The sequence below is a fragment of the Rhodobacter sp. P1_C2 genome (assembly GCF_056406375.1).
Genome location: NZ_JBFUAG010000016.1, coordinates 55411 through 109500, shown reverse-complemented (window position 1 = coordinate 109500; position 54090 = coordinate 55411). Strand labels below are relative to the sequence as shown.

General features: G+C 66.6%; 59 protein-coding genes (2 of these 59 cut by a window edge). 32 read left to right on the top strand and 27 right to left on the bottom strand.

The genetic code is table 11. The annotated features are described in order from the left end of the window. On the top strand, window positions 1-1872 hold the 3' portion of the coding sequence (locus tag AC1DZT_RS22240) for a TIGR02302 family protein (RefSeq protein WP_478008841.1). The gene continues 633 nt to the left of window position 1, outside the view; only the last 1872 of its 2505 coding nucleotides appear in the window; its start codon lies beyond the left edge, outside the window; it ends in the stop codon at window positions 1870-1872. Between the two features lie 78 nt (window positions 1873-1950). Here the strand turns inward: AC1DZT_RS22240 and AC1DZT_RS22235 are convergent, their stop codons facing one another. Beyond that, entirely contained in the window at window positions 1951-3177 is a 1227-nt protein-coding gene (locus tag AC1DZT_RS22235) for a zinc-ribbon domain-containing protein (RefSeq protein WP_478008840.1), read from the bottom strand. Window positions 3178-3453: 276 nt separating this feature from the next. On the opposite strand from AC1DZT_RS22235, the gene AC1DZT_RS22230 reads away from it, so the two are divergent. The 5 genes from AC1DZT_RS22230 to AC1DZT_RS22210 are packed head-to-tail and all read left to right on the top strand — an operon-like array spanning window position 3454 to window position 6701. Next, window positions 3454-4125, top strand: coding sequence for a cell division ATP-binding protein FtsE (locus AC1DZT_RS22230; protein WP_477999660.1), 672 nt, complete (start codon window positions 3454-3456; stop codon window positions 4123-4125). Further along, entirely contained in the window at window positions 4122-5009 is an 888-nt protein-coding gene (locus tag AC1DZT_RS22225) for a cell division protein FtsX (protein ID WP_478008839.1), read from the top strand. The genes AC1DZT_RS22230 and AC1DZT_RS22225 overlap by 4 nt, the downstream gene beginning before the upstream one ends. 9 nt (window positions 5010-5018) lie before the next feature. After that, the gene (locus AC1DZT_RS22220) at window positions 5019-5747 is read left to right on the top strand and encodes a lysophospholipid acyltransferase family protein (protein WP_478008838.1); all 729 of its coding nucleotides are present in this window, start codon (window positions 5019-5021) and stop codon (window positions 5745-5747) included. After that, the gene (locus tag AC1DZT_RS22215) at window positions 5747-6094 is read left to right on the top strand and encodes a TfoX/Sxy family protein (protein ID WP_478008837.1); all 348 of its coding nucleotides are present in this window, start codon (window positions 5747-5749) and stop codon (window positions 6092-6094) included. The genes AC1DZT_RS22220 and AC1DZT_RS22215 overlap by 1 nt, the downstream gene beginning before the upstream one ends. A 1-nt stretch (window position 6095) precedes the next feature. Then, the gene (locus AC1DZT_RS22210) at window positions 6096-6701 is read left to right on the top strand and encodes an MSMEG_1061 family FMN-dependent PPOX-type flavoprotein (protein ID WP_478008836.1); all 606 of its coding nucleotides are present in this window, start codon (window positions 6096-6098) and stop codon (window positions 6699-6701) included. Between the two features lie 19 nt (window positions 6702-6720). Here the strand turns inward: AC1DZT_RS22210 and AC1DZT_RS22205 are convergent, their stop codons facing one another. Beyond that, window positions 6721-7308 (bottom strand): CGNR zinc finger domain-containing protein, encoded by a 588-nt coding sequence (locus AC1DZT_RS22205; protein ID WP_478008835.1) that lies wholly within the window; start codon window positions 7306-7308, stop codon window positions 6721-6723. A gap of 127 nt (window positions 7309-7435) precedes the next feature. On the opposite strand from AC1DZT_RS22205, the gene AC1DZT_RS22200 reads away from it, so the two are divergent. After that, the gene (locus AC1DZT_RS22200; protein ID WP_478008834.1) at window positions 7436-7894 is read left to right on the top strand and encodes a DUF4437 domain-containing protein; all 459 of its coding nucleotides are present in this window, start codon (window positions 7436-7438) and stop codon (window positions 7892-7894) included. Window positions 7895-8049: 155 nt separating this feature from the next. Here the strand turns inward: AC1DZT_RS22200 and AC1DZT_RS22195 are convergent, their stop codons facing one another. Both AC1DZT_RS22195 and AC1DZT_RS22190 read right to left on the bottom strand, forming a co-directional pair. Next, on the bottom strand, window positions 8050-9009 hold the full coding sequence (locus tag AC1DZT_RS22195; protein ID WP_478008833.1) for an acetyl-CoA carboxylase carboxyltransferase subunit alpha: 960 nt from the start codon (window positions 9007-9009) through the stop codon (window positions 8050-8052). Window positions 9010-9297: 288 nt separating this feature from the next. Continuing rightward, the gene (locus AC1DZT_RS22190; protein WP_478008832.1) at window positions 9298-10257 is read right to left on the bottom strand and encodes an L-malyl-CoA/beta-methylmalyl-CoA lyase; all 960 of its coding nucleotides are present in this window, start codon (window positions 10255-10257) and stop codon (window positions 9298-9300) included. Between the two features lie 180 nt (window positions 10258-10437). Between AC1DZT_RS22190 and dgcA the strand changes: the two genes are divergently transcribed. The 3 genes from dgcA to AC1DZT_RS22175 all read left to right on the top strand — a co-directional run bounded on the left by dgcA (window position 10438) and on the right by AC1DZT_RS22175 (window position 12897). Further along, window positions 10438-11400 carry an N-acetyl-D-Glu racemase DgcA gene (gene dgcA, locus AC1DZT_RS22185; RefSeq protein WP_478008831.1) on the top strand — a complete coding sequence of 321 codons (963 nt, stop codon included), beginning with the start codon at window positions 10438-10440 and terminating at the stop codon, window positions 11398-11400. A gap of 3 nt (window positions 11401-11403) precedes the next feature. Further along, complete coding sequence (locus AC1DZT_RS22180) at window positions 11404-12264, top strand: D-amino-acid transaminase (protein ID WP_478008830.1); 861 nt, start codon at window positions 11404-11406, stop codon at window positions 12262-12264. Window positions 12265-12480: 216 nt separating this feature from the next. Then, window positions 12481-12897, top strand: coding sequence for a hypothetical protein (locus AC1DZT_RS22175; protein ID WP_478008829.1), 417 nt, complete (start codon window positions 12481-12483; stop codon window positions 12895-12897). Between the two features lie 75 nt (window positions 12898-12972). Here the strand turns inward: AC1DZT_RS22175 and AC1DZT_RS22170 are convergent, their stop codons facing one another. Further along, window positions 12973-13716, bottom strand: coding sequence for an SDR family oxidoreductase (locus tag AC1DZT_RS22170; RefSeq protein WP_478008828.1), 744 nt, complete (start codon window positions 13714-13716; stop codon window positions 12973-12975). 108 nt (window positions 13717-13824) lie between these two features. Here AC1DZT_RS22170 and AC1DZT_RS22165 point away from each other — a divergent pair, with 108 nt between their 5' ends. Further along, window positions 13825-14205 carry a winged helix-turn-helix transcriptional regulator gene (locus tag AC1DZT_RS22165; RefSeq protein WP_478008827.1) on the top strand — a complete coding sequence of 127 codons (381 nt, stop codon included), beginning with the start codon at window positions 13825-13827 and terminating at the stop codon, window positions 14203-14205. Between the two features lie 124 nt (window positions 14206-14329). Here the strand turns inward: AC1DZT_RS22165 and AC1DZT_RS22160 are convergent, their stop codons facing one another. Further along, a complete protein-coding gene (locus tag AC1DZT_RS22160; RefSeq protein ID WP_478008847.1) occupies window positions 14330-14650 on the bottom strand; it encodes a DUF1244 domain-containing protein in 321 nt (106 codons plus the stop codon). A 20-nt stretch (window positions 14651-14670) separates the two neighbouring features. Then, window positions 14671-15417, bottom strand: coding sequence for an N-formylglutamate amidohydrolase (locus AC1DZT_RS22155; protein ID WP_478008826.1), 747 nt, complete (start codon window positions 15415-15417; stop codon window positions 14671-14673). A 236-nt stretch (window positions 15418-15653) separates the two neighbouring features. On the opposite strand from AC1DZT_RS22155, the gene pyk reads away from it, so the two are divergent. The 4 genes from pyk (at window position 15654) to rplT (ending at window position 18112) form a co-directional block, all read left to right on the top strand. After that, a complete protein-coding gene (gene pyk, locus AC1DZT_RS22150) occupies window positions 15654-17099 on the top strand; it encodes a pyruvate kinase (RefSeq protein WP_478008825.1) in 1446 nt (481 codons plus the stop codon). Between the two features lie 40 nt (window positions 17100-17139). After that, the gene (locus tag AC1DZT_RS22145) at window positions 17140-17364 is read left to right on the top strand and encodes a hypothetical protein (RefSeq protein ID WP_478008824.1); all 225 of its coding nucleotides are present in this window, start codon (window positions 17140-17142) and stop codon (window positions 17362-17364) included. 164 nt (window positions 17365-17528) lie between these two features. Then, window positions 17529-17729 (top strand): 50S ribosomal protein L35, encoded by a 201-nt coding sequence (gene rpmI / locus AC1DZT_RS22140; RefSeq protein WP_478008823.1) that lies wholly within the window; start codon window positions 17529-17531, stop codon window positions 17727-17729. A gap of 11 nt (window positions 17730-17740) precedes the next feature. Continuing rightward, complete coding sequence (rplT, locus tag AC1DZT_RS22135) at window positions 17741-18112, top strand: 50S ribosomal protein L20 (RefSeq protein ID WP_477999678.1); 372 nt, start codon at window positions 17741-17743, stop codon at window positions 18110-18112. A gap of 86 nt (window positions 18113-18198) precedes the next feature. Here the strand turns inward: rplT and AC1DZT_RS22130 are convergent, their stop codons facing one another. The 3 genes from AC1DZT_RS22130 to AC1DZT_RS22120 form a co-directional block, all read right to left on the bottom strand. Beyond that, complete coding sequence (locus AC1DZT_RS22130) at window positions 18199-19404, bottom strand: multidrug effflux MFS transporter (protein WP_478008822.1); 1206 nt, start codon at window positions 19402-19404, stop codon at window positions 18199-18201. After that, window positions 19401-19853, bottom strand: coding sequence for a MarR family winged helix-turn-helix transcriptional regulator (locus AC1DZT_RS22125; RefSeq protein WP_478008821.1), 453 nt, complete (start codon window positions 19851-19853; stop codon window positions 19401-19403). The genes AC1DZT_RS22130 and AC1DZT_RS22125 overlap by 4 nt, the downstream gene beginning before the upstream one ends. Window positions 19854-20044: 191 nt before the next feature. After that, the gene (locus AC1DZT_RS22120) at window positions 20045-20917 is read right to left on the bottom strand and encodes an aldo/keto reductase family oxidoreductase (protein ID WP_478008820.1); all 873 of its coding nucleotides are present in this window, start codon (window positions 20915-20917) and stop codon (window positions 20045-20047) included. Window positions 20918-21014: 97 nt separating this feature from the next. On the opposite strand from AC1DZT_RS22120, the gene AC1DZT_RS22115 reads away from it, so the two are divergent. From AC1DZT_RS22115 to pheT, 3 genes are all read left to right on the top strand, one after another. Beyond that, complete coding sequence (locus tag AC1DZT_RS22115) at window positions 21015-21956, top strand: LysR family transcriptional regulator (protein WP_478008819.1); 942 nt, start codon at window positions 21015-21017, stop codon at window positions 21954-21956. Between the two features lie 28 nt (window positions 21957-21984). Beyond that, window positions 21985-23067 (top strand): phenylalanine--tRNA ligase subunit alpha, encoded by a 1083-nt coding sequence (pheS, locus tag AC1DZT_RS22110; protein ID WP_478008818.1) that lies wholly within the window; start codon window positions 21985-21987, stop codon window positions 23065-23067. A 451-nt stretch (window positions 23068-23518) separates the two neighbouring features. Further along, window positions 23519-25927, top strand: a complete 2409-nt coding sequence (pheT, locus tag AC1DZT_RS22105; protein ID WP_478008817.1) for a phenylalanine--tRNA ligase subunit beta — start codon at window positions 23519-23521, stop codon at window positions 25925-25927. Window positions 25928-26143: 216 nt separating this feature from the next. On the opposite strand, the gene AC1DZT_RS22100 is transcribed toward pheT, so the two are convergent. The 4 genes from AC1DZT_RS22100 to panB form a co-directional block, all read right to left on the bottom strand. Beyond that, on the bottom strand, window positions 26144-26764 hold the full coding sequence (locus AC1DZT_RS22100; RefSeq protein WP_478008816.1) for a DUF1523 family protein: 621 nt from the start codon (window positions 26762-26764) through the stop codon (window positions 26144-26146). 10 nt (window positions 26765-26774) lie between these two features. Beyond that, window positions 26775-27032, bottom strand: coding sequence for a hypothetical protein (locus AC1DZT_RS22095; protein ID WP_478008815.1), 258 nt, complete (start codon window positions 27030-27032; stop codon window positions 26775-26777). A 100-nt stretch (window positions 27033-27132) separates the two neighbouring features. Then, on the bottom strand, window positions 27133-27972 hold the full coding sequence (gene panC, locus AC1DZT_RS22090) for a pantoate--beta-alanine ligase (RefSeq protein WP_478008814.1): 840 nt from the start codon (window positions 27970-27972) through the stop codon (window positions 27133-27135). Further along, a complete protein-coding gene (gene panB, locus AC1DZT_RS22085) occupies window positions 27972-28817 on the bottom strand; it encodes a 3-methyl-2-oxobutanoate hydroxymethyltransferase (RefSeq protein WP_478008813.1) in 846 nt (281 codons plus the stop codon). The genes panC and panB overlap by 1 nt, the downstream gene beginning before the upstream one ends. A 142-nt stretch (window positions 28818-28959) precedes the next feature. Here panB and AC1DZT_RS22080 point away from each other — a divergent pair, with 142 nt between their 5' ends. Beyond that, on the top strand, window positions 28960-29301 hold the full coding sequence (locus AC1DZT_RS22080) for a cupin domain-containing protein (protein ID WP_478008812.1): 342 nt from the start codon (window positions 28960-28962) through the stop codon (window positions 29299-29301). 58 nt (window positions 29302-29359) lie between these two features. Here AC1DZT_RS22080 and AC1DZT_RS22075 read toward each other — a convergent pair whose 3' ends face one another. From AC1DZT_RS22075 to AC1DZT_RS22060, 4 genes are all read right to left on the bottom strand, one after another. After that, entirely contained in the window at window positions 29360-30181 is an 822-nt protein-coding gene (locus AC1DZT_RS22075; protein WP_478008811.1) for a L,D-transpeptidase, read from the bottom strand. A 133-nt stretch (window positions 30182-30314) separates the two neighbouring features. After that, window positions 30315-30530, bottom strand: a complete 216-nt coding sequence (locus tag AC1DZT_RS22070) for a Trm112 family protein (protein WP_478008810.1) — start codon at window positions 30528-30530, stop codon at window positions 30315-30317. Further along, complete coding sequence (locus AC1DZT_RS22065; protein ID WP_478008809.1) at window positions 30527-31171, bottom strand: LON peptidase substrate-binding domain-containing protein; 645 nt, start codon at window positions 31169-31171, stop codon at window positions 30527-30529. Before AC1DZT_RS22065 ends, AC1DZT_RS22070 begins: the two co-directional genes overlap by 4 nt. Window positions 31172-31231: 60 nt before the next feature. Next, entirely contained in the window at window positions 31232-32155 is a 924-nt protein-coding gene (locus AC1DZT_RS22060) for a tetratricopeptide repeat protein (RefSeq protein ID WP_478008808.1), read from the bottom strand. Between the two features lie 299 nt (window positions 32156-32454). On the opposite strand from AC1DZT_RS22060, the gene AC1DZT_RS22055 reads away from it, so the two are divergent. Together AC1DZT_RS22055 and AC1DZT_RS22050 are read left to right on the top strand one after the other, a co-directional pair. Further along, window positions 32455-32928, top strand: coding sequence for a metal-dependent hydrolase (locus AC1DZT_RS22055; protein ID WP_478008807.1), 474 nt, complete (start codon window positions 32455-32457; stop codon window positions 32926-32928). Continuing rightward, a complete protein-coding gene (locus tag AC1DZT_RS22050; protein WP_478008806.1) occupies window positions 32928-33734 on the top strand; it encodes a YdcF family protein in 807 nt (268 codons plus the stop codon). The genes AC1DZT_RS22055 and AC1DZT_RS22050 overlap by 1 nt, the downstream gene beginning before the upstream one ends. Window positions 33735-33746: 12 nt before the next feature. Here the strand turns inward: AC1DZT_RS22050 and AC1DZT_RS22045 are convergent, their stop codons facing one another. From AC1DZT_RS22045 to AC1DZT_RS22015, 7 genes are all read right to left on the bottom strand, one after another. Continuing rightward, on the bottom strand, window positions 33747-34775 hold the full coding sequence (locus AC1DZT_RS22045) for a hypothetical protein (protein WP_478008805.1): 1029 nt from the start codon (window positions 34773-34775) through the stop codon (window positions 33747-33749). Between the two features lie 122 nt (window positions 34776-34897). Next, window positions 34898-35128 carry a formate dehydrogenase subunit delta gene (locus tag AC1DZT_RS22040; protein ID WP_478008804.1) on the bottom strand — a complete coding sequence of 77 codons (231 nt, stop codon included), beginning with the start codon at window positions 35126-35128 and terminating at the stop codon, window positions 34898-34900. After that, on the bottom strand, window positions 35118-35933 hold the full coding sequence (gene fdhD / locus AC1DZT_RS22035) for a formate dehydrogenase accessory sulfurtransferase FdhD (protein WP_478008803.1): 816 nt from the start codon (window positions 35931-35933) through the stop codon (window positions 35118-35120). Before fdhD ends, AC1DZT_RS22040 begins: the two co-directional genes overlap by 11 nt. A 10-nt stretch (window positions 35934-35943) precedes the next feature. Continuing rightward, complete coding sequence (gene fdhF / locus AC1DZT_RS22030; RefSeq protein ID WP_478008802.1) at window positions 35944-38823, bottom strand: formate dehydrogenase subunit alpha; 2880 nt, start codon at window positions 38821-38823, stop codon at window positions 35944-35946. Then, window positions 38820-40343, bottom strand: coding sequence for a formate dehydrogenase beta subunit (locus AC1DZT_RS22025; RefSeq protein WP_478008801.1), 1524 nt, complete (start codon window positions 40341-40343; stop codon window positions 38820-38822). The genes fdhF and AC1DZT_RS22025 overlap by 4 nt, the downstream gene beginning before the upstream one ends. Continuing rightward, window positions 40340-40810, bottom strand: a complete 471-nt coding sequence (locus AC1DZT_RS22020) for a formate dehydrogenase subunit gamma (RefSeq protein WP_478008846.1) — start codon at window positions 40808-40810, stop codon at window positions 40340-40342. The genes AC1DZT_RS22025 and AC1DZT_RS22020 overlap by 4 nt, the downstream gene beginning before the upstream one ends. A gap of 182 nt (window positions 40811-40992) precedes the next feature. After that, window positions 40993-41880: a LysR family transcriptional regulator gene (locus tag AC1DZT_RS22015; protein WP_478008800.1), complete on the bottom strand. Its 888-nt coding sequence runs from the start codon at window positions 41878-41880 to the stop codon at window positions 40993-40995. A gap of 61 nt (window positions 41881-41941) precedes the next feature. Here AC1DZT_RS22015 and AC1DZT_RS22010 point away from each other — a divergent pair, with 61 nt between their 5' ends. From AC1DZT_RS22010 to AC1DZT_RS21970, 9 genes are all read left to right on the top strand, one after another. Then, entirely contained in the window at window positions 41942-42730 is a 789-nt protein-coding gene (locus AC1DZT_RS22010) for a S49 family peptidase (protein ID WP_478008799.1), read from the top strand. A 1-nt stretch (window position 42731) separates the two neighbouring features. Further along, on the top strand, window positions 42732-42911 hold the full coding sequence (locus AC1DZT_RS22005; RefSeq protein WP_478008798.1) for a hypothetical protein: 180 nt from the start codon (window positions 42732-42734) through the stop codon (window positions 42909-42911). Further along, on the top strand, window positions 42911-43687 hold the full coding sequence (locus tag AC1DZT_RS22000) for an SDR family oxidoreductase (RefSeq protein WP_478008797.1): 777 nt from the start codon (window positions 42911-42913) through the stop codon (window positions 43685-43687). The genes AC1DZT_RS22005 and AC1DZT_RS22000 overlap by 1 nt, the downstream gene beginning before the upstream one ends. Before the next feature lie 311 nt (window positions 43688-43998). After that, the gene (gene uvrC, locus AC1DZT_RS21995; RefSeq protein ID WP_478008796.1) at window positions 43999-45855 is read left to right on the top strand and encodes an excinuclease ABC subunit UvrC; all 1857 of its coding nucleotides are present in this window, start codon (window positions 43999-44001) and stop codon (window positions 45853-45855) included. Between the two features lie 78 nt (window positions 45856-45933). After that, on the top strand, window positions 45934-46851 hold the full coding sequence (ppk2, locus tag AC1DZT_RS21990) for a polyphosphate kinase 2 (RefSeq protein WP_478008795.1): 918 nt from the start codon (window positions 45934-45936) through the stop codon (window positions 46849-46851). A 255-nt stretch (window positions 46852-47106) separates the two neighbouring features. Next, window positions 47107-47571, top strand: a complete 465-nt coding sequence (locus tag AC1DZT_RS21985; protein WP_478008794.1) for a hypothetical protein — start codon at window positions 47107-47109, stop codon at window positions 47569-47571. Between the two features lie 288 nt (window positions 47572-47859). Beyond that, entirely contained in the window at window positions 47860-48519 is a 660-nt protein-coding gene (pgsA, locus tag AC1DZT_RS21980) for a CDP-diacylglycerol--glycerol-3-phosphate 3-phosphatidyltransferase (RefSeq protein ID WP_478008793.1), read from the top strand. A gap of 2 nt (window positions 48520-48521) precedes the next feature. Then, complete coding sequence (gene moaD, locus AC1DZT_RS21975) at window positions 48522-48770, top strand: molybdopterin converting factor subunit 1 (protein WP_478008792.1); 249 nt, start codon at window positions 48522-48524, stop codon at window positions 48768-48770. 1 nt (window position 48771) lies between these two features. Beyond that, window positions 48772-49212 carry a molybdenum cofactor biosynthesis protein MoaE gene (locus AC1DZT_RS21970; RefSeq protein WP_478008791.1) on the top strand — a complete coding sequence of 147 codons (441 nt, stop codon included), beginning with the start codon at window positions 48772-48774 and terminating at the stop codon, window positions 49210-49212. Here the strand turns inward: AC1DZT_RS21970 and AC1DZT_RS21965 are convergent. Continuing rightward, window positions 49199-50197: a P1 family peptidase gene (locus tag AC1DZT_RS21965; RefSeq protein ID WP_478008790.1), complete on the bottom strand. Its 999-nt coding sequence runs from the start codon at window positions 50195-50197 to the stop codon at window positions 49199-49201. The two genes, AC1DZT_RS21970 and AC1DZT_RS21965, sit on opposite strands and share 14 nt — an antisense overlap. Window positions 50198-50308: 111 nt before the next feature. Between AC1DZT_RS21965 and AC1DZT_RS21960 the strand changes: the two genes are divergently transcribed. Together AC1DZT_RS21960 and AC1DZT_RS21955 are read left to right on the top strand one after the other, a co-directional pair. Continuing rightward, entirely contained in the window at window positions 50309-51826 is a 1518-nt protein-coding gene (locus tag AC1DZT_RS21960) for a dihydrolipoyl dehydrogenase family protein (RefSeq protein WP_478008789.1), read from the top strand. A 138-nt stretch (window positions 51827-51964) separates the two neighbouring features. Then, entirely contained in the window at window positions 51965-53347 is a 1383-nt protein-coding gene (locus AC1DZT_RS21955; RefSeq protein ID WP_478008788.1) for an NAD(P)-dependent oxidoreductase, read from the top strand. Window positions 53348-53364: 17 nt separating this feature from the next. On the opposite strand, the gene AC1DZT_RS21950 is transcribed toward AC1DZT_RS21955, so the two are convergent. Next, window positions 53365-54090: the 3' portion of an SDR family oxidoreductase gene (locus AC1DZT_RS21950; RefSeq protein WP_478008787.1), read on the bottom strand. 54 nt of this gene lie beyond the right edge of the window; 726 of the gene's 780 nt are visible here — the last part of the coding sequence; the start codon falls outside the window, past its right edge — the gene reads right to left on this strand; the stop codon is at window positions 53365-53367.

The window sequence follows — 54090 nt, the reverse complement described above, 5'->3', positions numbered from 1 at the left end:
CTCGCCGACCAGAAGGACGAGGCGCTGATCCTGCCCGAGGGCACCCGCATCCAGCTGCGCTTCTATGGCGCGCCGGGCGCGCTGATCCTCGCCGAAACCGTGTCAGGCCGCACCGATGTGCCGCCCGCTTCCGAACCGGTGCAGGATTTCACCGTGCGGCAATCCGGGCGGCTGGCGATCTCCGGCACCGGCGGGCGCGAATGGCTGGTCACCGTCGTGAGCGACGCGCCCCCCGCCATCGCGGTCAAGGGCCCGATCGACCGCGACGCCGATGGCCGCTTCAAGCTTCCCTTCGAGGCGAGCGATGATTACGGCGTGGTCAAGGGCGCCGCCACCATCGCGCTGGACCTGCCCGCCGTCGACCGCCGCTATGGCCTTGCCGCCAAGCCCGAGGACCGCGCGCCGATCACCCTCGACCTGCCGCTGCCGATGAAGCGCGACCGCACCAAGGTGAATGCCGTGCTGGTCGATGACCTCTCCAAGGACGTGCTGTCGAACCTGCCCGTCACGATCACCCTTTCGGCCACCGATGCCGCGGGCCACACCGCTTCCGCCGAGCCGCTGCACGTCACCCTCCCCGGCCGCCGCTTCTTCGACCCCCTCGCCGCCGCCATCATCGAGATGCGCCGCGATCTTCTGTGGAGCCGCAGCAACGCCCCCCGCGTGGTCGAGGTCCTGAAAGCCATCACCTACAAGCCCGAGGGTTTCATCCTCGACCACAAGGTCTATCTGCGCCTGCGCGTCGCCATCAAGGAACTCGACCCGATCGCCGCCTCGCTCGACAAGGCCAAGCGGGATGAGCTGGCCGAGGAGCTGTGGAAGATCGCCCTCCAGGTCGAGGACGGCAGCCTCTCGGACGCCTTCGAGGCCATGAAACGCGCGCAGGACCGGCTGGACGAGGCGATCCGCAATGGCGCGAGCCCCGCCGAGATCGACCGCCTGATGAAGGAAATGCGCGAGGCGCTGGACAAATACATGGCCCAGCAGGCGCAAAAGGACGCGCAGAACCCCGACGAGCCGGGCAAGAAAGACCAGCCCAGCATGAAGCTGACCCAGGATCAGCTGCAGCAGATGCTCGACCGCCTGCAACAGCTGATGAAGGAGGGCCGCACCGCCGAGGCCCAGGCCCTGATGCAGCAGCTGCGCGATTTCATGAACAACATGAAGGTGACGCAAGGCCAGGGTCAGGGCGAAGGCCAGGGCGGGCCGGGCGGCAAGGCGATGAAGGACCTCGGCCAGACGCTGCGCGACCAGCAGAAGCTGTCCGACGACAGTTTCCACGACATGCAGAACGGCGGCCAGCCCAACCCCGACGGGCAGGACGGCCAGCAGGGCCAGGACGGCAAACCCGGCGCCGATGGCCAGGGCGGCCAAAGCCTCGCCGAACGCCAGCAGGCGCTGAAGGACCGCATCGAAGCCCTGCGCAAATCCGGCACCCTGCCCGGCGCCGGCGACCCCAAGGGCGAGGAGGGCCGCAAGCAGCTCGACCAGGCCGGCCGCGCCATGAAGGACGCCGAACAGGCGCTGCGCGACGGTGATTTGCCCGAGGCGCTCGACAAGCAGGCCGAGGCGCTGGATGCGCTGCGCCAGGGCATCAAGCAGCTGGGCGAGGCGCAGGCGCAAAGCGAGGCGAACCGCAACCCGAACGACGGCAAGGCCGCGCAGGAGCCCGGTCCCAAGGGCCAGCGCGATCCGCTTGGCCGCGACGGCAACGAGGGCACCCAGATGGGCGCCGAGGGCGGCATGCTGCAGAACAAGGATGTCTACCGCCGGGCGCAGGAGCTGCTGGACGAGATCCGCAAACGCGCCGGCGAACAGGGCCGCAGCGATCAGGAACGCGGCTATCTGCAGCGCCTGCTCGACCTGTTCTGAACCGGGCTGAACCCGCCATGACAAAGGGGCCGACCCGGCGCGGGCGGCCCCTTTGTTCTGAAACCCTTGGCCTGCGCCTCAGCCCTGCGAAGCGCCTTCCAGCCCGCGCAACTTGCCGATCAGGCCCTGGATCTGGCCATCGACCCAGACCCGCGCCGCATCGACACCGGCCACATAGGCCTCTGCCGCCCCGGCCAGCGCCGGCACCTTGGCCGCGATCAGCGGCGCAAAGACATAAAGCGCCAGCAGGACCACGCCGAACAGGACCAGCGTCAGGAAGCCCCTGCCGAACCCGCCCTTGCGCCCCGCCGCAGCCTCGGGATCGCCCAGGTCGCCATCTTCATAACCGCCACGCTCCGAAGTGGCGCGCAGGGTCGAGTTGATCTCCTCGATCGCCGGCAACAGATCGCGCCGCGACCGCGTGGCATCCACCGCAGGTTCGGCCACGGGTTCGGCTACCGCAGCCGGCGCCATCACAGGCGCCATCACGGGTGCCACATCGGCAGGCGCGGCGACCACAGGAGCGACAGGCGGCACCACGGGCGGCGGCACCGGGGTCGGGGCGGCAGCCACCGGCGCCGCGCGGCGCGCGGCGGCGGGGTCCAGCGACATCTCGGTCTGGGTTTCCAGCGCGGGCGGCGCTTCGGCACGGCGGGCGGCGGTCTCGCGGGCGGCCTCTTCGCGCAGCACCGCAAGGATGCTTTCGTTGATGTTGCGCGCCAAAGGCGGCTCGGCCTTGACCTCGGCCGAGGCGGGTTCGGGCGCGCCCATCGCGGCTGCAGGCTTGGCGGCGGGTTCGAGGACGGAGTCGAACTCCGGTTCGAACTCGGGCAAGCCCGACATCACCGGATTGGCCCCCGGCACGGGTGCGGCATTGGGGTCCGTGGCGAAGCGTGCGGCCATGTCGCCGTCCGGCATCTCTTCCGGCCCATATTCCAGCTGATATTTAGGGTCGTATTCCGCCGAGGGCCCTGCCTCTGGCGCCGTGGCGGTCAGGGCGGCGTCCAGCACCTCTTCCGGCTCGGGTTCGGGGGTCACGGCGGGCCTTGGCGTCACGGCAGGCTTGGCCGTCAGATCAGGCCGGGGGGTCGGATCGGGCTTGGGGGGCAGATCGGGCCGGGGCGTCACATCGGCCTTGGGCACCACGACACGTGCCGCCTGCGCGGCCTGGGCCGCTGCCACCTCGGGATGGACCTGAAACCACGCATGCCCGCAGTTCGAACATTGCACATCGCGCCCTGCCCGCGGAATGGCGGCATCATCCACCTCATATTCCGCATCGCAATTCGGGCAAATCAAACGCATCTGAACCTGTCCCGCCAGTTTTCCGGTTATTTTGTTCGTCGTTGTACCAAGTAAAGTGCGTTCGTCCAATGGTTTGTGTCCAAAGCCGGGACAGCGGCGCGCTTGTGTTGCGGTCAAAGTGCAGGCGAAGGCGGCTTTGGCCTCGGGTGGCGCGCAAATTTGCGGTCCGCCGCGCCGCCCCACCCGATTTCCCCGCCCCGCCCGCACGGGAGCCGTTGAAACCCGTGCCCCGTTCAGCGATGGTAAGGCTGCACTTTTCAGGAACGGACCCAGGGTTTGATCGCTTTCGAAAATGCCGCCTACAGCTACGGCGGCGGAGAGCTGCTGTCAGAGATCTCGTTGCGGCTGGCACCGGGGTCGTTTCATTTTCTGACCGGGCCTTCCGGCTCGGGCAAATCGACATTCATGAAGCTGTGTTATGCCGAGCTTCTGCCCACCGCGGGCCGGGTGACCCTGTTCGACCGCGAGGTGCGCGGCCTCAGCCGTGACGACGTGGCGCTGACCCGGCGGCGGATCGGCGTCGTGCACCAGGATTGCCAGTTTCTCGATCACCTGCCGCTCTCGGCCAATGTGGCGCTGCCCCTGGTCGTGGCCGGGCGCCCGACCCAGGCTGCCGATCTGTCGGACCTGTTGAACTGGGTGGGGCTTGGCCCGCTGGCGGCCTCGCTGCCACCCTCGCTCTCGGGGGGGGAGCGGCAAAGGGCCGCACTGGCCCGGGCGATCATCACCGGCCCGGATGTGATCCTGGCCGACGAGCCGACCGGCAACCTCGACTGGGAGATGTCGCTGCGCCTGCTGACCCTGCTGGTGGAGCTGAACCGGATGGGCAAGACGATCCTGGTGGCGACCCATGACCTCAACATCATCCGCCAGGCCAAAAGCCAGATCGCGGCGCGGGTCTTGCGGATCTCCAAACGGCGGATTCAGCTGGCGGGGGCGGATCTGTGAGCCTGTTTAGCCGCCCGACCCGTGCCCAGGATGACCGCGTGGTGCCGCCCTCCGGCGCCTCGGCGCGGCTGACCTCCTTCACCGCCGGGGCGATGGCCTTTCTCGCGGTCTTCGCCATGGCGCTGTCGCTGGCCTCGGACCGGCTGGCGACCCGCTGGGCCGATGCGCTGGACCGCACGGCGACGGTGCGCATCTCGGCCCCGGAAGATCAGCTGGCCCTGCAGACCAAGGCGGTGATCGACCTTCTGCAGACCACCCCCGGCATCGCCTCGGCCCGGGCCTTGACGGCGGAGGAGGCCAAGAAGCTGCTGGAGCCCTGGTTCGGCCCCGATCTTCCCCTGGAAGACCTGCCCCTGCCCCAGCTGATCGAGGTGAAGGAGACCGGCGCCGGCTACGACGCCGAGGGCCTGCGCCAGCGTCTGTCGGCCGAGGCGCCGGGCGCCGTGCTCGACGACCATCTGCGCTGGCGCCGGCCGATGGCCGAGGCGGCGAGCCGCTTGCGGCTCTTGGGCATGCTGGCCATCGGGCTGATCGGGGCGGCGATGGCCGCGATGATCACCCTGGCGGCCGGGGCGGCGCTGGCCGCCAATGCCCAGGTGATCAAGGTGCTGCGGCTGGTCGGCGCACGCGACAGCTACATCGCCCGCGCCTTCGTGCGCCGCTTCACCCTGCGCGCCACCTTCGGATCGCTGGCCGGCGTCCTGGCCGGCATGGCCGGGATCGCCCTTCTGCCGGCCCAGGATGCCGCCGGCGGCTTTCTGACCGGCCTCGGCTTCACCGGCTTCGGCTGGTTCCTGCCCCTGCTTCTGGTGCCGCTCGCCGCCGTGGTGGCCTTCGTCGCCACCCGCACCGCCGCCTTCCGCACCCTGCGCGGATTGACCTGAGAGGACCCCATGCCCACACCGATCCGCTGGATTCTGTCGCTGATCTTCATCCTCCAGATGTACCTGGCCATGGCCGTCGTCGCCCTGGCCTTCGCCATCCCCGCCCTGATCAGCCGCGAGGGCGCCTTCGCCGGGGTCCATGTCTTCTGCCACTGGGTCCGCTTCACCGCCCGCCTCCTCGTCGGCCTGCGCTCGGAATACCGGGGCGAGGTGCCGCAGGGCGAAACCCTCATCGTCGCCAAGCATCAAAGCTTCTTCGACATCATCCTCCTCTGCGCCTTCCTGCCGCGCCCGAAATTCATCATGAAGCGCGAGCTGATCTGGACGCCCATCCTCGGCCAATATGCCCTGCGCATCGGCTGCATCCCCCTTGACCGCGGCAAGCGCGGCGCGGCCATCGCCAAGCTGAAGGAGGATGCGCTGCGCGGCGCCGCCCACCCCGGCCAGCTGGTGATCTACCCGCAGGGCACCCGCGTCGCCCCCGGCGTCGATCTGCCCTACAAGGTCGGCGCGGGGCTGCTCTACGATCAGCTCGGCCAGACCTGCGTGCCGGTCGCCACCAACGTCGGGGTCTTCTGGCCCAAGCGCGGCATCCTGCGCCAGCCCGGCCTCGCGGTGATCGAGTTCCTGCCCGCCATCGCCCCCGGCCGCCCGGTCGGCGACTTCATGCGCACCATCACGGCCGAGATCGAGACCGCCTCCAACGCCCTGATGGCCGAAGCCGGGTTCCGCCCCTGATGGCCACCCGCCCCGAAACCATCGCCGATCTGACCGATGCCTTCGCCGGCCTGCCGAGCCTCGGCACCCGAAAGATGTTCGGCGAATATGCGCTGTACCTCGGGGCCAAGGTCGTGGCGCTGGTCTGCGATGACCTCCTCTATCTCAAGCCCACGCCCGGCGCGCTGGCCTTGATCCCCGACCCGCAGATGGCCCCGCCCTATCCCGGCGCCAAGGACCATATCTGCCTGGAAGGCGCGCTCGACGATCCCGATCTGGCCATGGCCGCCCTGCGTGCCGTGGCGGCGGACCTGCCCGAGCCAAAACCCAAGACGCCCAAACCAAAGACCCCCAAGCCAAAGGCCTGACATGGACTGGATCACCTCGCTTGACGACCTCCACAGCCTGTACGGCACACCCTCCAAACCCGCGCTGGCCAAGGTCACGGCGCATCTGACCCCCAGCTACCGCGCCTTCGTGGAGCGGAGCCGCTTCTGCGTTCTGACCTCGGTCGGCCCCGAGGGCACCGATGGCTCGCCCCGCGGCGATCAGGGCCCGGTGGTCCGCGTGCTCGACGCCCGCACCCTCGCCCTGCCCGACTGGAAGGGCAACGAGCGGATCGACAGCTTGCGCAACATCCTGCGCGATGGCCGCGTCAGCCTGATGTTCCTGATCCCCGGTTCGACCACCGCGATCCGCATCAACGGCCGCGCAAGGCTGACCGCCGATGCCAGCCTCTGCCAAAGCTTTGAACGCGATGGCAAGAACCCCCGCTCGGTCATCGTGATCGCGGTGGAGGAGGTCTATTCGCAATGCGCCCGCGCCCTGCAACGTTCGGCCTTCTGGACCGAGGGCGACCAGAGCCAGGGCCTGCCTTCGGTCGGAACCATGCTGCAGGAGGCCTCCGAGAATGCGATCGACGGCGCCGAATACGACCGCGAGCGTGCGACCCGCGCCCATCTCGGCTGGTGGTAAACCGGTTTAAGGACCGGCGCTAAGCCTCTGCCGCGCCGCGCTTTCTGGCGCGGTAGCTTGCCACCTTGTCGCGGTTGCCGCAGACCGCCATCGAACACCAGCGCCGCCGGTTGTTCTTGCCATGGTCGTGAAAGACCATGGTGCAGGCAGGGTTGGCGCAATGTTTCAGCCTTGCGGGTTCATAGCTTTCGGCAAAGCGGGCGAAGTCCAGCGCCACCTGCCCCGCCACCGGAGCGGTCGGCGCCGCCACCCGCTGCACGAGGGTCAGGCCCGCGTCGCCCTCCTCCAAAGCCAGCGTGACCTGCACCTGCGCCAGAAGGGCATTGACCGCCCGGCGCAGGCTTTCGGGCACGGCAAGCCCCGCCGCCATCGCCTCGAAGGCCAGGCGCAGCGCCTCGCGCAGCGCCAGAACCCCCGGCGCGGCCTCGCGGCCCGCGGGCAGGTCCAGCCCGGCAAGACCGGCCCAATGCGCCACCGCCCCCGGCCCGGCCAGCAGATCCTGTGCGTGGCCGTCGATGACCGGCGTGGTGTTCAACAGGTCGATCCACAGGCTGCCGCCCAGAAACGGCACGCCCTCGCGAAAGTCTTGCTGGTCCGAGGCGCTCATCCTGTTCTCCACCGGTTTTGGTCAGGGGTTTGTAACCGATAAAAATGGTATTGACCAGTGCCGGCGCAATATGTAACCAATGTTTTGCCGTTACATCGGTTTCACTCAGCCCCAGAAAGGTCTCGCCATGTCCGTCTCGCGCCTGCCCCGCCTTGCTGCCCTCGCGGCCAGCCTCGCCCTCTCCTTCGCCCTGCCCGCCGTTGCCGAGGTCATGCACCACGGCGCCTCGATCAGCCTGCCCGCCGACAAGATCGGCTTCGGCGGCACCGGCATCAAAACCGAAGCGGGCGAGCTTTTCGCCGGCCCCGCCTTCGGCGATCTGACCAAGGGGATGCATGGCACCTTCATCAAGATGCCGGCGGGCTTCGTCAGCCCCGTCCACACCCATACCGAGGATTACCTTGCCGTCGTGATCCATGGCGTGGGCGAAAACGGCCCGGCCGGTGCGCCGGACGTGCCGCTGCCGGTCGGCTCCTACTGGTTCCAGCGCGGCGAGGAGCCCCATGTGACCAAGTGCCTGTCGAAGGAAGACTGCCTGTTCTTCCTCTACCAGCCCGGCAAGTTCGACTATATTCCGGTGCAGTAAAAGCCCCCGCGCCAAAGCAAAGCGGCGCCCCGCATGACCGGGGCGCCGCTTTTGCCTGAGGCGGAAAGAAAGTTAACGCTTTCTGAACGCCACGAAGGAAATTTGTTTTATATCAGACACTTACGCCGGATTGCACGCGTGCAACCGGGGTCGTTTCACGCCGCCAGACCCTTGGTCCCCATATCCAGGAACTTCTCGCGCCGGTCCTTGATCAGGAAGTCCGGCTTCTTGCCCGACAATTCCTTGAGCATGGCCTCGATCGCCTTGCCCACCGCCTCGATCGTCTCTTTCTTGCCCCGCTGGGCCCCGCCCAGAGGCTCCTTCACGATCCGGTCGATCACGCCCAGTTTCTGCAAATCCTGCGCCGTCAACCGCAAAGCCTCAGCCGCCTCACGCATCTTGTCGGCATCCTTCCACAGGATCGAAGCGCAGCCTTCCGGGGAAATCACCGAGTAGATCGAATGCTCCAGCATCGCGATCCTGTTCGCCGTGGCGAGGGCCACCGCGCCACCCGAACCACCCTCACCCACGACGACCGAGATCACCGGAACCCCGATCTGCAGGCTTTTCTCGGTGGCCCGCGCAATCGCCTCCGCCTGCCCCCGCTCCTCCGCGCCTTTCCCGGGATAAGCCCCGGGAGTATCAACGATCATCACGACCGGCAGCCGGAACCGGTCCGCCATCTCCATCAGCCGGATCACCTTGCGGTAGCCCTCCGGCCGGGCCATGCCGAAGTTCCGCTCGATCCGGGTCTTGGTATCATGCCCCTTCTCCTGCCCCATCACGACCACCGCATGGTCATTGATCCGGGCCAAGCCCCCCATGATCGCGTGATCGTCGGCAAAGTTCCGGTCACCGGCGAGCGGGGTATATTCGGTGAAAAGCGTGTCGATATAGTCGCGGCAATGCGGCCGGTCCGGGTGGCGGGCGACGAGGCATTTCTGCCAGGCGTTGAGACCCTTGTAGAGGTCCTTGAGCATCTGGTCCGCCTTGCGATCCAGCGCCTCGGCTTCCTTGCTAACATCGGTCGCCGGGTTCGAACGGCCCATGGCGCGCAGCTCCTCGGCCTTGCCTTCGATCTCGGCGAGGGGCTTTTCGAATTCCAGATAGTTCATCGGACACTCCCAGAAGGCCGCAGGTTCTTTGGCCCTATATGGCCGGGACGCGCCCAAGATGCAACTCGGGCGGCGGAAGGGCGGGGAAACGCCTGCGTGAGGCGGGGGCAGACGCCCGGTTTCCGGCCGTCCAAAGCCCCCCGGAAATAACAACGCGCCCTGCGGTGCAAGACCGCAGAGCGCGCTTCCTCCCCATGACGCTGCCGAGGGCCTCCTCTCCCAGGGCAGCAGGGTAACCGATCTGTTACGGTATCAGTGCCCGGTTTCTGGGCGTTCTGTCAACACTTGTTACGCTGCGGCAATCAATTCCGCCTGGGCCACGATGACCTCGGCCTGGCGGATCGAGGCGATGTCGACAAGCCGCCCCTTGTAGACCGTCGCCCCCTCGCCGCGTGCCTTGGCCTCGGCCATGGCAGAGAGGATGTCGCGCGCCTCGGCGACCTGGGCGTCGGAGGGGGTGAAGACCTCGTTGGCAAGGGCTATCTGCTTGGGATGAATGGCCCATTTGCCCACCATGCCCAGGGTGGCCGAACGGCGGGCCTGGGCGCGAAAACCCTCGTCGTCGCTGAAATCGCCGAAAGGACCGTCGACCGGCAGCAGGCCATGGGTGCGGCAGGCGGCCACGATGGCGGTCTGCGCCCAGTGCCAGGGGTCCGACCAATGCCGCGCGCCCTGGTGCAGCATGTAGTAATTCTCCTGCGTCCCGCCGATCCCGGTGGTCTGCATCCCCATCGAGGCGGCGAAATCCGCCGCCCCGAGGCTCATCGCCACCATGCGCGGCGAGGCGGCGGCAATCGCCTCGACATGGGAAAGACCGGCGGCTGATTCGATGATGACTTCGAAGTTGATCGGCTTCTTGCGCCCCTTGGCGCGTTCGATCGCGGTCACCAGGGCATCGACGGCATAGATATCCTCGGCGCAACCCACCTTGGGGATCATGATCTGATCCAGCCGGTCACCCGCCTGTTCCAGAAGGTCCACCACATCCTTGTACCAGAAGGGCGTGTCCAGCGCGTTGATCCGCACCGACAGCGTCTTGCGGCCCCAATCGATGGTCGAGATCGCCTCGATGATATTGGCGCGGGCCTGCGGCTTGTCGGCGGGGGCGACGGAATCCTCGAGGTCGAGGTTCACGACATCGGCCCCCGATGCCGCCATCTTGGCGAACAGCGCCGGGCGCGAGCCCGGTCCAAACAACTGGCAGCGGTTCGGGCGGGCCGGGGGAGCGGGTTGCAGACGAAAGGACAAGATGGCCTCGCAATGAAGTTTCAAGATTGCATGACACGCAGTTATAATGTTGCGCACCGACTTGCAAGAACCTTTTGCAGGCGCAGCATTTCCGCCGCCCCCACCCCCGATTTTTCGCCGAAAAATCGTCTCTCGCCTTTGCGGGATTTTTCGCAGAAAAATCGTCGCGATGAGGTTCCCATGATCAGCGTTACCCCCGACACGTTCAAAATCGCCCGCACCTTCACCATCTCGCGCGGCTCCAAGACCGAGGCCCATGTCCTGACCGTCCGCATCACCCGGAACGGCGTCACGGGCTGGGGCGAATGCGTGCCCTATGGCCGCTATGGCGAAAGCCTCGAATCGGTCAGCGCCGCCATCCGCGCCCTGCCGCCCGACATCACGCGGCAGGACCTGCAATCGGCCCTGCCCTCCGGCGCGGCCCGCAATGCCGTCGATTGCGCCCTCTGGGATCTGGAGGCGAAGACCGCGGGCCGCCGCGCCTGGCAGCTAGCGGACCTCGCCGAACCCGCGCCCGTACCGATCGCCTTCACCCTCTCGCTCGACACGCCCGCGGACATGCGCACTCAGGCAGCCCAGAACGCCCACCGCCCGCTTCTGAAGATCAAGCTCGGCACCCCCGACGACATGCCGCGGCTCGAGGCCGTCCGCCAGGGTGCCCCCGCCGCCCGCCTGATCGTCGATGCGAACGAGGGCTGGACGCCAGAGGTCTATACCGACCTCGCCCCGCACCTGCTGCGCCTCGGCGTCGCCATGGTCGAACAACCCCTGCCCGCCGGCGCCGATGACATGCTGGCCGAAATCGCCCGCCCCCTGCCCGTCTGCGCCGACGAATCGGCCCATGACGCGGCGAGCCTTGCCGGCCTCAAGGGCAAGTATGACCTCGTGAACCTGAAGCTCGACAAGACCGGCGGGTTGACCGAGGGCCTGCGCGCCAGGGCCGAGGCGCAGCGCCTTGGTCTGGGCCTGATGGTCGGCTGCATGGTCGGCTCCTCGCTCGCCATGGCGCCGGGGGTTCTACTGGCGCAGGGCGCGGCCTATTCGGATCTTGACGGCCCGCTCCTTCTGTCTCAAGACCGCGACACCCCTTTGCACTATGACGGCGCCGGGGTGCATCCGCCTGAAAAGGCCCTTTGGGGATAGAGCATGACCCGCATTGTCTATGTGAATGGCGACTTCGTTCCGGAAGCCGAAGCCAAGGTTTCGGTCTTCGACCGCGGCTTCCTGATGGCCGATGGCGTCTATGAGGTGACCTCGGTTCTGGGGGCCAAGCTGATCGACTTCGAAGGTCACTGCATCCGCCTCGCCCGCAGCCTGTCCGAGCTGGAGATGACCAATCCCCATACCGACGCCGAATGGCTCGCCCTCTTCCGCGAGATCGTGGCCAAGAATGCGGTCGTCGACGGCATGGTCTATCTGCAGGTCACCCGCGGCAATCCCGGCGACCGCGACTTCGCCTTCCCCGGGCCGGAGGTCGCCCCGACCGTGGTCATGTTCACCCAATCCAAGCCTGGTCTCGCCGAGAACCCCGCTGCCAAGGTCGGCATGAAGGTGATCGGCGTCCCCGACATCCGCTGGGGTCGCCGCGACATCAAGACGGTGCAGCTCCTCTACCCGTCGATGGCCAAGATGATGGCCAAGAAGGCCCATGTCGACGACTGCTGGTTCGTCGAGGATGGCGCGGTGACCGAGGGCACCTCGAACAACGCCTATATCGTCAAGGGCAACCGGATCGTGACCCGCGCCCTCTCCTCCGACATCCTGCACGGCATCACCCGCGCCGCCGTGCTGCGCTTTGCGTCCGAGGCGCAGATGGAAGTCGAAGAACGCGCCTTCACGATTGCCGAGGCGCAGACGGCCGATGAGGCCTTCATCACCTCGGCCTCCGCTTTCGTGATGCCCGTGGTGGAAATCGACGGCGCAGCGGTCGGCACCGGCAAGCCGGGCGCCGTGGTGGCCCGCCTGCGCGAAATCTATCTCGACGAGATGCGCAAGGCGGCGGTCTGAGGCGAAAGCCCGCACAGGAACCCACCCGATCCCGTGCATTTGGCGGGGTCGGGCGGGATGCCCCATTGGCAGCGCGTGCGATGTGGACGAAGCGGACCTTGGCCCGAGCAACTTGCTTAAGGCTTTCGGTCGCCGTTCGGTTGAAGTTTGGTCAACATTGACGCTGACTGCGGCACGGGTCTAGCTAGGTCTGTTGTTCTCTGGAACAGGTGAGCTTTGCTGAAAGGATTGCTTCTGCTGACCGTGGGGCTTGGCACGCTGATGCTGGTCAGGGGCACCATGTTTACGCCCGTGGTCACGCAGTTGGCCGGAGAAGATATACCGTTTGATTTAAAAGCTGACTGGGTGGGTGTTTGCCTGTCGAGTGAATACGAGATACCCGATCTGGCAATCCAAAAATTTGCGGCCCGCTCCTGCTGGGATGGCGCGGAAGTGCCTAACGATACGATCTACATTACATATCTTCTACCGGGCGGCCAATGTTCACGGGCAACCGCTGCCGGCCATTTTCTAGAGCAGGATTGGATCGAGACGCGTTGTTTCAAGCAATCCGAAATCTCTGGAGACAGACTCGTTAAGACGAACGGGGTCTATAAGTTCCTGCGAAATTCGCTCGACTTAAACGGCGGCTAAGGGCTCCAAGCTCCCCCCCGCCCCCCTTCCACTGAACAGGGCGGGAAAGGCCCCAGACCCTTCCCGCCCCTTTCCTCACGCCGGGTTCAGCGCCGCAAACACCGTTGGGAAACTGCCGTTGGCCTCGGCATTGCGCAGCCGCAGCACGGCCTGGACCAGAATCTCCGGCCCGCCCGCGGCCAGAAGCTGCATGACCTCGGCGATGTAATCCTCCAGCTTCAGCGCATGGGGGTTGGCGCGGCTGCCCGGCATCAGGTCGGTGCCAACGGCGGGCGGTGCCAGCTCGATCACCTCGACGGAGGTCGCACGCAGCTGATGGCGCAGCGACTGGGTCCAGGAATGCAGCGCCGCCTTGGTCGCCGAATAGGTCGGCGTCGCGGCCAGGGGCACGAAGGCGAGGCCCGAGGTCACATTCATCACCGCTGCCGCCCCCTGCGCCTTCAGATGCGGCAGGAAAGCCGCCGTCAGCCGGATTGGCCCCAGAAGGTTGATCGCGATCGTCGCCTCGGCGGTGGTCAGGTCAAAGGGCTCGGCCAGCAGATCTTCGGCCTGCATGATCCCGGCATTGTTGATCAGCACGTTGAGGTCGGGATGCGCGGCCAGAACCCGCGCGGCAAAGCCCGGGATCGAGGCACCGTCCTCCACATCCAGCACGGCGTAAGCCATGCCCGGATTGGCGCGGCTCACCTCGGCCAGCAGGGCCTCGCGCCGCCCGGCGATGATCACCCTGTTGCCCTGGGCCAGCAGCGCCTCGGCCAAAGCGCGCCCGATGCCCGAACCGCCGCCGGTCACCAGAACCGTATTGCCTGTCATTTTCATGGGATGTCCTTTCACGTCTTGCCCAGCTCTGCCGCGGTGATAGACCAAGTCACTTACCCGTGGTAAGTAGGCACCCGAAATATCTGTAGTTACCGAAAGGAAACCGACATGTCTGTGACCGCTCCGGACGGAACCCCGGTCAACCCGCGGGTCGAGGCGCTGGTCGCCGAACTGATCGGGCGGGTGGCCGACAAATGGACGATGATCGTGCTGGAGGTGCTGGCCGAAGAGGGCGAGACCCGCTTCACCGCACTCGGCCGCCTGGTGCCCGGCATCAGCCAGAAGATGCTGACCCAGACCCTGCGCGCGATGGAGCGGGACGGCCTCGTGATCCGCACCATCCACCCGGTGATCCCGCCCCGCGTCGATTACAGGCTGACCGATCTCGGCCTCAGCCTGGGCGAGGCCTTTTGCGGCGTCTGGCACTGGGCCGAAGCGAACCTCGCGAGGATCGACGCCGCCAGACAGCGCTTCGACGCCAAACCCTGACGCAGAAACCCGCTTCATCCAGAAAAAAATATCCTCGGGGAAGTCCAGAGGGGCGGAAAGCCCCACTGGCTGGGGGGCTCGGGGGGACTGGTCCCCCCGACACCTCCGCCGGCTGCAAGCCCCTCTACTTCGAAGGCTCGCCCCCGACATTTTCGGCAAAAGCCACCGCGAAGGCCGCCTGCTTTTCCGCATCCGCCGCCGTCTGGTTCTGCTTCACCCAGTCCGCATAGGGCATGCCATAGACGATCTCGCGGGCCTCTTCCTTGGTCAGGGCGATGCCTTCTGCCGTCGCCGCCTCGTTGTACCAGCGGCTCAGGCAGTTGCGGCAGAACCCCGCCAGGTTCATCAGGTCGATGTTCTGCACATCGGGACGCTTTTCCAGAAGATGGTGCATCAGCGCGCGGAAGGCCGCGGCCTCCAGCTTTTCGCGGGTCTGGTCATCCAGTTGCATCACGCCCTCTTTCATCACAAGGCCTCCCATGCCCGGGTCAGGACCGGAGCCAGACGCAGCCCCCAGGCCCTTTGCCCCTCTGGATCAGAGATGAGGTCGTTCCTCACCTCGATCAAGGTGTTGTGGCGGCCCTTTTGCAAGGCGTGCAGGTCGATCGAATCGCCGGGCAGATGGCCGTCATAGGGCTCGTTGTCGCCGATGCAGAGGTCGGGCTCGGCCTGCAGCGCCGCGATCAGGGGCCGCGAGAAGCGCGGGTCGAGGTGGGAGTAAAGGACGCCGACATGCCAGGGCCGCGCCGCCCGCCCGCGCAGGCAGGGGGTGAAGGAATGGATGGCAAGGATGATCGTGTCCGCGCGCCGCGCCGCAAGATCCTCCAGCGCCGCGTGATAGGGCCGGTGCAGGGTGGCGAGCCGGCGCTCGACCTCCGCCGCACTCACCCCGGCATTGGCCGGAATGATCGTGCCGTCATAAAGCTGCATGACGAGGGTCGGGTCCTCCTCGCCCCGGTTGGCGTCGATCACCAAACGGCTGAAATCCGAGCAGATGACCGGGCTGTCCAGCGCCTCGCCCAGGGCCAGGGCCACGCCGCGCGCACCGACATCCCAGGCGATATGGCGGCCCATGTCGGCGGAGGAAATGCCAAGGTCGCCGCCCGCCACATCCTGCGGCACGCGGTTGGAGGCATGGTCGCAGGTCACCAGCCAGCGGCCGGGACGCTCTGCGCCGGTGATGTTGAAGGGGGGCGTCTCAAATTGGGTCATGTCAGGGTTCCTTGCCCCCGCTCTTAGCGAAACCCACCGGGAATGGGAATCTTTGCTGCGCCAAACAGCAGAAATTTGCGGTCCTGCCCGCTATTTCAGCAATTCTTCATCCGATCTTTGCCTAATCTTCACGCCTCTCGGTTTGGTTACGATCCGGCCAGTTGCCCCCACGGGCTAATTGCGCGATAAGACCCCCGGCCCACCGCAACACCGGAACACGACGAAAAGGATCAGGCATGAGACGCCTCCGTAACGTGAAGATCGTGGCCACACTGGGCCCGGCTTCCAGCGACTACGCCACCATCCGCGCTTTGTTCGAGACTGGGGCCGATGTGTTCCGTCTGAACATGAGCCATGGCACCCATGACGACATCCGCGCGCGGCACGTCATCATCCGCAAGGTCGAAGCCGACGTTGGTCGCCCGATCTGCATCCTGGCCGACCTTCAGGGCCCGAAACTGCGCGTCGGCACCTTTGCCAACGGGCACGAGGATCTGGTCGAAGGCGCCAAGTTCCGCATGGACCTTTCGGCGGCCCCCGGCGACGTCCACCGCGTGCAGCTTCCCCATCCGGAGATTTTTGCGGCGCTGGAACCCGGCGCCTCGCTTCTGGTCAATGATGGCAAGATCGCCGTCCGCGTCGATGACTGCGGCAAGGACTTTGCCAATTGCACGGTGACCGTGGGCGGCACCATCTCCAACCGCAAGGGCGTGAACGTGCCCGACGTGGTTCTGCCGATGGCGGCCCTGTCCGAAAAGGACCGCGTCGATCTGGAATTTGCCTGCGAGCTCGGGGTCGACTGGCTCGCCCTCTCCTTCGTGCAGCGCCCCGAGGATGTGATCGAGGCGCGTGGCCTCGCCCGGGGCCGCGCCGCCATCATGGCCAAGATCGAAAAGCCCGCCGCCGTGAAGGCCTATGATGCGATCCTGCAGGTCTCGGACGGCATCATGGTCGCCCGCGGCGACCTTGGCGTCGAACTGCCGGTCTATTCGGTGCCGCCGATCCAGAAACGCCTGATCCGGGGCGCCCGCGCCGCGGCCAAGCCGGTGATCGTGGCGACCCAGATGCTGGAATCGATGATCGAATCGCCGGTCCCGACCCGGGCCGAAGTCTCCGACGTTGCCACCGCCATCTACGAGGGCGCCGATGCGGTGATGCTTTCGGCGGAATCCGCGGCCGGCAAATACCCGCTGGAAGCCGTGGCCACGATGAACAACGTCGCCATCTCGGTCGAAAAGGACCCGACCTACCGTCAGGTCATCGAATCGAGCCGCACCGTCCGGCGCGAGACCATCGCCGATGGCATCGTGGCCGCTTCGCGCGAGATCGCCGAAGCGACCAACATCAAGGCCATCGCCTGCTTCAGCCTGACCGGGACCACGGCGGCGCTGGTGGCGCGGGAACGGCCGCGGGTGCCGATCATCGCGCTCACGCCCCTCATGTCGACCGCGCGCCGCATGGCGCTGACCTGGGGCGCGCATTGCGTCATCACCGAACCGCAGGAGCGTCTGAAGGGGGCCGTCATCGCCGCCATCCGCGCCGCCCGTGGCGAAGGCTTTGCCGAGGTCGAGGATACCATCGTGCTGACCGCCGGGGTGCCCTTCAACGTGAAAGGCACAACCAACGTCCTGCGCGTGGCGCCCTGCGATGAAAGGTTGATTTCGCGGGTCGATCCTGAATAATCGCTGACAGGCGATTGCCGGAGTTTTCTTCGGGGTATTCATGGATACGGATCTGATACTTGTGGTGGGCATCGTCGCAATCGTGCTGGCGGTGCCCACTTTGCTTGCGTCCTGGGTCGATGGCTCGGTTCCGCGCACCGGGTCGCTTCTGGTGCTGCTCGGCGGGGTCCTGATCGCCGTGGCCCTGACCCAGCACGGGCGCGGCTATTCCTTTGCCGAGATGCCCGATCTCTTCATGCGGGTGATCGGGCGGCTTCTGAAGTAGCGGCGTCGGCCCAGCCGGGCGCTTAAAGTGCCGCCAGCGCCTTTCGCCGCCGCAATGCCCCTTGCGTCCCCCCCGCCCTGCCCCTATACGCCAGCCCTCAGACTACCCCCGCACGGCCGGCCCACGTGGCATGCCGAGTCGTGCCTGCAACCACGGAGATGGAAATGCCCAAGATGAAGACCAAGTCGGCGGCCAAGAAGCGTTTCAGCTTCACAGCCAACGGCCATGTGAAAGCCGGCAATGCCGGCAAGCGCCACGGCATGATCAAGCGCACGGCGAAGTTTGTCCGCAACAGCGCCGGGACGATGATCCTGTGTGCTTCGGACGAGAACATCGTCAAAAAGTACATGCCGTATAACCGCTAAGGAGAGATCACATGTCCCGCGTCAAATCCGGCGTCGTCACCCACGCCCGCCACCGCAAGGTGATCGCCAAGGCGGCTGGCTACTACGCCGCCCGCTCCACGAATTTCAAGACCGCGACCCAGGCCGTCGACAAGGCGCAGCAATACGCCACCCGCGACCGCAAGGCCCGCAAGCGTCAGTTCCGCGCCCTGTGGATCGCCCGTATCAACGCCGCCGTGCGTCTGTACGATCCGGCCTTCACCTACTCGCGTCTGATCGATGGTCTGGCCAAGGCCGGCATCACCGTCGACCGCAAGGTCCTGGCCGACCTGGCCGTGCATGAGCCCGAGGCGTTCAACGCCATCGCCGCCCAAGCCAAGGCCGCTCTGCCCGCCGCGGCCTGAGCCTTCCGGCACCGCAATAGAGAAAACCCCGCCAGTGGCGGGGTTTTTTCATGTCCGGGTGCTGCGGTTCAGTCCCCTGCCCCGCGCTAAGCCTTCTGCGCCCGCGCGGCCAGTCGGAAGGCCAGCATCGCCATGCCGCCCACCCCCGCCGTCACCAGGGCCGCCGCCAGCGCCGGGTCCGGCCCCAGCCCCACCGCCGTGGTGCAAAGGGCTGCCACCAGCATCTGGACAAAGCCGTAAAGCCCCGAGGCCGCCCCGGCATATTCCGGCAGGATGTTCATCGCCTGCGAGGTCGCAATCGGGCTGGTCACCCCGGTGGCGAGGCAAAAGAAGAAGACCGGCGCCATGAAGACCGGGGCCGAAAGCGGCACCCAAAGCACGATGGCCAGCAGGGCCAGCCCCGATCCCAGCGTCAGCCAGTTCGCCATCTTCAAGAGCCGGGGCAAGGGCACCTTGCCCACGGTCAGCTTGATGAGGAAATTCCCCAGCGCCACCGCCAGCACCACGAGCGCGAGCCAGGGCCCGACCTCATGCGCCGGACGGTGCAGGTCCTTCTCGAAGATGAAGGGCGCCGCCGTGATCACGCCGTACATCGAGGTCGTGGCACAGGCCCCGCCCAGCACCAGCCAGCGATAGGCGCCGCGCCCCATGAGGGCCTTGATGCCCTCGGTGAAGGTGGAATGGGCGGCGGCTTCGGGCCTCGTCTCGGGGATCAGGAGGAGGACGCTGGCCAGATTGGCCACCCCGATCGCCAGAAGCAGCGGGAAGATCATCCGCCAGCCGGCGAATTGCACCACGAAACCGCCGATCATCGGGGCGAGCGAGGGGCCGACCACCATGATCATCGTCAGCACGGCAAGGCGGCTCGCGATCTCTTCCGGGTTCGACGTGTCGCGCAGGATCGCCCGGCCCAGCACCAGCCCGGCGCAGCCGCCCAGGGCCTGAAACAGCCGCGCCGCGATCAAGAGGTCAAGGCTCGGCGCCAGATAAGCGGCGATCCCGGCGAGGCAGTAAAGGCTCAAGGCCACCAGCAGCACCGGGCGGCGCCCGAAATGGTCGCTGAGCGGGCCATAGAGCAACTGCCCGATCGCCATGCCAAGGATGTAGACGCTGATCGTCATTTCCATCCGCGGCATCGAGGCGGCAAATTCGGTCGCGGCCCCCGGCAAGGCGGGCACGAAGATATGCATGGCGAGCGAGCCGGTCAGCGTCAGCGCGCCGAGGACCCAGACCGGCACGCGCGGCCTTTGGCTTTCGGGCTTGCCGGTGGTGTCGAAATCGGTGGCGGTCATGCGGGGAGGCTTTCGGTTGATGCGGGCAGGCGGGCGAGGATCTGGCCCAGAACCCGTTCGGTGGTGGCAAGATCCTCGGGGGATATGCCGGACAGGGCCGTGCCGCGCACCTCGGCCGCGGCCTTTTGCGCAGCACCCACCACGCCGGCCGCGGCGGGGGTCAGCACGACCCAGCGCACCCTGCGGTCCTGCGGGTCATCCTCGCGCAGCACAAGGCCCTGTGCGGTCAGGGCATCGACCAGCCGCACGACGGAGGAGCGGTCGAGGCCCAGATACTCCGCCAGATCGACCTGCCGGACCGGGCCGACCCTGTTAAGATAGAGAAGCGGCAGCCAGGTCGCCTCGGTCAGCCCGACGGGGGCGAGGCCAAGGTTCACCGCCCGCCGCCAGTTGCGCGAGACATGCTGGATCAGGCGGCCGATATTTTCGCGTGTCTTGTCTGCGGGCATCCGGGTTCCGGCCATGATTGTTTGGACTGCAACCATTGATATGTAAACCATACCACGCTGACAAGCGATCCGGGCCGTTGCATAGCGGCCTTCCCCGGGCATCATGGCTCGCCCTGCCGGAGGGCGCCCGCCCCCGCGCCAAAGGAAAAAGCCCCACCTTGCGGCGGGGCTTTTCTTCGGCTTCCGGTCATTCAGTGGGTTGCGGCGCCAATCCCGTCCAGCGCGGCCACGGCCTCCGGCGGCAGGGTCAGTTCGGCGGCGGCGAGGTTCTCGTGCAGGTGCGCCACCGAAGACGTGCCCGGGATCAGCAGGATGTTCGGCGCGCGCTGTAACAGCCAGGCCAGCGCCACCTGCATCGGCGTCGCGCCAAGCCCCGCCGCCACCTCGGTCAGGATCGCCGATTGCAGGGGCGAGAAGCCGCCCAGCGGGAAGAAGGGCACATAGGCGATGCCCTCTGCCGCCAGCGCGTCGATCAGCGCATCGTCGCCGCGGTGGACGAGGTTGTACTGGTTCTGCACGCAGACCACCTCGGCAATCCGGCGGCCCTCGGCAATCTGGGCCGCGGTGGCATTGCTGAGCCCGATGTGGCGGATCAGGCCCTGGCGCTGCAATTCGGCGAGCGCGGTCATCTGCGGCTCGATCGCGCCTTCTGCGGGGCCGTGGATGTCGAACATCAGGCGCAGGTTGACCACGTCGATCACCTCGACCCCCAGGTTGCGCAGGTTGTCATGGACGGCGGCGACCAGCTGATCGGGGGCAAAGGCGCGGTTCCACGACCCGTCCGCACCGCGCACCGCGCCGATCTTGGTGACCAAAGTCACGCCGTCATAGGGATGCAGCGCCTCGCGGATCAGCCGGTTGGTGACGTGGGGGCCGTAGAAGTCGCTGGTGTCAATGTGATCGACCCCCTGCGCCACCGCCGCGCGCAGGACGGCCAGCGCCGCCGCAGGGTCCTTGGGCGGGCCGAAGACCCCGGGGCCGGCCAGTTGCATCGCGCCATAGCCCATCCGCCGGACCGGGGTCGCACCGAGGGTGAAGCTGCCAGCTTTGCCAATATCCGTCATGTCATCTCTCCTGTTTCCGCTTGGCCCCTGATCTAGACCTCTCGGCACTGTGTGATAAGCTGGGGTAATCAGCACAACCCGTGCGGAGGGGCGCACAATGACCGCCGATCTTGCCGACCTGAACGCCTTCGTGGCGGTGGCGCGCGCCGGAGGCTTTCGCACCGGGGCGCGGGCGGTGGGGCGCAGCGCGTCGAGCCTCTCCGAGGCGGTGCGGCGGCTGGAGGCCGGGCTCGGCGTCCGCCTGCTGAACCGCACCACCCGCAGCATCGCCCTGACCGAGGCCGGAAGCCGCCTGCTGGAACGCCTCGCCCCGGCCCTGACCGAGGTGACGGCGGCGCTGGACGTGGTCAACAGCTTTCGCACCAGCCCGACCGGGACCCTGCGGCTGAACGTGCCCGTGGCCGCCGCAAGGCTGGTTCTGCCGCGGCTGGTGCCGGGCTTTCTGGCCGCCTATCCCGACATCACGCTGGATGTCATCGCCGAGGACGGCTTTGTCGACATCCTGGCCGAGGGCTGCGATGCGGGCATCCGCTATGAGGAGCGTCTGGAACAGGACATGATCGCCGTCCCGATCGGCCCGCGCCTGCAGCGCTTTGCCACCGCGGCCGCGCCCGCCTATCTGGACCGCCGCGGCCGTCCGCAGCATCCGCGCGACCTGCTGTCCCACGCCTGTCTGCGCGGCCGCTTCGCCAGCGGCACCTCGCCGGCCTGGGAGTTCGTGAAGGACGGCGAGGCCCTGCAGATCGAACCCACCGGCCCCCTCGTCGTGCGCCTTGGCGGGGCGGTCGATCTGGCGGTGGAGGCGGCGCTGGCAGGCTCCGGCATCATCACCCTCTTCGAGGACTGGCTGCGCCCCTATTTTGCCAGCGGCGCGCTGGAACCGGTGCTGGAGGACTGGTGGCCCAGCTTCTCGGGCCCATTCCTCTACTACCCCGGGCGCCGCCACCTGCCCGCACCGCTGCGCGCCTTCATCGACTACATCAGCACCGCACGCCCCTGGGCCGCTGCTCCACTTGCATCCCGCGCGCCATCCGGTTAGCACCGTCGCGCATCTGTAGGAGGCGCATATGGACGGGCTCGACACGCTGAAGGCCAAGTATCTGACCGCTGTGGCGGCGGCGTCGGACGAATCCGCGCTGGAAGAGGTGCGGCTGGCCGCCCTTGGCAAGAAGGGCGAGATTTCGGCGCTGATGTCCTCGCTGGGCAAGATGGCGCCCGAGGAGCGCAAGGCCGCCGGCGCCAACCTGAACCTCCTGAAGGACGAGATCGACGCCGCCCTGCGCGCCCGCAAGTCCGGTCTGGCCGATGCGGCGCTGGACGAGCGTCTGCGCTCGGAATGGCTGGATGTCACCCTGCCCGGCCGCCCGCGCCCGCAGGGCACGATTCACCCGGTCTCCCAGGTGATGGAAGAACTGACCGCGATCTTCGGCGACATGGGCTTTGCCGTGGCCGAGGGGCCGCAGGTCGAAAGCGACTGGTATAACTTCGACGCCCTGAACATCCCGCCGGAACACCCCGCCCGGCAGGAGCATGACACTTTCTTCATGGCCCGCGCCGAGGGCGACACGCGCCCGCCGCATGTGCTGCGCACCCATACCTCGCCGGTGCAGATCCGCGCCATGGCCGCCCAGGGCGCGCCGATCCGCGTCATCGCGCCGGGCCGCGTCTACCGGATGGACATGGACCAGACCCATGCGCCGATGTTCCACCAGGTCGAGGGCCTCGCGATCGACCGCAACATCTCGATGGCGAACCTGAAATGGACGCTGGAGGAATTCTGCCGCGCCTTCTTCGAGGTGCCCTCGGTGGAACTGCGCTTCCGCGCCAGCCACTTCCCCTTCACCGAGCCTTCGGCCGAGGTCGATATCCGCTGTTCGTGGAAAGACGGTCAGCTGAAGATCGGCGAGGGCGACAGCTGGCTGGAGATCCTCGGCTCCGGCATGGTCCATCCCAAGGTGCTGACCGCGGCGGGCGTGGACCCGACGCAATGGCAGGGCTTTGCCTTCGGCATGGGCATCGACCGGATCGCCATGCTGAAATACGGCATCCCCGACCTGCGCGCCTTCTTCGAAAGCGACCTGCGCTGGCTGCGGCATTACGGTTTCGCGGCGCTCGACATGCCGGACCTGCCCGGCGGCCTCAGCCGCTGATCCCCAAAAACCTTCGGACGGCAGCGATTTAAGAAGGGTTCGCCCAACCACCAGAGCCTTTACCGGTTCCGGTGGTTGGGTTCAGATGCGACCTTGCATCAGGCACACAAGAACAGTCAGGCCCATGATCAACGCCAGCCTTGCCGGGTGGCGGCGGGGAAGGTCAGCGGGTATGGACAATAAATCATGCATTGCCACAATCTAGCACAGATTCACCGATCAATTATGTTTAAAACAAGGCAATTGCGGCGACAAGCCGTTTCCGATTCCGCAACGCCGTGCCAGAAGGTCCTGCCGGGGCTGCGGCAGAACGGGATCGCGAGGCGGCATTCGGTGGGACCGCTTCCCCTTGGCCCGGCTTTGCGGTAAGTCCCTGCGCGACCGCTCTCACTGACTGCCGACCCGCCCGATCCCGGATATCCGGAATGTTGCAACTGACCTGGGGATTGCCATGAAATTCACCCTGTCCTGGCTCAAGGACCATCTCGACACCACGGCTTCGGTGGACGAGATCACCGAGGCGCTGACCGATCTTGGACTGGAGGTCGAAGAGGTGGTGAACCCGGGCGCCCGGCTGGCGCCCTTCACGCTGGCCAAGATCCTCCACGCCGAAAAGCACCCCGATGCCGACAAGCTGCGCGTCTGCCGGGTGCTGACGGATGAGGGCGAAAAGCAGATCGTCTGCGGCGCCCCCAATGCCCGCGAAGGCATCACGGTGGTCCTCTGCAAGCCGGGCGATTATGTGCCCGGCATCGACGTGACCCTTGGCGTCGGCAAGATCCGCGGTGTGGAAAGCCAAGGCATGATGGCCTCCGAACGCGAGCTGGAGCTGTCGGACGAACACAATGGCATCATCGAGCTGCCCTCGGGCGAGGTCGGCCAGAAGTTCGTCGACTGGCTGGCGGTGAACCGCCCCGGCACCGTCGATCCGATGATCGAGATCAAGATCACCCCCAACCGCCCCGATGCGCTTGGCGTGCGCGGCGTGGCGCGCGATCTGGCCGCGCGCGGTCTGGGCGTGCTGAAACCGCTGGTCGTGACCCCGGTGGCAAGCAGCTTCGCCTCGCCCATCGGTGTGAAGATCGACGCGGCCCTGAAGGTCAAGGGCTGCCCGCATTTCGCCGGTCGCACCATCCGTGGCGTCAGGAATGGCGCCTCGCCCGACTGGCTGCAACAGCGGCTGAAGGCGATCGGGCTGCGGCCGATCTCAGCCCTGGTCGATATCACCAATTACTTCACCTTCGGCCTCAACCGCCCCCTGCACGTCTTCGATGCGGGCAAGGTCAAGGGTGATCTGATCGTGCATCCGGCTGCGGGCGGCGAAGAGTTCCTCGCACTGGATGGCAAGACCTACACCCTGCGCCCCGGGATGATGGCGATTTCCGATGCGGCGGGGGTGGAATCGCTGGCGGGGATCATGGGTGGCGAGGTTTCCGGCTGTTCGGAGGCCACCACCGATGTCTTTCTGGAAAGCGCCTATTGGGACCCGATCACCATCGCCTCGACCGGCCGCGCGCTGAAGATCAACTCGGATGCGCGTTACCGCTTTGAACGCGGCGTCGATCCCGCCTTCACGCTCGACGGGCTGGAGCTTGCGACGCAGATGATCCTCGACCTCTGCGGCGGCGAGGCCTCGGAAGTGGTGCAGGACGGCGCCCCCCTCGACGTGACCCGCGCCTACAAGCTGGACCCGGCGCGTCTGGTCAGCCTTGTGGGCATGGAGATCCCCGAAGAGACCCAGCGCCAGACGCTGGAGGCCCTCGGCTTCGTGCTGAACGGCAATATGGCCACCCCGCCGACCTGGCGCCCCGATGTGCTGGGCGAGGCCGATCTGGTGGAAGAGGTCGCCCGCATCGCCTCCTTGACCAAGCTGCAGGGCCGCCCCCTGCCCCGCGTCAACACCGGCGTGCCGCGCCCGATCCTGACGCCCCTGCAGGTGCGCGAGCGCACCGCGCGGCGGACCATGGCGGCGCTCGGCTACAACGAATGCGTCACCTACAGCTTCATCGACGCCGAGGCCGCGGGCCTCTTCGGCGGCGGGTCCGATGCGGTGCGGATCGAAAACCCGATCTCGTCGGAGATGACCCATCTGCGCCCCGACCTCTTGCCGGGCCTCCTGCGGGCGGCGGCGCGCAACCAGGCGCGCGGCTTCGCCGATCTGGCGCTGTTCGAGGTCGGCCCCGCCTTCTCGGGCGGCGAACCGGGCGAGCAGCAGCTTCTGGCCTCGGGCCTCCTGGTCGGTGCGGTGGCGCCGCGCGACCCCTTTGGCTCGCGCCGTCCGGTGGATGTGTTCGACGCCAAGGCCGATGCCGAGGCGGTTCTGGCCGCCCTCGGCGCGCCTACGCGGGTGCAGATCAGCCGCAAGGTGGCGGGCTGGTGGCACCCCGGCCGCTCCGGCGCGATCGGCCTCGGGCCGAATGTGCTGGCGACCTTCGGCGAGGTGCACCCCCGCGTGCTCTCCGCCATGGGGGTCAAGGGCCCGGCCGTGGCCTATACGATCGCCGTGGCCGCCGTGCCCGCGCCCAAGGTCAAGACCCCGACCCGCCCCGCGCTGGCCCTGTCGGACCTGCAAGCCGTCGACCGCGATTTCGCCTTCGTGGTAGATAGCAAGGTCGAGGCCCTGACTGCCGTCAACGCCGCGATGGGGGCCGAGAAGGGCCTGATCGACAGCGTAAAGGTCTTCGACCAGTTCACCGGCGACAAGGCCGAGGCGCAGATGGGCGCCGGCAAGAAAAGCATCGCCCTCACCGTCCGCCTGCAACCGCGCGACAAGACCCTGACCGATGCCGAAATCGAGGCGGTCTCAGCGAAGATCGTAGACAAGGTCACCAAGGCCACCGGCGGCACCCTGCGCCGCTAAGCCCAGAAGGCGGCGTCCCGGCGCCGCTTTCCTGCCCAAGTGGCGGGCCTACGCCGCCGTCACCCGGTCTATCGGCACAGCGGCGGGGCGCTGCCCCGAGCCCCGGAGTATTTGGCAAGGAGCAAAAGCAGCCTCTTGCCCTTTCATTGGTCCATAAATATCCCCGGGGGTCTGGGGGCAGGCAGCCCCCAGCCGGGGCCGCCGCGCGCCCTCCGGTCAGGACTTGCGGCCAAAGAGGCGCGAGAACCAGCCGCGGGTGCGGTCGCCGGCCTCTTGCACCTCGGCCACCGCGGGGTCGACCATCCGCTCCCAGAACTGCAGCCACATCCGCCGCGCCATAAAGGCGAGGAAGGCCAAGAGGGTCAGGATGATCACGTTGAGCCAGGGGAAAAAGCTCACATCCGGGCCGGACACTTCGGTGATGCGCACGGCATTGGGGAAGATCGACAGCATCGCCCAGCGCCAGCCGTAATGTGTCACCATCACCCATTTCGGCGCGCCGTCCGAGGATTTCAGGTTGGTCGCCACCGCCTGCAGGTTCGAGCTGTCGTATTTGAAATAGGGTGGCCAGATCCAGCCGGTATCCTCGTTGCGGTAGACCATGACCTTGCCATCGGCATAGGCCGCATTGATGAAGCGGATGTCGCGGCTGTCCTTGCCCTCTGCGGTGCCGGTGTCGGGCGAGGCGTAGAAATACCGGTTGGCCCAGCTGACCGTGGTCACCCGGTTATAGGCCTCGGTGATGCGCACCACGTCGTGCTGGGGCAGCGTATAGTCGAGAAACCCGGCGACGATCAGCGCCACAAGCCCCCAGATCGCCCATTTGACCTTGCGCATCAGACCCTCCTCATGTGTGGTTCACGACATAGGCGATCAGGACGATCAACACCACCGGGATCACATAGACCAGCAGGATCAACCGCTTGCGCAGCCCGTGTTCGTATTCCGCCATGCCTGTTGCCACGAAATCCTCGCGCAGGCCGGGATGGCCGCCGGCGTCGAAGTCGTTCTCAAGCGTCTCGCGGCGCACAGAGCGGGAATAGGCCGAGATGATCCAGTAGATCACCGTCAACCCGACAAACCCGCCGATGATGAGTTGCAACATGAAAGCGCCCCCCTGCCCCTAGTCAGCTAGTCCGCTCCGCCCTTTGGTTCAAGGGCCTTGCACGGGCCGAGCCGGCGCGGCACGGTGCCGCGCTGCGGGGTCAGACCGCGATATTGTCGATCAGGCGCACGCCGTCGAGCCAGGCGGCGGCCAGAAGCCGCAGGGGGCGGGTCATATCCTCGGCAGGGGCAAGGCTTTCGGCGTCGCGCAGGGTCAGATATTCGACCGCACTGAAACCCGCTTGCAGAACCGCGGCTTCGGCGCGGGCCAGCGCCTCCTCAGGCAGGGCGCCGGCGCGCAGGTCCTGCGCCGCCTCGCGCATCGCGCGGTGCAGGGCCGGGGCCATTTGCAGGGCAGCAGGCGACAGGCGCTGGTTGCGCGACGACAGGGCGAGGCCGCTCTCCGCCCGCAGCGTGGGGCAGCCCGTGACCTCGACGGTCAGGTTCAGGTCGGCGACCATCCGGCGGATGACCTGCAACTGCTGCCAGTCCTTCTCGCCGAAATAGGCGCGGTCGGCCTGGGTCATGCCGAAGAGCTTGGCGACCACCGTCGCCACGCCGGCGAAATGGCCGGGGCGCAGCGCGCCTTCCAGCGGGTCAGCCACGCCCACGACGCTGACCGTGGTGGCAAAGCCCGGCGGATAGACCACCTCGGGCGGCGGAGCGAAGATCGCATCCACCCCCTCGGGCGCAAGAAGCGCCAGATCGGCCGCCTCGGTGCGGGGGTATTTCGCCAGATCCTCGCTGTTGTTGAACTGTTTCGGGTTCACGAAGATCGTCACGATCACCCGGTCGGAGCCGGCCTTGGCGGCGCGCACCAGGCTCAAATGACCTTCGTGCAGCGCGCCCATGGTGGGCACCACGCCGACGCTTTGGCCTGCAGCCTTCCAGCCGCGCACCACCTGCCGCAGGGCGGCCACGTCACGAAAGGTCGCGATCATCAGGCTTTCCCCGGCAGGACATCGGCAAAGCCATGTTCGGGACCCGGGAAGCGGCGGTTGCGGACATCCTCGGCATAGGCGGCGATCGCCTCGCCCGCCGCCTCGCCAAGGTTGCCGTAACGCTTGACGAATTTCGGGCGGAAGTCGGTGAACATGCCCAGCATGTCATCCACCACCAGAACCTGGCCGTCGCATTGAACGCCCGCGCCGATGCCTATGGTCGGGATCGCAAGCCTTTGAGTGATCCGTGCGGCCAGACCGACCGGCACCTTCTCCAGCACGACCGAGAAGGCACCCGCCGCCTCGATCGCCAGGGCGTCCTGCATGACGCGCTCGGCCTCGTCCGCCCGGCCCACCACCTTGTAACCGCCCAGCGTATTGACCGCCTGCGGGGTCAGGCCGATATGGGCCATCACCGGCACGCCACGCGCCGTCAGAAAGGCGATCGTCTCGGCCATGTGGCTGCCGCCTTCAAGCTTGACCGCAGGCGCGCCGGTTTCCACCATCAGGCGGGCGGCGTTGCGATAGGCCTGCTCCGGGCTTTCCTCGTAGCTGCCGAAGGGCATGTCGATGACCGCCATCGCCCGCTTCAGCCCGCGCACCACGGCGCGGCCGTGCAGGATCATCATCTCCATCGTCACGCCGAGGGTCGAGGGCAGACCATGCAGCACCATGCCGACCGAATCGCCGACCAGCGCCACATCGCAATGCGCATCGACCAGCCGCGCCATCGGCGTGGTATAGGCGGTCAGCACCACCAGAGGGGCCTGGCCTTTGCGGGCGCGGATTTCGGGCGGCAGAACCGACCGCAACTCGCTATGTCCGGTGGACGGGGTCGCGCTCATCTTTCAGGCTCCGCAAGCTTATGTCGCCGCCAATATGGGCATGTTTTCAACGCAGGCGCAAGAAAGCTGCGCCGCATTGCAGCACAGAAAGAGCTTGACCTTGCTGCGGCGCAAAGGCGCATTGGCAGGGCAAGGAGCACGCATGTCACATCTCATCCGTCTGTCCCGCGAAGGGATCACCCCCGAAATCAGCCGTCCCGACCCCGAAAAGGTGATCGAGGGCGATCCCGTCCACACGACCTGGAACCTCGAAGAGCGCGGCGGCCTCTATGCCGGGCTCTGGCATGCCACGCCCGGCACCTGGCGCGTGAGCTACGCCGAATGGGAATATGTGCATATTCTGGAGGGGGTTTCGGTCCTGACCGATGCCGAGGGCAAGGAGACCGTCCTGCAGGCCGGCGACAGTTTCGTCATCCGTCCGGGCTATTCCGGCACCTGGCGCGTGGTCGAGGCGACGCTGAAGGATTATGTGATCCTGGCCTGACGAGGCCGGATCTGAAGGAATGCAGGTCCCGGCCCGAGGGCCGGAACCTGCGAAGGGCTCAGTAGCCGCCGGCGGCTTCGGCCTGCTGGCGGGCGGCCTCGTCGGCAGCGCGGGCCGCGGCGTCATAGGCGGCCAGCGCCGGATTCGCGGCCTCGGCAGCGGCGAGGGCGGCGGCGTCCTTGATCTTCTTGGCCTGATTCTCGGGGGTATCGGGCACGGCGCGGCCATAGGCGTCGTCCATATAGGGACCCTCTGCCGCGAGGCTTTCCTCCTTGGTGCGAACCTTGACCTTGGCGCCCATCTGCACCCGGTCGAAGAGCTCGATCGCATCCTGGTTGAAGAGGCGGATGCAGCCGGCCGAGGTGGCATGCCCGATCGAGTTGTTGTCGACCGTGCCATGGATGCGGAAGTAGGTGTCGCGGCCATTGCGGTAGAGATACATGGCGCGAGCACCCAGCGGGTTGTCGATGCCACCGGCCATGCCGCCGGCATATTCCTTGTAAAGGTCGGGACGGGTGCGCACCATGTTGGCGGTAGGCGTCCAGGACGGCCACTTCTCCTTGCGGCCGATCACACCGGTGCCGCGGAAGGACAGGCCCTCGCGGCCGACGGCGATGCCGTAGCGGGTGGCCATGCCGCCCTCTTCGATGAAGTAGAGCTTGCGGGCGAAGGTATCGACCACGATGGTGCCGGGCGCCTCGTCGCCGCTATAGGCGACTTCGGTCTTCTGGTAGCCATCGACCATCAGACGGGCATCGACGGCGGGGATCTGGAAGCCACCGTCCTCGACCGCCTCATAGCCCGGCAGGACGGACATTTGCGGCGATTGTTCTTCGACGTGCGGTTTTCCACAGGCGGCCAGCAGGGACAGCAGGGCCATGGCAGCGAATTTTGTCATTAGTCTGGTCACGGGTGTATATCCGGTCGGGAATTGGGTCTTTTTCACCAAGCGCCTAACGTCGCGTGAGTCAAGCCCCGGCGCGAATTCAGGCAGAATGGCGCGGAAAACATCCTCACTCCAGCGTTCGTGCAACACTGATCAGCATGATCGGGATACCGTCCCGGATCGGGAACGCCAAACGCGCAACATCCGAAATCAGTTCCTGCTTTTCTGCGTCATAGCGCAAAAGATCCTGGCTGCGCGGGCAGACCAGCGCCTCGAGCATCCGGCGGTCGAAGGCGTTGGCACTGGCCGGGGCCGAGAACGAATCGTCTTCCCTGTCGCTCATTGCACCACCTCGTCCGAGGCGCCGCCGGTCTGCAGCGCAAAGGCGATCAGGGTTTCGAGGACCTGGCGGCGGTCCTTCAGGGTCGCCGCCTCCAGCAGGGCCTGTTTTTCCTCGGGCGCGAAGGGGCAAAGCATGGCCAGCGCGTTGATCAGCAGCTCGTCATCCGCCTCTTTCAGCGTGGCCCAGTCGACGCCCAGGTTGCGCGCCTTCAGGTAGCGTTGCAGCTTGTCCAGAAAGGCCTCGCGCGGGAAAGCCTCATCCACATCGGTGCCCGAAAGGTCTTCGGTGAAGCCCGACCAGTCGACCGAACAGCGCCGGTAGGGCACGAAACCGGTGATCTCCTCGACCACGCGAAAGCGGGCGACGCCCGACAGGGTGATCAGCATCCGCCCGTCATCGGTTTCCGAAAACGAGGTGATGCGCCCGGCGCAGCCGACCGCGGCCAGGGCCTGTGCCCCCTCCGGGCCGCCGCGCGGCTGGATCATGCCGATCATCCTGCGGTCGGACTTCAGGCAATCCTCGACCATCGCCAGATAGCGCGGCTCGAAGATATGCAGCGGCAGCCGCGACCGGGGCAGAAGGATCGCCCCGGGCAGCGGAAAGACGGCGAGCGTCTCGGGCAGGGTTGCAAGATTCATCATGTCCGAAACCTAGCGCGCATTTCTGCGATGACAAATGCCCGGGACGCCGCCAAGGCGCCCTCAGACGAAGATCATCGAGGACAGGCGGCGCCGGCCTTTCAGGACCACCGGGTCCTGCGGTTTCAGCGCGCCGAAGATGGTGAAGAGCTGGGCCTTGGCGGCGCCGTCGTTCCACTCGCGGTCCAGCTTGAAGAGGTCGAGAAGCATGTCCACCGCCTCTTCCACCTTGCCCTCGGCATGAAGGGCGGTGGCCAGGTCGAACATGATCTGGCGGTTGCCCGGATCGCGGGAGAGGGCGGCGCGCAGCTCTTCCTCGGGGCCGGCCTTGGCGGCCTGCCGGGCCAGCGCGATCTGCGCCTTGGCCGCCGTCACCTCGGGCGAGGCGGCGATCTTGGCGGGGGCGGCGGCGGCCAGCGCCTCGGCTTGGTCAAGATCACCGAGCGCCAGCTGCGCGCGGATCAACCCGCCATAGGCGCCGGCATTTTCCGGCTCTTCGGCGAGGATGGCGGCAAAGGTTTCGGCGGCATCGGCGGCGGCGCCCTCGGTCAGCATCTGTTCGGCGGCCTCAAGCGCCTCGGCCAGGCCGCCATCGGCGGTGCCGGCCATCGCGGTCAGGTTGTCGATGAACTTCTTGATCTCGCTGCCCGGGACCGCGCCCTGGAACCCGTCCACCGGCTGGCCCTGCCAGAAGGCATAGACCGTCGGGATCGACTGGATGCGCAGCTGGCCCGCAAGGCCCTGCGCCTTGTCGACATCGATCTTGACCATCTTGACCGCGCCCTTGGCCGCGATCACCGCCGCCTCCAGCGCCGGGCCGAGTGTCTTGCAGGGCCCGCACCACGGCGCCCAGAAGTCCACGATGACCGGGACGGTCCGCGACTGCTCGATCACGTCCTTCATGAAGCCGGCTTCGCTGCCCTCGATGATCAGGTCGGCGGCATGCGCGCCCTTGGGGGCGGGAGTGGGATTGGCAATTCCGAACATGGCATCCTCATGCGGCTGAAACTTTTCTCCTATATGCGGCAGGGGGGGCCAAACGCCAAGGGGGGGCCGGAGCGGGGCGCGATAAAGTCCTTGGCAAAAAGCCGGGCATTCGCGCAAATGGGGCCATGCAAGTTGACGTGACCGCCCTGCCCGATCCCGATGTGCCGCAGCGATGCGCAGGCCTGCCGATGCCAGATTGCGCCTTGGCCGCGCCCCGGAGGACGCCGCTCGCCTCCGGCCAGTGCGGCCCTTCTGGCCGGACCGGCGTCTGAGATGACGGTAAGGCAGAGGCAGGCCCCATGCTGACCGCGCATCTTCCCTCGGGCTATCTGCTGGCCCGCACCGCCGAGCGGGGCCGGCGCCCGGTGCCCGGCCTTCTGACCGCCGCCCTCGTCGGCGCCGTGCTGCCCGACCTCGACCTTGTGTGGTTTCACTTCGTCGACCATGCCAGTGTCCACCATCACCGCTATTGGCCGCATATCCCGCTGGTCTGGCTTGGCATCGCCCTCGTGACGCTGTCGGTGCTGTGGCGCGGCCCTTTCAGGGCGACGGCGCTGGTGTTCTTTGCGGCCATCTTCCTGCACCTGGTGCTTGACACGCTGGCGGGCGGCATCCTCTGGCTCTGGCCCTTCGACACCTCGCTTCTGTCACTGGTCACCATCCCGCCGACCCGGTCGAACTGGGTCCTGTCCTTTGTCTTTCACTGGACCTTTCTGCTGGAGATCGCGATCTGGCTGGTGGCTCTGGTTCTCTGGTTGAGTCGGGGGCGCTGATGCAGGATCTGTTCTACATCGCCAGCAAGACGCTGGGCATGGCGGCACGGGCGGAAAGCTGGCTGTTGCTGGCGATGGCGCTGGCGCTGCTGGCGCTGTGGCGCGGGCGGGCACGGCAGGCCGGGGTCTGGCTGGGGCTGGCTTTTGGCGCCATGCTGCTCCTGACCGCCTTTCCCCTGGGCGATCTGCTGATCTTCCCCCTCGAAAGCCGCTATCCCGCTGAGCCGCCAGTGGAAAAGGTCGATGACATCATCGTCCTCGGCGGGCTGGAGGATGTCGGCCCCTACCGCCGCTGGGGCGGGATCGAGACCAACGAGGCGGCCGAGCGGCTGATCGCCGGCGCCCTGTTGGCCAAGCGCTTTCCGCAGGCGCGGCTGGTCTTCACCGGGGCCGCGGCCTCGCTGACCGGGGATGCCGCCCCCCAGGACCCGTCGCAGATGGTCTATGACGCCTGGGTCGCCCTTGGCGTCGATCCGATGCGGATCGTGTTGGAACAGGCCTCGCGCACCACGTCCGAGAACGCGCGGATGACCCGCGACATGATCAAGCCGCAGCCCGGGCAGGTGCATCTTCTGGTCACCTCGGCCTTCCACATGCCGCGTTCGATGGAGAGTTTCACCCGCAATGGCTGGACCGGGCTTGTCGCCTGGCCGGTGGATTACCGGTCCTCCTGGCGCTGGGGCACCGGCTTTGCCGGCAGCGGGCTGGAGCGCCCGCGCTGGCAGCTGGATCACAACCTGACCGTGCTGGATGTGGCGCTGAAGGAATACCTCGGGCTTCTGGTCTACCGGATCGCCGGGAAATAGCCCGCGCCGCCCCTAGTGCAGCCAGACCGACAGCAGGACCAGACCGGCCAGGAGACCCGCGCTGACCACCGCAAAGCGCGGCAGTGCCCAGATCGGAGGGTCGGGGTCATCGACCATCAAGTAAGCGCTGGCCAGACCCGACCGCGCCCCGGTCCGGCGCGCGGGCATCACGAGAGCCCCGGCGAGCAGCCCCAGCCCCAGCAGCGCCAGCAAGGGCCAGAGCGGCCCAAGCTGCACCACCGTGCCGACCGTGGCGCGCTGCATGAGGCCGAACTGGCTGCTCCGCTGCCTTTGGGCCAGCCGGGCGGCAATCTCGGCCGCGGCGAGGTCCTGGCGGATCAGGGCATATTGATCCTCCAGCAGCATGAGGCGCCGCGCCAGATCCGGCGCTGGCTGATCCGGGGTCGCCTGATCCGGAGCCGCCTGATCCGGGGCTGCGGGCGCCACCTCTGAGCGCAGGGCCGCGACCTCTTGCCAAAGCCGCGCCTCCTCGCCCCGGTAGAACAGGAGAAGGTCATGGCCGGGGTCCAGAAGCCCGCCCTGCCCCAGGTCCAGAACCTGCAGCGCCAGATCATTGGCGATGCGCACCGCCAGATCCGGCGTGCCCAGCCTTACCGAGATCACGATGCCGGACACCTTCGGCCCAAGGCCAAGCGTCGCCCCCGCCGCCGAGGTCAGGGGATGGAAGGACACCGCCTGCAAGAGATCGGCCGCCGCCGCCTCGCCCGTCAGACCATGCCGCTGCGCCATGGCGATCAGCGCGTCACGCGACAGAAGGCTTGCGTCCAGCGTCGCAAGGATCGCGGGCACGGTGGGCTCCTCCGGCGTGGCGTCCTGCCGGACCTGCACCACCGCCTGCGCCTCGTAACTCGGACCGCTGCTCTGGGCGAGGAAGGCCGACAGCAGCGCGCTCAGCAGAAGGATCGCGCCCATCACCCAGAACGGACCCCGCAGGCCCGACCAGCGCCAGGGGGCGTTGCGCCAGGTAAAACTGCGCCGGAACGAGCGCCGCAGGACAGGGTTCTGCGCTGTCGGGCCCATCGGCCCCCGGCCTGCGCGATCCTGTCCGTCCTGTTCCATCCGCCCCTCGCGATGCCCGGCCCGAGGGCGGGCCGGTCAGGCCACAGGCCTAGAAAGGGAATGGGGCAGCAAGATGGAGCGTTTCAGGCGGCGACCGGCCGGCGGATCTTCTCTGCCGCCTCGACGACCAGCGGGCGCAGGCCCTGACCGCCGGCATCCAGCACCTCGAACAGGTGCTTGCGCATCCGCGGCTCCCAGAAGTCGTTGATATGGCTGGCAAGACCGGCCAGACCCTCGTCATGGGGCTTGGATTCCATGAACTTGGCGATCTGGTTGGCCATGTAGATCAGCTTGGCATGGGCATCATGCGACATCGGACTCTCCTGCGGCGGGGCCGGTTATCAAGCGGCTTTCATGGGTGAATAGGTCAAAGCGGTCGGGGCGGGCGAGCGCGATCAGGGTGATCCCTGCCGCCTCGGCCATGGCAACCGCATGGGCAGTCGGGGCAGAGACCGCGATCAGCACCGGCACGCCGAGGGCTGCGACCTTCTGCACCATGTCGATCGACACGCGCGAGGTCAGCACGATGGCCCCGGCGGGCGGCGTCCCGGCCCGCAGCATCGCCCCGGCGAGTTTGTCGAGCGCGTTGTGCCGGCCCACATCCTCGCGCGCGGCCAGAAGCCTGCCGTTCCAGAACCCTGCCGCATGGACGGCATGGGTGATGTCATGCAGGGGCTGCGCGCCCGGCAGGGCGGCAATCGCCGCCTGCACCTGCGCCGGGGTGATCTGGAACCGCGCCGTCACCGGGGGCAGCGCACGGACCGCCTCTTCCAGCGAGTCGATGCCGCAAAGGCCGCAGCCCACCGGCCCCGCCATGGTGCGGCGACGCTTGGCAAGCCGCGCCTCGGCCTCGGGCTTGACCCAGATCTGCAGATCGATGCCCTTGGGCGTCTCGACCGCCTCGACCGAGTCGATCTCCTCGGGCCTTGCCAGACCTTCGGTCAGCGCGAAACCATAGGCGAAGTCCGTCAGATCGGCAGGCGTCGCCATCATCACGGCCTGGGTGGAGCCGTTGAAGGACAGGGCCACCGCCACCTCCTCGGGCAGCACGCGGCTGCCGGGGGACGGCGCGCCGGACCCGAAGGCCAGGCGCGGCAGGGGGCGGTGGGTTTGCATCACGCCCCCGCCTTCACTCGGCCGCCGGCAGGATGCGGCGCGACAGGGTGGCCTGGGCGTTGTACTCCTGCTGCCACTCGGTCGGGCCGTTGGAGGAGCCGACCTGCACCGCCGTCACCTTGTATTCCGGGCAGTTGGTCGCCCAGTCGGAATAGTCGGTGGTGATCACGTTGGCCTGGGTGTCGGGGTGGTGGAAGGTGGTATAGACCACACCCGGCAGCACACGGTCGGTGATCTGGGCATGGAGCGTGGTTTCGCCCGAACGGCTTGCCAGCTTGACCCAGTCGCCATCCTTGATGCCGCGCACTTCGGCGTCGGAGGGGTGGATTTCCAGCACATCCTCGGCATGCCAGACCACGTTCTGGGTGCGCCGGGTCTGCGCGCCCACATTGTACTGGCTCAGGATCCGCCCGGTGGTCAGCAGAAGCGGGAAGCGCGGGCCGGTGCGTTCATCGGTCGCCACATATTCGGTGTTGATGAACTTGCCCTTGCCGCGCACGAAACCGTCGACATGCATCAAGGGCGTGCCTTCCGGCGCCTTCTCGTTGCAGGGCCACTGGATCGAGCCCATCGTCTCCAGCTTCTCGTAAGTCACCCCGGCGAAAGACGGCGTGGTCAGCGCGATCTCGTCCATGATCTGGCTCGGGTGGGTATAGGTCCACTGCGCCCCCATCGCATTGGCGAACATCTGCGTCACTTCCCAGTCGCCATAGCCATTGCGCGGCGCCATGACCTTGCGGACCATGTTGATGCGACGCTCGGCGTTGGTGAAGGTGCCGTCCTTTTCGAGGAAGGTCGAGCCGGGCAGGAAGACATGCGCGTAATTCGCCGTCTCGTTCAGGAAGAGGTCGTGGACGATCACGCAATCCATCGCGGCCAGACCGGCGGCGACATGCTTGGTGTCGGGGTCGGATTGCAGGATATCCTCGCCCTGGCAGTAGAGGCCCTTGAAGGTGCCCTCCACCGCCGCATCCAGCATGTTGGGGATGCGCAGGCCGGGTTCCGAGTCGATCTGGACGCCCCAGACCTTCTGGAAGATGTCGCGCACCGCCTCGCCCTTCACATGGCGGTAGCCGGGCAGTTCGTGCGGGAAAGACCCCATGTCGCAGGAACCCTGCACGTTGTTCTGCCCGCGCAGCGGGTTCACGCCCACGCCCGGACGGCCGACATTGCCGGTCATCATCGCGAGGTTGGCAATGCCGATCACGGTGGTCGAACCTTGGGAGTGTTCCGTCACCCCCAGCCCGTAATAGATCGAGCCGTTGCCGCCCTTGGCATAAAGCCGGGCCGCCGCACGCACCTCTTCCGCCGGAACGCCGGTCAGCATCTGCACCGCTTCGGGGGAGTTCTGCGGCTGGCTGATGAACTCGGCATAGTCCTGGAATTCATCCCAGTCGCAGCGGTTGCGGATGAAGTCCTCGTCGAACAGACCCTCGGTCACGATCACATGCGCCAGCGCGGTCACGATGGCCACGTTGGTGCCCGGCGTCAGGGCCAAGTGATGCGCCGCCTTGATATGCGGGCTTTCGACCATCTCGGTCCGGCGCGGGTCGATGACGATCAGCTTGGCGCCCTGGCGCAGCCGCTTCTTCAGGCGGCTCGCAAAGACCGGGTGGCCCGAGGCCGGGTTGGCGCCGATGACGATGGCCACATCGGTTTCTTCCACCGAGTCAAAGTCTTGCGTCCCGGCCGAGGTGCCGAGCGTCTGGCCCAGACCATAGCCCGTGGGCGAATGGCAGACCCGGGCGCAGGTGTCGGTGTTGTTGTTCATGAAGACCGCGCGGGTCAGCTTCTGCACCAGATAGGCTTCCTCGTTGGTGCAGCGCGAGGAGGTGATCACCCCCACCGAATGCCGGCCATGTTCGGCGATGATGCCCTTCATCCGGTTGGCGGCGAATTCCATGGCCTCGGGCCAGGAGACCTCTTTCCACGGATCGTTGATGCTGTCGCGGATCATCGGATTGAGGATGCGGTCCTTGTGGGAGGCATAGCCATAGGCAAACCGCCCCTTGACGCAAGAATGCCCGCGGTTGGCCTTGCCGTTCTTGTAAGGCGTCATCCGCACCAGTTCATCGCCGCGCATCTCGGCCTTGAAGGAACAACCAACCCCGCAATAGGCGCAGGTGGTGATCACCGATTTGGTCGGCGTGCCCAGTTCGATGACCGACTTCTCCTGCAGGGTCGCGGTCGGGCAGGCCGCCACGCAGGCGCCGCAGGACACGCAGTCCGAGGACAGGAAGTCATCCCCCTTCATCCCGGCGCTGACGCGGCTGTCAAAGCCGCGGCCCGAGATGGTCAGCGCGAAGGTGCCCTGCACCTCCTCACACGCCCGCACGCAGCGCGAGCAGACGATGCATTTCTGCGGGTCATAGCTGAAATAGGGATTGCTGTCGTCGCGCGGGATATACTGCGGATTGGCCTTGCCCGAGGTGTCCTTGGCGCGGAAGTGCGTATCCACCGCCTCATAGCGCACATCGCGCAGGCCGACGACGCCCGCCATATCCTGCAATTCGCAATCGCCATTGGCCGAACAGGTCAGGCAATCCAGCGGGTGGTCCGAGATGTAAAGCTCCATCACCCCCTTGCGCAGCTTGGCCAGCTTGGCGTTCTGGGTATGGACCTTGAGGCCGGCAGCGACCGGCGTGGTGCAGGAGGCCGGGGTGCCGTTGCGGCCCTCGATCTCGACCAGGCACAGACGGCAGGAACCGAAGGCATCGACCGAGTCGGTGGCGCAAAGCTTCGGCACCTTGATGCCCGCCTCCGCCGCCGCCCGCATGATCGAGGTGCCTTCCGGCACCGTCACGTCAAAGCCGTCGATGGTCAGGCTGACCATCCGCTTGGATTTCGCCGCCGGGGTGCCGAAATCTTGATCCGGGATGATGAAATCTTTCATTCGGCGGCCTCCTTCATGCGGGAAAAGTCGTCAGGGAAGTGGGTGAGTGCGGACAGGACCGGATAGGGCGTGAAGCCGCCGAGCGCACAAAGTGAGCCGGCCTTCATCGTGGCGCAGAGGTCTTCCAGCAGCGGGATGGCCGCGGCATCGCCCTTGGCGATCCGGTCCACCGTTTCGACACCGCGCACCGCGCCAATCCGGCAGGGCGTGCATTTGCCGCAGGATTCGATGGCGCAGAACTCCATCGCGAAACGGGCCTGTTTCAGCATGTCGGCGCTGTCGTCGAAGACGGTCAGCCCGGCATGGCCGATCAGACCATCGGCCCCGGCAAATTCCTCGTAGCCAAAGGGCGTGTGGAACAGTTCGCGCGGGAAATAGGCGCCGAGCGGCCCGCCGACCTGCACCGCCTTGACCGGTCGGCCCGAGGCCGTGCCGCCCGCGATGCCATCGACGATCTGGCCGAGGGTCACGCCAAAGGCGATCTCGTAAAGCCCGCCATGTTTGACATTGCCCGCGATCTGCAAGGGGATCGTGCCGCGCGACCGGCCCAGACCGAAGGCCTTGTAATGCTCGGCCCCCTTCTCGAAGATCACCGGCACCGAGGCGAGCGAGATCACGTTGTTGACCACGGTGGGCTTGCCCATGAAGCCCTGCAGCGCCGGCAGCGGCGGCTTGGCACGCACCACGCCGCGCTTGCCTTCAAGCGAGTTCAACAGGCTGGTTTCCTCGCCGCAGACATAGGCCCCGGCGCCGACCCGCACCTCCATGTCGAAGATCTGGCCCGAGCCGAGGACATTGCCCAGAACCCCCGCCTCACGCGCGATCTGGATGGCGTCCTGCATGACGCGGATCGCCACCGGGTATTCCGAGCGGATATAGACATAGCCCTGGGTCGCGCCACAAGCGAGGCCGGCAATCGCCATGCCCTCGATCAGGGTGAAGGGGTCGCCCTCCATCAGCATCCGGTCGGCGAAGGTGGCGCTGTCACCCTCATCGGCGTTGCAGACGATGTATTTGCGGTCGGCGACGGCTTCCGAGACGGTCTTCCACTTGATGCCGGTCGGGAAACCCGCGCCGCCCCTGCCCCGCAGGCCGGAATTGGTCACTTCGGCCACCATCGCGGCCTTGTCCAAGGTCAGCGCCCGCTTGAGGCCGGTCAGGCCGCCGAGGGCCTTGTATTCGTCCAGGTTATGCGGGTCGATCACGCCGACGCGGGCAAAGGTCAGCCGGGTCTGCGCCTTCATCCAGGGCAGATGCTCGGTCAGGCCCAGGGCCTTGGGATGTTCGGCCAGATCGCCGAACAGCGCCGGTACATCGGACAGCTCCATCGGCCCGAAGGCGAGGCGGCCTTCCGGGGTTTCGACCTCGACGAGGGGTTCCAGCCAGACCATGCCCCGGCTGCCATTGCGCACCAGGGTGACGGTGACGCCCCGCGCCTGGGCATGTTTCTGGATCGCATGGGCAATCTCATCCGCGCCCAAAGCCACGGCAGCCGAATCGAGCGGCAGGTAAATCTTCATTTCAGCTCCTCCAGCGCGCGGTCCAGCTTGGCCGCATCCAGCCGCCCGACCAGCTTGCCGTCGATCAAGGCCGCCGGCCCGCAGGCGCAAAGACCCAGGCAGAAGACCGGCTCCAGCGTCACCGCACCATTCTTCGAGGTCTCGTGCCAGTCGAGCCCGAGTTTCCCCCTGGCATGGGCCGCCAGATCATCCGCGCCCACCGCCTGACAAGCCTCCGCCCGGCACAGCTTGACCACATGCCGCCCCGCCGGCGCCTCGCGGAAATCGTGGTAGAAGCTCATCACCCCATGCACTTCGGCGCGGCTGATGTTCATCGCCAGCGCCACCGTGGGAAGAACCTCCTGCGGCACATGGCCGAATTCCTCCTGGATGGCATGCAGGATCGGCAGCAAGGCCCCCTCCATCCCGTGATGGCGGGCGAGGATCTCCTCAACCCGTGCAATCGTGCTGGCGGTATCAAGCATCAGAGGCGCCTCCCATGGTCCGCGCCCGGTCTACGCCAGTTGATCGCGAAATCAATATCAGAGTATCGTGGATCAATAGATAAAACCTATCAAACCCTTTGCACTCTGCGCAAATACTCGCAGGGGGGTCTGGGGGCGGCGGCAGCCCCCCCAGCCGGGTCCGCGGAGCGCGCCCCGGGCCAGGGCTAACGATGCCGCGTCCCGAATTTCACCGCCTCGTCGACCAAAGCCGCCAGAACCGGGGTCTGCACATCGCGGCGCGGGGTGATCAGGCCCACGACATGTTCTGCCTCGGGCTGCACCAGCGGGATCGAGCGCAGCCGCGCATCCTGGAACATCTGCGCCAGCCGCATCGGCACCACGCTCGCCCATTGCCCGGACCGCACATGCGCGATCAGCGCGATGGTGGAATTGCTCTCCACCGTTGGCTGCACCCGCACCCCGGCCTCGGCCAGAAGCTGGTTGACGATGCGGCGGTTCTGCATGTCGGCGGTCAGAAGGCACAGGGGTTCGCCCGCAGCCTCGGCCCAGGTCACGCTGTCATGGTCGGCAAAGGCCGATCCGGCAAGGCAGAGAAAGCGGTAATATTCCAGGTACAGGGGCACCTGCGCCACCCGGCCCAAGGGTTCATTGTCCAGATAGGTGATCCCGGCATCGAGCTCGAGGCTTTCGATCCCCGACAGGATCTCGGCCGAGGTGCGCGACAGGATGGTCACCCGCACATTGGGGTGGCGCCGCGTGAAAGGCGCCGTCAGGTCCGCCACCATCGGCAGGGCGGTCGGGATCACCCCCAGCCGCACCACGCCCGACAGCCCGGCATGGACCGAGCGCATCTCGTCCTTCATCGCCCGCACATCACCGGTGATCCGCCGCGCCCAGTCGAGCACGCTCTGCCCTTCCGGCGTCAGGCCCTGAAACCGCGAACCGCGATAGACCAGTTGCACGCCCAGCTGATCCTCCAGCTGGCGGATGGCGGAGGAGAGCGAAGGTTGCGTCACCCCGCAGACCTCCGCCGCCCGGCCGAAGTGGCGTTCGGCGGCGAGGGCGATGAACATTTCCAGCTTGTCGATCATGTGAGCATCCTCGCCCCAATCCGCCCTTGCCCGCAAGGGTGAAGCGCCTTACCTCCTAGACATGCGCAATCTGATCCCCTTCCTGAAGAAGCCCCCCCGCGTGCCGGTGATCCGGCTGTCGGGCACCATCTCCTCCTCCAGCCGGGGGTTGAACGATGCTTCCATGGCCCCCCTGATCGAAAAGGCCTTTCGGTCGAAACCCGCGGCGGTGGCGCTGGTGATCAACTCGCCCGGCGGCTCGCCGGTGCAGTCCAGCCTGATCGCCGCCCGCATCCGCAGGCTTTCGGCCGAAAAGAACGTGCCGGTCCATGCCTTTGTCGAGGATATGGCGGCCTCGGGCGGCTATTGGCTGGCCTGTGCCGGCGATCAGATCTGGGTCGATGACAGTTCGATCCTCGGCTCCATCGGCGTGATCTTCGCCTCTTTCGGCTTCCCCGAGCTGATGGCCCGGCAGGGCATCGAACGCCGCGTCGTGACGGCGGGCAAATCCAAAAGCTTCGCCGATCCTTTCCTGCCGCAGAAACCCGAGGATGTGGAGCGGTTGAAGGCCCTGCAGAACCCGATCCATCAGGCCTTCATCGCCCATGTGAAGGCGCGGCGCGGCGCGCGGCTGGCGGATCAGGACCTCTTCAACGCCGATATCTGGGTCGGCCAGAAGGCGGTCGATCTGGGCTTGGCGGATGGCGTGGCGCATCTGGTGCCGAAGCTGAAAGAGCTTTATGGCGAGAAGGTCCGCCTGCAACCCCTGGGCCAGAAGCGCGGGCTCCTCAGCCGTTTCGGCCTCACGATCGCCGAAGACATGCTGATGACGGTCGAAGAGCGCCTGATGCGGGCGCATTACGGGATGTGAGATGATCAAGATCGTCGTCGTCTTTCTGATGCTGCTGCTCATCGTCTCGATGATCGGCAATCTGGTGACCAAATTCCTCAATCCCCCGGCGGATCCGCCCAAGGTCCAGACCAAGGCCAAATGCGCCCACTGTGGCCGCACGGTGATCGGCACCGCCCCCTGCATCTGCGGGAAAGGCTGATGCGGGCGCTGGTCACCGGCGGGGCCAAGAGGATTGGCCGCGAGATTGCCCTCTACCTCGCGCGGCGCGGGGCGGATGTGGCGGTGCATTATTCCACCTCGCAGGAGGAAGCCGAGGCGACCGCCGCCGAGATCCGTGCCCTGGGGCGCAAGGCCGTGCTCTTGCAGGCCGATCTTCTGGACGAGGAGGCGGTGCAGGCCCTGGTCCCCGCCGCGGTCGCGGGCTTGGGCGGGCCGCTGACGGTGCTGGTCAACAACGCCTCGATCTTCGAATATGACAATATCCGCAGCGCCACCCGCAAAAGCTGGGACCGCGCCATCGGGTCGAACCTGCGGGCGCCCTTCGTGCTGACCCAGGCCTTTGCCGCCCAGGCACCGCAGGCCCTGCTCGATGCCGCGGGCGAGCCTCTGGCCCAGGCCATGATCCTCAACATGATCGACCAGCGTGTCTGGAAGCTGACGCCCGAGTTCATGTCCTATACCATCGCAAAGATGGGGCTCTGGGCGCTGACCCAGACCTCGGCCCAGGCGCTGGCCCCGCATGTGCGGGTCAATGCCATCGGCCCTGGTCCCACGATGCAGGGCACGCGGCAGACCGAAAGCCACTTCGCCCGCCAGCGCGAGGCCACCATTCTGAAGCGTGGCGCAGGCCCCGCCGATATCGTGGCAGCGCTTGGATTCTTCCTCGACTCGCCCGCCGTCACCGGCCAGCTGATCGCCGTCGACGGCGGCCAGCATCTGGCCTGGGCGACCCCCGATGTGATCGGCGTGGAGTAAGAAAAATTCGCGGGTGCGGCGACTTGTCCACTTTGGCACGCGCCTTCACAAATCAGTCACGAATTCTTTATGTTTATCAGGGATTTGCTCGGGACTCAAAATTGTTTCGCGTGATTTCAACACGTTACAAAACCGCCTCTTTTTTAATCAACTCTGCGAAAGGGGCAGATTTCAAGGGAAAATCCGCGCTTCTGAAAAGTTCTCCATAAACTTATCCACAGAAACGGTGGACTTCTTTTCCCTTGCCCCAACCGCCATATCATTGCAGCCAAGACCCGAGCCAAAGCAGAATCGAAAGCGAAAGCGCGCAAGTGACCGACGAGATCCAAACCGGCCAGGAGGTGATCCAGGCCTACCTCAAGACCCTGGACAATTCGCCCGGCGTTTACCGGATGCTGAACACCAAGGGCGAGGTGCTGTACGTCGGCAAGGCGCGCAACCTCAAGGCGCGGGTGTCGAATTATGCGCGGGGTTCGGGCCATTCGGCGCGGATCGCCCGGATGATCTTCGAGACCGCCGCGATGATGTTCCTGACCACGCGGACCGAGACCGAGGCGCTGCTGCTTGAACAGAACCTGATCAAGCAATTGAAGCCGCGCTACAACGTGCTGTTGCGCGACGACAAGAGCTTTCCCAACATCCTGATCGGCAAGGAACATCCCTTCCCCCAGATCAAGAAGCACCGCGGCAAGAAGACCGAGAAGGGCAGCTATTTCGGCCCCTTCGCCAGCGCGGGCGCGGTCACCCGCACGCTGAACCAGCTGCAGAAGGTCTTCCTTCTGCGCAACTGCACCGACAGCATGTTCGAAGGCCGCACCCGCCCCTGCCTGCAATACCAGATCAAGCGCTGCTCGGCCCCCTGCGTCGGCAAGGTGGACGAGGCGAGCTATGGCGCGCTGGTCGCCGATGCCGAACTGTTCCTGCAAGGCAAGACCACCACCGTGCAATCCGACCTCGCCACCCAGATGCAGGCGGCGTCCGAAGCGATGGAGTTCGAACGTGCCGCAGCGCTCCGCGACCGGATCAAGGCGCTGACCCAGATCCAGTCGGCGCAAGGCATCAACCCGAAGGGCGTGGCCGAGGCGGATGTCGTGGCGCTCCACCTCGAACATGGCCAGGCCTGCGTGCAGGTCTTCTTCATCCGCGCCCATCAAAGCTGGGGCAACCGCGACTTCTACCCCAAGACCGGGGCGGGCGCGGAAGAGCCCGAGATCATGGAAGCCTTCGTCGCCCAGTTCTACGACGACAAGGAACCGCCGCCCCTGGTCCTCCTCTCCCATCCGGTCGAAAACCCCGACCTTCTGGGCCAGCTTCTGTCCGAACGCGCCGGGCGCAAGGTCGAAATCGCCGTGCCGCAGCGGGGCGAGAAGGCCGAACTGATGGAAAACGCCGCCCGCAACGCCCGCGAAAGCCTCGCGCGGCGGATGTCGGAAAGTTCGACCCAGAACAAGCTGCTGCAGGGCCTCGCCGATGCCTTCGACCTCGACGGCCCGCCGAAGCGGATCGAGGTCTATGACAACGCCCATATCCAGGGATCGGATGCCGTGGGCGGCATGATCGTGGCCGGGGCGGAGGGGTTCCTCAAAAGCCAGTACCGCAAGTTCAACATCAAATCCGCCGCCGGGGCCAATTCCGACGACTTCGGCATGATGCGCGAGGTGATGACGCGGCGCTTCGAACGGCTGTTGAAGGAAGACCCCGAACGCAAATCCGACGCCTGGCCCGACCTTCTGCTGATTGACGGCGGCGCGGGGCAGGTCTCGGCCGTGGCGGGCATCCTGTCGGAACTGGGGGTGGATGACATCGCGATGGTGGGTGTCGCCAAGGGCATCGACCGCGACGCCGGCAAGGAAGAGTTCTACCGCACCGGCCAGCCCGTCATGGCCCTGCCGCGCAATGACCCGGTCCTCTACTTCATCCAGCGCCTGCGCGACGAGGCGCACCGCTGGGCCAATGGCGCGCATCGGGCGAAACGGGCCAAGCAGGTGTCGATCACGCCCCTCGATGACATTCCGGGCGTGGGCGCCACGCGCAAGCGCGCGCTTCTGGCGCATTTCGGTTCCGCCAAGGCGGTGGCCCGCGCCGCCCTGCCCGACCTGATGGCGGTCAACGGCATTTCGGCGGCGATGGCCGAGGGGATCTACAACTTCTTCCACGCCAAGGGGTAACCGCCAATCGTCGCAAAACCGTCACGCAACTGTGTTTGACCCCCAGTGAACCGCCCCGTCGCACCCTTGGAGGCCCGCATGGCACTGATGTCCGAAGAACCCGCGCAGGATTGGCTGGCCGAAGAACTGGCCGATGCCCTGGTCGAAGACCTCGAGCTGGAGATGGAGGACGCCGCCCTTTCCCGCGAGATCGCCCGCATCTACAAGGACCGCCACCCGGACGCCTTGGACAACAAGACCTATCTGACCAGCCTGATCCACCTGCAGGCCGAACTCATCAAGCTGCAGGACTGGGTCCAGCACACCGGCGAAAAGGTCGTGGTCCTGTTCGAGGGCCGCGACAGCGCCGGCAAGGGCGGCGTGATCAAGCGGATCACCCAGCGCCTCAACCCGCGCGTCGTGCGCACCGTGGCCCTGCCCGCGCCGTCCGACCGCGAAAAGACCCAGTGGTATTTCCAGCGCTACATCCCGCACCTGCCCGCCGGGGGCGAGATCGTGCTCTTCGACCGCTCCTGGTACAACCGCGCCGGGGTCGAACGCGTCATGGGCTTTGCCACCGAGGATCAGGTCGAGGAATTCTTCCGCTCGGTCCCCGAGTTCGAACGGATGCTGGTCCGTTCCGGCATCCGCGTCATCAAATACTGGTTCTCGATCACCGACGAGGAACAGCAGATGCGCTTCCTCGTCCGCATCCATGACCCGTTCAAACAGTGGAAACTGTCGCCGATGGACCTGCAATCCCGCATCCGGTGGGAGCAGTACACCAAGGCCAAGGAAGAGATGTTCGCCCGCTCGAACATCGACGAGGCGCCCTGGTACATCGTCGAGGGCAATGACAAGAAGCGCGCCCGGCTGAACTGCATCAGCCACCTTCTGTCTCTGATCCCTTACCGCGATGTCGCGCATGAGGAAATCCACCTGCCCGAGCGCGTCTTCAACCCCGATTACGAACGCGCCACCTTGCCGCGCGAGCTTTATGTCCCGCAGAAGTACTAGGCGCGGGGGGAGACTGGGATCTCTCTACCTTCCCGCGCGCAGACCGCGTGCCATGCGCCCTCTGGCCGCCTTCTCCCAGGACGCCGCCTTCTCGCAGGAGGTGGCCCGGATCACCGCAGGGACGGTTGCCGTCGGCACCCTCTTCTGAATAGATCAAAGGGACCCGAGCCGGGTTTCGGTTCGGACACGGGATGACGCGATCGCCCGGGTCCGTTTCAGCATCCGGTCGTTCCTCCAGAGGCAAGGAGCCGTCTGATGACCAGATCCCCATGGGCCGCCGCAGGACCTTGGCTCGCCAGCGGGTGCAGACCATCGGGATTGATGCCCGAGGTTTCGCTGGCCCTTCTGTTTCCCGTAACTCTCGTCTTGCTTCAGATGGCCATGGGTCTCGATGTCATCCATGCAATCTTCGTCGCCGTCATTTTTGAGATATGCTACCTTGCTGCGATCATTCCGGCGATGATTTGGCCGAAGCACGGGCTGCTGATCTTCTTTTCGGTATTTGAAATCGTGTTCCTGGCCATCGTCATGGAAATGCTGTTTCACATCTTGCTGCCCTCACCGAAGGGCGACTTCGGGACCACGCGCATCTCGGATAGGGCCTTGTTTGCGGCCAAGTCAGCGGTGGTGGCGCTGGTCCCGGCGACGATTGGAATGATCTTGCGAGCGGCGACCGCAGCGCTGCTGCGGCGCGGCGCGGGCAGGTCTTTCATGGGATAGGCAGTGCCTGACCGGGCTTTCAGGCAGCCGACCGGTCGGGGACTGCGGAAAGTCGCCGTTCCTCGGGCGGCGCAAGTCAGGGCAAGGACGGCCGGCGCGGGTGACAAAGCCGTGAAAGTCGACGGACGCGGTAAACAAAAGCTTAACGAAAATTGTAAATGATATGAAAATCAATAAGTTGCTGTGCTTTGCACGCGTGAAATCCGCCGATTTCACACGGCAAACCAACTCCGCCAAGGCATCTCAGCCCCCCTTTCCCCTGCTTGAAGCTTCAGCTACCAATTCCCCATGAAGTGGACGATCCCCAACACCCTGACCACGATGCGCCTCCTGGCCGCCCCCGGCGTCCCGGTGATGTTCCTCTATTTCAACCGCCCGCTGGCCGATTGGTTCGCGCTGACTCTCTTCGTTTCGGCCGCGATCACCGATTACTTCGACGGCTACCTCGCGCGGCTCTGGAAGCAGGAAAGCAAGTTCGGCACCATGCTGGACCCGATCGCCGACAAGGCGATGGTGGTGATCGCGCTGCTGATCCTGACCGGCTATTCGGGCATGAACCCCTGGCTGATCCTGCCCGCCACGGTGATCCTGTTCCGTGAGGTCTTTGTCGGCGGGTTGCGCGAATATCTCGGCGCCAAGGCGGGGCTTTTGAAGGTCACCAAGCTTGCAAAGTGGAAGACCACCGCCCAGATGATCGCCATCGCGGTCCTCTTCCTCGGCACCGGGCTGGAACATCTGGAGGGCATCGCCCGCCAAGGCAAGACGGTCGAGCAATATGCCGACCTCGTGGCCAAGGGCCTGGCCGATCCGATCCGCAGCTGCGGGATGCGCGGCTGTTCCTCTTACGCGACCGAGGCGGGGCTGATCCTGATCTGGGTCGCCGCTCTGCTGACCGCCTACACGGGCTGGGATTACTTCCGCAAATCCCTGCCGCAACTGAAAGACTGATCATGGTCGAGGTGCTTTACTTTGCCTGGGTCCGCGAACGCATCGGCCTGCCGCGCGAAAAGGTCGAGACGGCGGCGCTGACCGTATCGGACCTGATCGCCGAGCTTTCCGCCCGGGAAGAGCGCTACGCCCTGGCCTTCGCCGACCTCAAAAGCCTGCGGGTGGCGCTGGACCAGAAGCTTTCCGCCTTTGACGCGCCCTTGAGTGGCGTGCGCGAAGTGGCCTTCTTCCCGCCGATGACCGGGGGTTGAGATGAAGCTGTCGGTGCAGGAAGCGGCTTTCGACGCCGGGGCGGAACTCAACGCCTTCAGCGCCAGTATCCCCGGGGCGGGCGCGGTCGTCACCTTCACCGGCGTGGTGCGCGACGGCAGTGGAAGCCTGAAGGCGATGGAGATCGAGCATTACCCCGGCATGACCGAAAGCGCGATTGCCGCGATCATGGATCAGGCGATGGACCGCTGGGCCCTGACCGATGCGCTGGTGATCCACCGCCACGGCACGCTGGAATCCGGCGCGCAGATCATGATGGTCGCCACCGCCTCGCCCCACCGTGTGGCGGCCTTCGAGGCGGCCGAGTTCCTGATGGATTACCTCAAATCCCGCGCCCCCTTCTGGAAGAAGGAAATCGGGCTGGACGGCGCGACCTGGGTCGCCGCCAAGGACGAGGACGAGGACGCCCTCAGCCGCTGGTAGCCCAGCGCGAGGCCCAGCTGGGTTGCAGATCCCCCGGCATGGCGCGGGCCAGATAGACGCCGCGCGCAATCGCCCGCGCAAGGCAGGTCGCCGCGGCATGGCCCAGCTGGAACTGGTCGCGGATCGGGTCGGAGAGATCGCGCAACCCCGTCGCCGCCGCAAAGACCAGATCACCATCCAGTAGCGTATGCGAGGGCACGATGGCCCGCGCCATCCCGTCATGCGCCGCCACTGCCATCCGATGCGCCTGTGCCTTGCTCAGCCGGGCATCGGTGGCGACGATGGCGATGGTCGTGGCCTCGCCCAGCCGCTTCTTCGGCTCGACGTCGTGGGTGTCGGCCAGTTGGGTAGAAGGCCCAAGTCCGCCGAACTCTGCCGCCATCTCGAAGGGGGCGGCCCAGAACTGCGGCCCCTCCCCCACGGTGACCGAGCCCAGCGCATTGACCGCGACCAGCGCCGCCACCGTGATCCCGCTGTCCAGAACCACAGAGGCCGAGCCGAGCCCGCCCTTCCAGCGCCCGGTCATCGCGCCATATCCCGCCCCGGCGGAGCCGAGGGCAAATTCCATCCCCGCCCGGTCCAGCGCCTGCCGCCCCAGATCGTAGTAAGGATTGCGGCCCCACCCTTTGTCGCCGCCGTTCAACAGATCGAACAGGATCGCCCCCGGCACGATCGGCACGCGCTGATCGCCCACCGCAAAACCGCGCCCCCGCGCCCGCAAGCCATCCGCCACGCCGCTGCAGGCATCGAGGCCAAAGGCCGAGCCGCCCGACAGGACCAGCGCATCGACCTCCTGCACCAGCCGGTCCGGGGACAAAAGATCCGTCTCCCGCGTGCCGGGCGCGCCGCCCATCACCGAAACCGCCGCCGTGAAGGGCCGCTCGCCCAGCAGAACCGTGACGCCGGAGCGTAAGGCGGCATCCTCTGCCAGCCCGACCTGCAGGCCCGCGACATCGGTGATCAGGTTCCTCGGGCCGGGTTTCATCTGAACACTCCTTCTGCGCTGCCCGCAGCAAAGCGGCCCCTCCCGCAACTGTCAACGCCCGGGGCACCGCGGCCCCTTGCCATCGCAGGCCCGGCGGGTTTGACTTTGCCGATGAAAAACCCGTTCAAAACCCTGTCGCGCGGCCAATCCTTCGACCGCTGGACCCAGCCGCGCAAGTTCGACCGCAACCTGATCGTGATCGGCGCGGGGGCGGCGGGCCTCGTCTCGGCCTATATCGCGGCGGCGACCAAGGCGAAGGTGACCCTGATCGAGGGGCATGTCATGGGCGGCGATTGCCTGAACTATGGCTGCGTCCCCTCCAAGGCCCTGATCAAAAGCGCCAAGCTCGCCCATCAGATGCGCCATGCCGACCATTACGGGCTGGAACCCGTCCCCCCCGCCTTTTCCTTCGCCCGGGTGATGGACCGCATCCATGACGTCATCGCCGAAATCGCCCCGAACGACAGCGTCGAACGCTATACCGCGCTTGGGGTCGAGGTGCTTCTGGGCCATGCCCGGCTGATCGACCCCTGGACGGTCGAGATCGCCACGCCCGATGGCGGGAAACAACGCCTGACCAGCCGGGCGATCATCCTCGCCACCGGGGCAGCACCTTTCGTGCCCGATCTGCCCGGGCTGGCGGAGGTGGGTCACCTGACCTCTGACACCCTCTGGGAACGCTTGCGCGCCGAGGAGGCGCCGCCCAGGCGTCTGGTCATTCTGGGCGGCGGGCCGATCGGCACCGAACTGGCGCAGGCCTTCGCAAGGCTCGGCTCTGCCGTGACCCAGATCGAAAAGGGCCCCCGCCTTCTGTCGCGCGAGGATGAGGAGGTCTCTGCCCTCGTCCGCGCCGCGCTGGAGCGGGACGGCGTGCAAGTGCTGACCGGGCATGAGGCGCGCGGCTTCGGGGTGGAGGCGGGCGAGAGATGGGTCGAGGTGGCCCAAGGCGGCCAGACCCGCCGCATCGGCTTTGACGCGGTGATCGTGGCGCTTGGCCGCGCACCTCGGCTGACCGGTTATGGGCTGGAGGATCTGGGCATCCCGACCGACCGGGTGATCGAGACCAATGCCTATCTTGAAACGCTCTACCCCAATATCCTCGCCTGCGGCGATGTCGCGGGCCCCTACCAGTTCACCCATACCGCCAGCCATCAGGCCTGGTTCGCCGCGGTCAACGCGCTGTTTGGCAGCCTCAAACGCTTCAAGGTCGATTACCGGGTGATCCCTTGGGCCACCTTCTGCGACCCCGAAGTGGCCCGCCTTGGCCTGAACGAGGCCGAGGCGCGGGAAAAGGGCATCCCTTACGAGGTCACACGCTACGAGATCAAGGATCTCGACCGCGCCGTGGCCGATGGTGCGGCGCAAGGCTTCGTCAAAGTGCTGACCCCGCCGGGCAAGGACCGGATTCTGGGCGTGACCCTCGTCGGCGAACATGCGGCCGACCTGATGGCGGAGTTCGTGCTGGCGATGAAACACGGGCTCGGCCTCGGCAAGATCCTCGGCACGATCCACATCTACCCGACCCTGGCCGAGGCGAACAAATACGCCGCCGGCGCCTGGCGCCGCGCCCATGTCAGCCCCTGGGCCTTGGCGCTGGTCGAACGCTTTCACCGCTGGCGGCGCGGCTGACGCAGGCAAACTCCGTTTGGCGAGGTGCGGAACTCCGGCTATGGCTCGGAAAGCGGCAGCGCGGGGCTGAAGGCTGCCCCGCGCAAGGCCTTCGCCCCCGAACCCTTTGCCCGAGAAACCGCGCCGTAGGAGGATGACATGAGCCAGACAAACCCGAAAATCCTGATCGTCGATCTGGTGGGCCTCGCCTTCGATGCGGAGGGTCAGCCGGACCCTTCGGCGGTCAGGGCCCATATCCTGGCGCGCGGCGGCCTGTTCCACCTCGGCTCGGGGCGCGGGCTTGCGGAGGCTGAGGCCGGGGTGCCGCAGTTCTTCTACATGCCGATGCTGTCGGAGCCATCCGCGATCCTCGCCGAGACCTCCGACGGCTTTTATGACGCGGTAATCGCGGCGGCGACGATCCTGCCCGAGGGCGCGCGTTTCGATCTCGGCGGGGTGCGGATCGGGGCCGGCACCGGCAACATGCGCTCGGTCAGCTGGGGCGGCGGCGATGGCAAGGGCGGGGTGGCGCCCCTGATGAACACGCCGGGCATCAACGCCAGGGCCACGGCACAGATGGTGATGAAGGCGCTTCTGCGGGTGCGGCCCGATCTGCCGGTGGAGCTGATCCATGACCTCGTGGCCGAGGGCGCCTTCGACACCGGCCGCGACCTTGCCCGCTTTCCCACCGCCAAGCTGGAGGGGCAGACCTTCGCCGTCATCGGCTATGGCAATATCGGGCGCGAGGTGGCCAAGCTGGCCCGCGCCTTCGGCATGCAGGTGCGCATCTTCGCCCGCGCCCGCCATCAGGCCTGGATCGAAAGCGAGGGCTTTGCCTATGCCGCAAGCCCGGTCGCGGCGGCGACGGGTGCCGATGTGATCAGCGTCCACACCGGGCTTGGCCCGCTCGGACCACAGGCCCATGCCAATGAAGGGCTGATCGGGGCCGAGGTCATGGCTTCCCTCGCCCCCGGCGCCGTGCTGATCAACTATGACCGCGGCGAGCTCGTGGATACCGGGGCGCTTGCCGAAAGCCTCGCCTCGGGCAGGATTTCCCATGCCGCGATCGATGCCGACCTCTTCCGCAACCCGTCCAGCGGCGCGCTGTCGGGGCCGATGACGCCCTATCTGGATCTTCTCGCCGACCATGCCGCGCGGCTGTCGCTGCTGCCCCATGCCGCCGCCGACACCGATCACCCGACCCGGGTGGCGGGGGCGATGCAGGCGGTGGACCAGATCCTCGAGGCGATCCGGAACCGCGTGGTGACCAACCTCAAGGGCGATCTGCCGCCGGGCTACCGGAACGGTGGTGCCACGCGGCCGCGCGGGCTGGGCGGTGTTTCTACCTCGGATCTGCGGGCGTTGGCGCAGCGGCCCGAGGCTCTTGCCACCCTGCGCGACCTTGCGGCCAGCCTCGCCCGGCAGCTGCACGCCCCGGAGGCGGAAGGGGCCGAGGCCGAGGCTTTGGTCATGACCTGCAACCTTCTGGCGCGACACTTGCGCGATCTGGGGCTGGAGGGGGAATATCTGGCGCAGGGCTGATCCGCGCCAGAGCGGTTTCAGGCGGTGGGCACGGTGCCGCCATCGATGACATATTCGACGCCCGTGATGCTGCCGGCCCGGTCCGAGGCGAGGAAGGCGATCAGGTTCGCAACCTCGGCCGGGGTCGTCGGACGGCCAAGCGGGATGCCGCCCAGCGCGGCCATGATCAGCCTCTTGCCGCCCTCGACATCGGTGCCGGCCTCCTGCGCCAGCCGTTCGGCCAGGCGCACCGCCGCCTCGGTCTCGATCCAGCCCGGGGCGACGCGCAGCACGCGGATGCCCTTGGGCGAGACCTCCTTGGACAGGCTCTTGCTGTAGACCGACAGCGCCGCCTTGGCCGCGGCATAGGCCGTGGTCGATGCAGGCAGCGGCATCAGCCGCTGGATCGAGGTGACATGGATCACCACCCCGGCCCCTTGCGCCACCATGCCGGGCAGCAGGGCCCGATCCAGCCGGACGGCGGGCATCAGGTTCAGGTTCAGCTCGGCCTGCCATTCCGCCTCGCCCAGCGCGGCGAAGCCGCCCCCCGGCGCGGAGGAGCCGCCCAGCATATGCACGATCACATCGACCCCGCCGAGCCGCTGCGCCACGGCCTCGGCCACCGTGGCGCAACCCTGCGGCGTGGTCAGATCGGCGGCGACGAAAAGGTCCTCGGGCAAGGGATCGGGGCGATGACGGGCGGTGGTCAGCACCTTGGCCCCAAGCTCGCGAAACAGCGCCACGGTGGCGGCGCCCGCCCCTTG

What these genes read in the sequence shown, in the direction of transcription:
- AC1DZT_RS22010 (WP_478008799.1), top strand. Translation starts at nt 41,942, where the DNA reads ATGCGCAATCTGATCCCCTTCCTGAAGAAGCCCCCCCGCGTGCCGGTG.
- fdhF (WP_478008802.1), bottom strand. Translation starts at nt 38,823, where the DNA reads ATGAAAGATTTCATCATCCCGGATCAAGATTTCGGCACCCCGGCGGCG.
- AC1DZT_RS22180 (WP_478008830.1), top strand. Translation starts at nt 11,404, where the DNA reads ATGACCCGCATTGTCTATGTGAATGGCGACTTCGTTCCGGAAGCCGAA.
- pgsA (WP_478008793.1), top strand. Translation starts at nt 47,860, where the DNA reads ATGAAGTGGACGATCCCCAACACCCTGACCACGATGCGCCTCCTGGCC.
- AC1DZT_RS22195 (WP_478008833.1), bottom strand. Translation starts at nt 9,009, where the DNA reads ATGAACTATCTGGAATTCGAAAAGCCCCTCGCCGAGATCGAAGGCAAG.
- ppk2 (WP_478008795.1), top strand. Translation starts at nt 45,934, where the DNA reads ATGGCACTGATGTCCGAAGAACCCGCGCAGGATTGGCTGGCCGAAGAA.
- AC1DZT_RS22060 (WP_478008808.1), bottom strand. Translation starts at nt 32,155, where the DNA reads ATGTTCGGAATTGCCAATCCCACTCCCGCCCCCAAGGGCGCGCATGCC.
- AC1DZT_RS22050 (WP_478008806.1), top strand. Translation starts at nt 32,928, where the DNA reads ATGCAGGATCTGTTCTACATCGCCAGCAAGACGCTGGGCATGGCGGCA.
- AC1DZT_RS21985 (WP_478008794.1), top strand. Translation starts at nt 47,107, where the DNA reads ATGACCAGATCCCCATGGGCCGCCGCAGGACCTTGGCTCGCCAGCGGG.
- AC1DZT_RS22170 (WP_478008828.1), bottom strand. Translation starts at nt 13,716, where the DNA reads ATGAAAATGACAGGCAATACGGTTCTGGTGACCGGCGGCGGTTCGGGC.
- rplT (WP_477999678.1), top strand. Translation starts at nt 17,741, where the DNA reads ATGTCCCGCGTCAAATCCGGCGTCGTCACCCACGCCCGCCACCGCAAG.
- AC1DZT_RS21965 (WP_478008790.1), bottom strand. Translation starts at nt 50,197, where the DNA reads ATGAAACCCGGCCCGAGGAACCTGATCACCGATGTCGCGGGCCTGCAG.
- AC1DZT_RS22055 (WP_478008807.1), top strand. Translation starts at nt 32,455, where the DNA reads ATGCTGACCGCGCATCTTCCCTCGGGCTATCTGCTGGCCCGCACCGCC.
- pheS (WP_478008818.1), top strand. Translation starts at nt 21,985, where the DNA reads ATGGACGGGCTCGACACGCTGAAGGCCAAGTATCTGACCGCTGTGGCG.
- pheT (WP_478008817.1), top strand. Translation starts at nt 23,519, where the DNA reads ATGAAATTCACCCTGTCCTGGCTCAAGGACCATCTCGACACCACGGCT.
- AC1DZT_RS22115 (WP_478008819.1), top strand. Translation starts at nt 21,015, where the DNA reads ATGACCGCCGATCTTGCCGACCTGAACGCCTTCGTGGCGGTGGCGCGC.
- pyk (WP_478008825.1), top strand. Translation starts at nt 15,654, where the DNA reads ATGAGACGCCTCCGTAACGTGAAGATCGTGGCCACACTGGGCCCGGCT.
- AC1DZT_RS22000 (WP_478008797.1), top strand. Translation starts at nt 42,911, where the DNA reads ATGCGGGCGCTGGTCACCGGCGGGGCCAAGAGGATTGGCCGCGAGATT.
- AC1DZT_RS22220 (WP_478008838.1), top strand. Translation starts at nt 5,019, where the DNA reads ATGCCCACACCGATCCGCTGGATTCTGTCGCTGATCTTCATCCTCCAG.
- AC1DZT_RS22200 (WP_478008834.1), top strand. Translation starts at nt 7,436, where the DNA reads ATGTCCGTCTCGCGCCTGCCCCGCCTTGCTGCCCTCGCGGCCAGCCTC.
- AC1DZT_RS22155 (WP_478008826.1), bottom strand. Translation starts at nt 15,417, where the DNA reads ATGACCCAATTTGAGACGCCCCCCTTCAACATCACCGGCGCAGAGCGT.
- AC1DZT_RS22015 (WP_478008800.1), bottom strand. Translation starts at nt 41,880, where the DNA reads ATGATCGACAAGCTGGAAATGTTCATCGCCCTCGCCGCCGAACGCCAC.
- rpmI (WP_478008823.1), top strand. Translation starts at nt 17,529, where the DNA reads ATGCCCAAGATGAAGACCAAGTCGGCGGCCAAGAAGCGTTTCAGCTTC.
- AC1DZT_RS22070 (WP_478008810.1), bottom strand. Translation starts at nt 30,530, where the DNA reads ATGAGCGACAGGGAAGACGATTCGTTCTCGGCCCCGGCCAGTGCCAAC.
- AC1DZT_RS22145 (WP_478008824.1), top strand. Translation starts at nt 17,140, where the DNA reads ATGGATACGGATCTGATACTTGTGGTGGGCATCGTCGCAATCGTGCTG.
- AC1DZT_RS22040 (WP_478008804.1), bottom strand. Translation starts at nt 35,128, where the DNA reads ATGTCGCATGATGCCCATGCCAAGCTGATCTACATGGCCAACCAGATC.
- AC1DZT_RS22095 (WP_478008815.1), bottom strand. Translation starts at nt 27,032, where the DNA reads ATGTTGCAACTCATCATCGGCGGGTTTGTCGGGTTGACGGTGATCTAC.
- panC (WP_478008814.1), bottom strand. Translation starts at nt 27,972, where the DNA reads ATGATCGCGACCTTTCGTGACGTGGCCGCCCTGCGGCAGGTGGTGCGC.
- AC1DZT_RS22210 (WP_478008836.1), top strand. Translation starts at nt 6,096, where the DNA reads ATGGACTGGATCACCTCGCTTGACGACCTCCACAGCCTGTACGGCACA.
- AC1DZT_RS22215 (WP_478008837.1), top strand. Translation starts at nt 5,747, where the DNA reads ATGGCCACCCGCCCCGAAACCATCGCCGATCTGACCGATGCCTTCGCC.
- AC1DZT_RS22120 (WP_478008820.1), bottom strand. Translation starts at nt 20,917, where the DNA reads ATGACGGATATTGGCAAAGCTGGCAGCTTCACCCTCGGTGCGACCCCG.
- AC1DZT_RS21955 (WP_478008788.1), top strand. Translation starts at nt 51,965, where the DNA reads ATGAGCCAGACAAACCCGAAAATCCTGATCGTCGATCTGGTGGGCCTC.
- AC1DZT_RS22080 (WP_478008812.1), top strand. Translation starts at nt 28,960, where the DNA reads ATGTCACATCTCATCCGTCTGTCCCGCGAAGGGATCACCCCCGAAATC.
- AC1DZT_RS22045 (WP_478008805.1), bottom strand. Translation starts at nt 34,775, where the DNA reads ATGGGCCCGACAGCGCAGAACCCTGTCCTGCGGCGCTCGTTCCGGCGC.
- AC1DZT_RS22025 (WP_478008801.1), bottom strand. Translation starts at nt 40,343, where the DNA reads ATGAAGATTTACCTGCCGCTCGATTCGGCTGCCGTGGCTTTGGGCGCG.
- panB (WP_478008813.1), bottom strand. Translation starts at nt 28,817, where the DNA reads ATGAGCGCGACCCCGTCCACCGGACATAGCGAGTTGCGGTCGGTTCTG.
- AC1DZT_RS22100 (WP_478008816.1), bottom strand. Translation starts at nt 26,764, where the DNA reads ATGCGCAAGGTCAAATGGGCGATCTGGGGGCTTGTGGCGCTGATCGTC.
- AC1DZT_RS22005 (WP_478008798.1), top strand. Translation starts at nt 42,732, where the DNA reads ATGATCAAGATCGTCGTCGTCTTTCTGATGCTGCTGCTCATCGTCTCG.
- dgcA (WP_478008831.1), top strand. Translation starts at nt 10,438, where the DNA reads ATGATCAGCGTTACCCCCGACACGTTCAAAATCGCCCGCACCTTCACC.
- AC1DZT_RS22165 (WP_478008827.1), top strand. Translation starts at nt 13,825, where the DNA reads ATGTCTGTGACCGCTCCGGACGGAACCCCGGTCAACCCGCGGGTCGAG.
- AC1DZT_RS22235 (WP_478008840.1), bottom strand. Translation starts at nt 3,177, where the DNA reads ATGCGTTTGATTTGCCCGAATTGCGATGCGGAATATGAGGTGGATGAT.
- AC1DZT_RS22130 (WP_478008822.1), bottom strand. Translation starts at nt 19,404, where the DNA reads ATGACCGCCACCGATTTCGACACCACCGGCAAGCCCGAAAGCCAAAGG.
- moaD (WP_478008792.1), top strand. Translation starts at nt 48,522, where the DNA reads ATGGTCGAGGTGCTTTACTTTGCCTGGGTCCGCGAACGCATCGGCCTG.
- AC1DZT_RS22205 (WP_478008835.1), bottom strand. Translation starts at nt 7,308, where the DNA reads ATGAGCGCCTCGGACCAGCAAGACTTTCGCGAGGGCGTGCCGTTTCTG.
- AC1DZT_RS22075 (WP_478008811.1), bottom strand. Translation starts at nt 30,181, where the DNA reads ATGGCCCTGCTGTCCCTGCTGGCCGCCTGTGGAAAACCGCACGTCGAA.
- AC1DZT_RS22065 (WP_478008809.1), bottom strand. Translation starts at nt 31,171, where the DNA reads ATGATGAATCTTGCAACCCTGCCCGAGACGCTCGCCGTCTTTCCGCTG.
- AC1DZT_RS21960 (WP_478008789.1), top strand. Translation starts at nt 50,309, where the DNA reads ATGAAAAACCCGTTCAAAACCCTGTCGCGCGGCCAATCCTTCGACCGC.
- AC1DZT_RS21970 (WP_478008791.1), top strand. Translation starts at nt 48,772, where the DNA reads ATGAAGCTGTCGGTGCAGGAAGCGGCTTTCGACGCCGGGGCGGAACTC.
- AC1DZT_RS22125 (WP_478008821.1), bottom strand. Translation starts at nt 19,853, where the DNA reads ATGCCCGCAGACAAGACACGCGAAAATATCGGCCGCCTGATCCAGCAT.